We start from the raw sequence: 56,478 nt of genomic DNA on the forward strand, positions 1-56,478 counted from the left end.
CCCCCGTGACATCATCCTGTGGGCAGTGCGGTGGTACTGCCGCTACGGGGTGAGCTACCGCGATCTCGAAGAAATGATGACCGAGCGGGGTGTGCCAGTCGATCACACCACGATCTACCGCTGGGTGCAGAAATACGCCCCTGAGCTGGATAAGCAGACGCGCTGGTACCGGCAGGTACCCGACTGGCAGGCCAGTTCCTGGCGGGTGGATGAGACCTACATCCGGGTCGGCGGGAAGTGGTGCTATCTCTACCGGGCTATTACCGCCGGTGGGCAGACCCTGGACTTTTATCTCTCCCCGAAGCGCAATGTCGCGGCGGCCAAGCGTTTCCTGGCCAAGACCCTGAGGTCGAATACGACAGCCGGGTCCCCGCGGGTGATTAATACAGATAAGGCACCAGCTCTGGCCAGGGCAATATCCGAGCTGAAGGCGGAGGGAATCTGCCCTCAGACGGTGGAGCACCGGCAGGTGAAATACCTGAACAACGTTATCGAGGGAGATCATGGCCGACTTAAAAGAATCCTGGGGCCGAAGGGAGCGTTCAAAAACCGAATTTCCGCCTACCGGACGTTGAAAGGGATGGAAGCGATGCATTCATTACGGAAAGGCCAGGGGACGATGTTTGCTTACGGGCAACCGAACCCGGACGCGGTGATCGTCAGCCGGATATTCGAGACAGCTTAAGCACCCCGGAGCAAGGACAACTAATGTCTTGAGGTTGGGCTTTTCGACCCTGGCCCAACTTTGCAACAGCACCATATCACCTACCTGCCGTGTAAGGGCGGCAAGAACATGTACCTGGCCACGGTCATCGACGTCTACTCGCGCAAACTTGTCGGACATGCACTCGCAGACCACATGCGAGTATCGCTGGTTATCGAAGCTTTGTCCCATGCCAGCAAGGTTCGTGGAAGCCTCAACGGGGCAATTTTCCATTCTGATCACGGCAGCGTGTACACCTCACAAGCCTTTAGGAACTATTGCTCGTCGTTGGGTGTGCGCCAGTCTATGGGAGCGGTAGGAACGAGTGCTGATAACGCCCTAGCAGAATCGTTTAACGCCACGCTCAAGCGGGAAATCTTGCGTGACAGGAAAGTCTTTGACAATCCGATCTCCTGCCGCCAAGAAGTCTTCCGGTGGTGCATGCGCTACAACACCCGCAGACGGCACTACTGGTGCAACCTTCTAGCTCCTGATGTCTTTGAAGCCGAGAATTCAGCTACACTGACTAGAGCAGCATAGCTAACCCCCGACGTGTCCACTTTCCGGGGGTCAGGCCCAGTTGAGCCACCTCCGCGCTTCATCAGAAAACTGAAGGAACCTCCATTGAATCGAACTAATATTTTTTTTGGTGAATCGCATTCTGACTGGTTGCCTGTCAGAGGCGGAGAATCTGGTGATTTTGTTTTTCGACGTGGTGACGGGCATGCCTTCGCGAAAATCGCACCTGCTTCCCGCCGCGGTGAGCTCGCTGGAGAGCGTGACCGCCTCATTTGGCTCAAAGGTCGAGGTGTGGCTTGCCCCGAGGTGATCAACTGGCAGGAGGAACAGGAGGGTGCATGCTTGGTGATAACGGCAATTCCGGGAGTACCGGCGGCTGATCTGTCTGGAGCGGATTTGCTCAAAGCGTGGCCGTCAATGGGGCAGCAACTTGGCGCTGTTCACAGCCTATCGGTTGATCAATGTCCGTTTGAGCGCAGGCTGTCGCGAATGTTCGGACGCGCCGTTGATGTGGTGTCCCGCAATGCCGTCAATCCCGACTTCTTACCGGACGAGGACAAGAGTACGCCGCAGCTCGATCTTTTGGCTCGTGTCGAACGAGAGCTACCGGTGCGGCTCGACCAAGAGCGCACCGATATGGTTGTTTGCCATGGTGATCCCTGCATGCCGAACTTCATGGTGGACCCTAAAACTCTTCAATGCACGGGTCTGATCGACCTTGGGCGGCTCGGAACAGCAGATCGCTATGCCGATTTGGCACTCATGATTGCTAACGCCGAAGAGAACTGGGCAGCGCCAGATGAAGCAGAGCGCGCCTTCGCTGTCCTATTCAATGTATTGGGGATCGAAGCCCCCGACCGCGAACGCCTTGCCTTCTATCTGCGATTGGACCCTCTGACTTGGGGTTGATGTTCATGCCGCCTGTTTTTCCTGCTCATTGGCACGTTTCGCAACCTGTTCTCATTGCGGACACCTTTTCCAGCCTCGTTTGGAAAGTTTCATTGCCAGACGGGACTCCTGCAATCGTCAAGGGATTGAAACCTATAGAAGACATTGCTGATGAACTGCGCGGGGCCGACTATCTGGTATGGCGCAATGGGAGGGGAGCAGTCCGGTTGCTCGGTCGTGAGAACAATCTGATGTTGCTCGAATATGCCGGGGAGCGAATGCTCTCTCACATCGTTGCCGAGCACGGCGACTACCAGGCGACCGAAATTGCAGCGGAACTAATGGCGAAGCTGTATGCCGCATCTGAGGAACCCCTGCCTTCTGCCCTTCTCCCGATCCGGGATCGCTTTGCAGCTTTGTTTCAGCGGGCGCGCGATGATCAAAACGCAGGTTGTCAAACTGACTACGTCCACGCGGCGATTATAGCCGATCAAATGATGAGCAATGCCTCGGAACTGCGTGGGCTACATGGCGATCTGCATCATGAAAACATCATGTTCTCCAGTCGCGGCTGGCTGGTGATAGATCCCGTCGGTCTGGTCGGTGAAGTGGGCTTTGGCGCCGCCAATATGTTCTACGATCCGGCTGACAGAGACGACCTTTGTCTCGATCCTAGACGCATTGCACAGATGGCGGACGCATTCTCTCGTGCGCTGGACGTCGATCCGCGTCGCCTGCTCGACCAGGCGTACGCTTATGGGTGCCTTTCCGCAGCTTGGAACGCGGATGGAGAAGAGGAGCAACGCGATCTAGCTATCGCGGCCGCGATCAAGCAGGTGCGACAGACGTCATACTAGATATCAAGCGACTTCTCCTATCCCCTGGGAACACATCAATCTTACCGGAGAATATCGTTGGCCAAAGCCTTAGCGTAGGATTTCGCCCTCTCCCGCAAACGACCCCATCTTTGCGGCGATCGTGGCCGGATAGCCGTCTTCGACAATCAGCCGAGCTAACCGGAGACGGGCACGAGGAGTGAGAAGAGCGTTCGGATGGGTCATCAATTGGCCTCCGCCGCGGTCTTCGTAAGCGCGCGTCTGGTGAGAAGCATGATGACGAGAGCGATCGCTGTCAGCACCGAAGCGACCCAAACCGGCGCGAGCAGCCCCAGCCCGGTCGCGAGCCCGAGCGCACCAAGCACGGGCCCCGCTGCAGCTCCGATATTCAATGCTGCGGTTGCGTACGAACCGCCCATCGTTGGCGCACCCGATGCTGCATACAGCACACGCGTGATCAGAGTACTGCCGACGCCGAACGACAGGAATCCCTGAACGAGGACGAGGACGATAAGCGCAACGGGATGAGATGCGACCACTGCCAACACGATCCAGCCTGTCAGCAATAGCGGTCCGCCGACTGCGAGCACGAGGCCAGGTCGTTGATCTGATAGTCGTCCTGCGATCGTGACGCCAAGGAACGATCCGATGCCGAACATCACCAGCGCGACGGACACCCACGCTTCGGCCAAGCCCGCGGTCTCGGTCACGATGGGTGCCAGGAAGGTGAATGCCGCAAAGGTCCCTCCGTTGATCAGCGCTCCGAGTGCCATGGCCAGGATGAGCCGCGGCGTCGCCAACTGGCTGAGCTCGACACGGAGCCTTGGTGAGGTCGCGCTAGTCTCGCTCCGACCAACATTGTTCGTGACGCCACGAATGACTCCAACGGCCGCGGGAATACAGAGGATGGCGATCGCCCAGAACGTCGTTCGCCAGCCCAGCGCTGTGCCGAGCAGTGCCCCGGCGGGGACGCCCACGACGGTTGCGATCGTCGTGCCGGAGAGCAGGATCGACAGTGCACGCCCCTTCTGGTTCGCTGGCACGAGGGTAGTGGCCGTGCTCAGTGCTACGGCGAGGAATCCTGCGTTTGCGAGAGCGCTGAGCACCCGGGTGATGAGCAGGAGAGAGAACACTGGTGTCATCGCTCCGATGACGTGGCTTCCCGCGAACACGAGAAGGCAAACGATCAATGTGAGCCGCGGTGGCCAACGGCGAGCGAATGCCGCCATCACTGGCGCGCCGACGACCGTACCGACTGCGAATGCGGAGGTCAGCAGGCCCGCAGTGCCGACCGAGACGTCAAGTTCGGTCGCGATCGCGGGGAGCAATCCCGCGAGCATGAATTCTGAAGTGCCCATGACGAAGACCGCCAGGGCAAGCATGTAGAGGGCAAAAGGCATCGAGTACTCCGAGGTGTGAGATCAAGAAATGGTTCTTCTTGTCACCACGGCCAGCGCCCCGGGTACGCCAGACATACGCCCACACAGATCGTGGGCGTCGTAACTAGTGGTTCAAGGGGCTGGCGGTGTGACCGACAACCCCTGACCTGTCTGATTCGGGACTCGACATGCCCCAAACTCTAACATGCCTTCAAGCGGTCTGGACAGATACTTCTTGAATCGGCACGGTGTCATTACGGGCGGGGGCCAGAACAACGTCCCTGGACATCACACCTAGGACAGATCTAACGGCCTCCATTTGCCGAATGCGCTTCTTCTCTAACTTACTATCGGCGAGAGATTTTTCCTTTTGCTTGTCAACTTTCCGGTTTCTAACGTAATTGAAAAGTATTGTCGCAAAAGACCCGACGACCGCCCCAGATCCACTCCACGCTAAAAAATCAATCATTCCATCTCCGTAGGTAATATTAGTTATATAGAGTACACCCTATTGTTACGCGCTTTTCAGCCGGTAAGTTACGTGTAAAATAAGGCAGATTCGATAATTATTTTACACCTGTATAATGGGGTCAAGGCCTTATCTATACAGAAAGTGGTGAGTGTGGTGTTGTCGTCTGATGGTTTCCATATTGAAAGTCATATTGACTCTGTGCCCGCGTTGGCGCGGGTGAAAGATCTGCATGATGGGTTGTCGTCGGGGCAGCAGGCGTTGGGCAGGATTGTACAATCCTTGCTTGCTGACGCTGATGGTCTCGACGGGGCACAGTTGGCTGCCTTGGCGCGGGTGGTTGAGTCATATCGTGATGCGGTCATCGCCCAGGAGAATGCTGCCTTTAACCCCTCGCGGGGCGAAGACTAATGGGCAATGACTCTGGTTCGCATGGGCAGCGGGTGGGGTACATCCGTGTCTCGACGGTGGAGCAGAATAATCAGCGTCAAAAAGAACTGCTCAATGCTTCCGGCAGGATTGACCGGTTCTTTGAGGATAAGATTTCCGGCCGCACTAAAACAGAGCGTCCTGGACTTGTCGAGTGTATGGCCTATGTGCGCGACGGTGACGAACTCGTCGTCTCGTCGATTGACCGCCTCGCCCGATCGCTAACCGATCTGCGCGGTATTGTTGATGAACTCACCGACAAGGGCGTGACTGTTACTTTCCTGCACGAGAACCTTGTCTTTGCGAAAGACACTACAGATCCACGCGCGGATTTAATGCTCGGCATTTTGGGTTCGTTTGCGGAGTTTGAGCGAGCCATTATCCGCGAGCGCCAGGCGGAAGGTATTGCGTTGGCGAAAAAGGCCGGCAAGTACAAAGGCCGCAAACCAGCCCTAAACCCGCAGCAGGTAGCAGAGATTAAGCAGCGCGTGCTGGCAGGGGAGTCGAAAGCAGCCTTGGCGCGAGAGTTTGGGGTCACTCGCCCTACGGTGTATCGGGCGTTGAAAAACGCCTAAAGCGGCACAGCCGTATCGGTAAATCTGCGCACCCGTCAGTGCTGCCATATGTCTTGCCATATGGCGGGACATATGTTTCGACATATGTTATATCGTATGTTCGCCCTCACGTAGTGCTACCTGCACGTTTGCAGAATACTCAAGAAATGAAAGCTGCCTTGTAAGCGTGGTGCGCACGTTCTCCATCACGCGCATGAAAGAGAGGGTCGACTCTCCGAAGCTATTTTTGGAGCCTGAAAGAGGCTTCTAGGAAAAGGGAGAAATCCCCCGCGGTGAGTTTTTATTTTGAATAATGGCGCTATGGACATGGATAAGGTACAGAAGATAAAAATCGGAGTTTTGCTCGCCTTAACGGTTGTCTCTTTAGTGCTTCTCGTTTTATGGCTGACTGATGTAATAGGGTTCGGCCCAGTGGCTATTTTCATTATTGTTCAAACTGTCGCTTCTGTGGGAGTGCGTATGTGGGCGGAAAACGCAGGGAACAAGCCGGAGTAAGCGAGATACCACAGTGGCGGTAGATGCGCCGCCTTTTCTTCTACAACCACCACAAGACGCGGGCGGGGACGCGGCCCCTTCACCGGTACCGCCTACCCGCACCGGCCCGCGTGACATGTCTCGCCATATGGCAGGACATACGCTTTAGCATATGTCCACCCGCATGTAGCTCTACCTGCGGGTTCGTATGCTCATCCTCAACGCGTAGGCGAGGCAATCGATAGATGTAAGTGCGCCTACAGGTAGCTCTGTGGGCGTTTTACCTCGTGCATGACTTTATGAAGGCGGAGGTGGAATCACGCTTCTAGGTCTTGTCAGGTGTGGCTGCTAGCGTTAGTGCTGGTTCACAATCATGCCCCGCTACTTGTGGTGGGGTGTGGGCGTGGCTTCCTCGTCGGTGCGCGGTAAGGCCCGCGCGTGACGTGGGCTGTCCCGCGCGCCTTTTTCAGGCGAGCGGACAACCCTACGACGTAAAGGGAGGTAGACAATGGGTAAACACTCATTGGATACACCCGGTCACAAGAGAAAAGACCCCGCCACCAAAGGAGCTGCAATCCTTAACCTGGTGAGCGGAGTCCTCAACGTTGTGACCGCTACCGTGAGGCTCATTGCGGTGATGCTTCACGTGGGTCTTTAGGCCCGAGGGCCTCAACCGAGTAGCAGTCGGTTGGGGCCCTTTTTATTGTGCAGCCGCAATTCAGGGATGAACTGTGCTGTCATGTTTTAGGCTAATGGGCGCGCGGAGGTTTCGCAATACTCCCGCACTGAGCCCGTAGCCCCCTTTTCTCTGCTGTGGACGGAAATCTGCATAGTCGTTTGCCCACCTCTGTGCGCCCGCAAGTCCTGCCATATGGCAGAACATATGGTGTGGCATATGTTATAGCGTATGTTCAGCCATATGCTAAAGCATATACTCTGTGTTATGCAGGTTTACCTGCCGGTTCTTGCGTTTAGGCGGAGTCCGAAAATGGTAGTCCACAGGGCTAGTAGGCCGAAGGCGATGAGCAGTGCGGCCAGTTCTCGCGAGAAGCCAGCCTGGGTGAAAAGGAAAGAGGGGGCAAGGATCATTGCTGCACTTATGCTGCCTCCAAGCGCGGCGTAATACATACGGTCTTGCGACTGTTCGCGGCGGATGGTCTGGATGATTAAGACGAAAACTACTGCGAGTGCGGCGAGGGTGATCGTCGTGTACATTCCTTCTCCTTTCGGCTGGTGCCCATTTTATCGATGAGGGTGTGCACGGTCTGTGTGCTGCGTTTTCCAAGAGTCAGGGTGTGTTAGTGTTATCCCCCGTAAGATCCTGATGCGCAAAACGCACAGTCTCAGTAGGAAGTCTGAGCGATAGCACTAACCGGTGCTATCCGTCGCTTTAGCTCTTGTTCTCATGAGAGTTAAAGAATCCGGCGTCGTCAGGTCCGCTTTAGCGTACCTGGAGACAACTATGCCTGCTCAATTCACCCTTTATCATGATGGACAATTTTGGTGCGGAGTCTACGAGACTTCCAGCAACAACCAACTCCGCGCCGTCCGAGTAGTTTTCGGCCCAGAACCTAATAATGCCGAACTCTATAAGTGGCTACTCGTCAATGGTTCTTCCCTAGTAAAACGCGCCCATCGCTCCGTACCTATACCTGGCACTATTGAAGAGCCACAACGAGGAAATCCCAAACGCCTACAGCGGAAAATCAATAAGGAGCAACGTAAGACTTCAGGTGTGTCCTCGAAAGCCCAAGAAGCAACAAAGTTAAATTTCGAACTAGCTAACGCAAACAAAAAGAAAGCTTCTCGGATCGCTCGGCACAAAGAAGCACAACGGAAATTTCAGATTCGTGCCATGAAAAAGAAGGCCAAACATAAAGGCAAGTAGTCGAAGACATCAAAGCGAGTTGCCATACAGCGAGAGCAAAGCTGTGTAGTCGTGTGTCTACTTCTGCACACCCGCGAGGCCTGCCATATGGCAAGACATATGGCAGAACATATGTTTAGGCATATGCTAAAGCATATGTCCACCAGTATGGACTGCTGTGGTTAGTGTTTGTGCTGGTGGGTGTCTATATTTCGCGGGGCAGCAGTGGGGTGGCGTGGCTTGTACGCCAGGTGTTGGTGGCGCGGAATGCTTGACCTTGACGCAAAATCTTGCGGCCAATTTCGCCGCGCTTGAAACCGAAAAGGGCGTGGAGCATGTTTACTGTGGCGGTCGCATCGGCTGCTGCTGCGTGCGCGTCCGGATTATCCAGTCCCAGGCGGTCTAGGAGTGCAGGCAGGTTGTAGGGGCCACGGTCGAGTACTTGCTTGGCAAGGTCAATGGTGTCAATGAAGGGGAAGAACTCGTCCTCGTCCTCGTCGACTCCAGTCATGCGGTCTGTCTCGGCGATGATCATTTTTGAGTCGAAGGGGGCGTTGTGGGCAAATAGATGCATGCCGTCGATGTAGCTAGTGAAGTCCCCATACACCTCGCTAAAGGTTGGGGCAGTAGTCACCATGTCGTTGGTAATTCCGTGAATGTGGGAGTTTTTAATGGCCTTGCCGTCAGGGTTGAGCAGTGTGTGCCAGGAGTCGACGGGGTTGAAGTGGCTGTCTGCGCGCACGGCAGCAATTTCAATGATGCGGTCGTAGCGCTTGTTAAAGCCAGTGGTTTCGGTGTCAATGACGGCAAAGACTGGATCGCCTGGTGTGCGTGGGGTGTAGCGGTTGAGGAGGTTGTCTAAAAAGCCCATGGCCTCAAGGGTAGAGGTCTCTACCGACATGCCGGCCTGGACGCTATCGAACATAGCGACAGCGTGGATTTCTGTGGACAACTACACCAGCACCGTGGGAGTTATACACAGGGCGGGCATGGTTGGTCTTTCGTGGCAGGCGTGGGTGTGGTTGCCTTAGTGCTATGAGCACTTCGCAGGACTATCCGAACTCCACCCCAACTCCCGCTACTACGACCGCTGAGGGTGGTCAGCGGCGGGGGCCGAGTCTGCGGGATATTTCCCCGCAGGAGTTAAATGCTGCCACCCAGTACATGATTGATGAGCTTATGAGTCAAGGCATGAGCGAGGAGGAAGCCATAGAGTATTTAGAGCGTGAGGTGGAAGAGGCTATCCCTGATGATTTCTGGGAAAGCACCGACTAAGGACTAAGCCTGTTCCGGCTCCGGCGCGGTTAGAGCTCGGCGTCTTGGTCGTCTTCGTGCTGTTCCTCTAGCTCTGGTGCGATGCCTTCGGTCTGGTTGTCGTGTGCGCTATCTACGGTCTGGTCGCCGGTAGAAGTCCCGTCTAGTCCGAGGCTTTCAATGAAGTCGAGGCCTTCCTGCGCCCCTGGTGCAAGGTCTGTCTTGTAGTCAGTAAAGCGTGAGAGCACAGTAGCGAGGTTGTTGCGCTCCTGTGGGCCGTGTGGGGTGGTGGCCTCGGGGCGGATAGTGTCTATCCATTGGTGTGCGCAGACATGCAGGCGGGTGGCGATAGCGTCGAGTTCCTCACGGTTGAGGAAATCCGGGACAGTGATGCCGTCTTGCTCGGTGGTCTGGTCTTTAAAGAGGCCAGTAAAAACGCGAGTGGCACTGTGGGTGAAAAAGTCTGCGGTGGTTTTCCACCTGTCGTGGAATACGTCCGGGTTGGTCTCCTGGTTTCCGAAAAGTCCTGTGCGGGCGCATTCGTTGAGTGTGTCGCCTTGCAAGGTGTAGGCATTAGCGGCGAACACTGCGCGGGTGGCCGTGCTTAAGTTTCTTTCTAGTGGTTCGGTGGTGTTGATGGTCAGCCGGTAGCGCGGGCCAGCATTCTCGTCTTGGGGGAGTATGCGGAAGCGGGTCTTAGCGCTTTCTGCGGTGAGGTATGTGCCTACGGTGTGGGTGAGGTGAACGTCTACGAGGTTTGAGTCGTCGAGTTGTTCCAGCATGGTCTCTAGCAGCTGCTGGCGCGTATCAGGGCGCTTAGCACTCACGCGGTAGCGGTGGGAGGCTAAGCCTTTAGTGTTCATACTGTCGGCGCCGAGTGGGGTAGAAGACTCCGCGAGGTGTTCTAGTTCGTCTTTGTCCCAGCCCGGGTAGGCAGCAGTGGCTTCTAAGAAGCGGCTCCAGGTGCGGGAGTCATGCAGATTACTGTCCTGCACTGAAGCAGTAGGAGCAGTGGGGAAAGTGTAGTTGTAGCGGGTCTGGCTGTAGGCCTGCATGATGGAAGCGCCAAGTTCTAGTGGAGAGGTGGTCTCTTGGGCTTCTAGGCGCTCTAGGATTGCTTCGAGGTTGTCTCGAAAGTTCGGGTCGTCGATGTAGCGCTTGTAGACCACTGCCTTGCCTTCCCTGTCCCGTGGTTCTTTTCCAAGAAAGTCTAGAAGACACAAGGCTACGTGGAGGGTTATAGGACTGTGGTTGTTGTGGGATGTTTTAGTGGCAACCAAATCTTTGATTTGGGCGGCAGCCCAACGAGCCGCTAGGCGAGGCGGGAGCATAAACCGTAACCCGTAGTGAACGGTTGTGTTGGTTGATCGGTCGGGGATATAGATCTACAGGGATATAGTTATAAGCCACCTGGGAAAATAGATGAACCCGCAGGTAAAACCCTGTGGATAACTACCCCAGGGGTGGTAAATATGCGCACGAGGGGTGGTAAATATGCGCACGAGGGGTGGTAAATATGCGCACGAGGGGTGGTAAATATGCGCAAGCAGAAAACAAGGGGTGGTAAATATGCGCAGCCTGAACTGCGAAAACTCCGAGGGGTGGTAAATATGCGCACGAGGGGTGGTAAATATGCGCAAGCAGGTCTTAGCTAAAAAGAAAGCGCCCCGGAGGGCGCTGGTTCGTCGGGATTGGGTCAGTCGAGTTCGGGACGGGGCGGTTTCTGCTGAACTGATGGAGCAGTTCTTGTGACCGTTACTCCGTCCGCGTTGGCTGTAATGCCAGCGTTGGGCCATGCGGTAGTGAGCTCAAGAATGGCTTTTTTGATCTCTTTGCGGAAGTTTTTTCGTGCGTCGCTGGAGTGTAGTTGCTTGGTGGCGAAGCTGGCGGCGATCATGTCCCAAGTGAAGGTGTAGGATTCGCGGTTGTTTTTAGCTAACCAGTATTGCTTTACGGTAAGCCAGATGTAAATGTCCATCGCTCGCGGTTTGTTAAGCTCGCGCAGCACATTGAGGTCGATGGGAATGGGGGATTCGGCAATGTGCTTGAAGAACTGGGGAGTGAGGACAAGTTCTGATTCCATGAAGCTTCCCTGGTTGGGGTCGCGTGGGTCGAACCAGAGGTTCCAGTCTTCGAGAATTTGGGTGTTGCGACCCCGTGCGTGAACCCCGTCGTCGCTTTGGACAGTGATTGCTGAACTAGCTAGGCGTAGGAGCTGGTCGCGGATTTTAGAGAGATTTCCATGCACGCCTCCGGTGCCGCGTCCGGTGACGCCGATTGCTTGAAGGAAGTGGCTCATGGAATGGCCTAGCGGAATGCGGCGGGCTTCTTCGTGGGTGATTTTTCCTTCTTTGAGGCGTCCGGCATTAGCTACGGCGCGGGTGATGATGTAGGCCATGATGAGGCGCGGGTACTTGCCGTATGGCAGGCCGTTGGGTGAGTAGACGCTGATGGTGCCTTCAGCAGTAGTTATTCTTCGTTCGTTGCTGTCTGGGTTGCGATAGGGGAAGAGTGCCTGGACGAAGAGTTTGGAGGTGTAGCCGACGTCTTGGGCTTGGAGAAGTTCTTGTGCAGTGTCGTGTTCTTGTTTGCGGGCTAGTTCTTTGACTGCTTCGAGCTTGGCGCGGCGCTCATCTCGGGTCTGCATGGTGCCTTAGTCTCCTTTCGGATTATCGACACCGCCCGTGTTGTGCTTTGCTCACTGTCCGTATGGAAGTGGTAAAGTCTTAACCGACACGGTGGTGTCGATTTTTGGTTTGAACCCCCGCTAGAGCGCCAACTCTATGATGCGGGGTTTCCTCATGTTTTGAGGAACGTGCGCGCCCTGGACTTGAACCGAGGGTGTGTGCCGCTCGCGCTGCGCACCCCACGAGTGTGGAGCGCGACTTTTATTTTCTCTGCCTATTAAATCACACCAATGTGATTAATTGCTGGATTCCTGCCGGAGAGTCTGCGCGTATTGCGCGTGCTGCGTTTATTGTACATGTTGCGCGATGGTGTGTGTTACAGCTCATTGCCGTTATCGTCCTCTTGCTCTTCGTCTAGGTTTATTTCTTCGTCTGGGGTCTGGGACGAGTTCTCTTCGTAAACGTCACTGTGGGAATTGTTGTTGTCTCCACCTCCGAGGTCGAGTCCTTCGAGGAAGTCCATGCTTGCCTGTGCTCCGGGGTGAAGCTCAGGGTCGGCAGGGGGATCCATTAGTGCGGTATCTCCTGCTGTGCGGGAGATAGGTTTGCTGTCTGGGTGGCAGACCATTCCTGTATCGCGCATGAACCCGGTGGGGTTGAGCTCTAGGGAGTAGCCGGGGCTGCGTCCTTTGCTGGCGAGTCGGCTGGCATATTCTTGGCGTCGGCGAACTTCTGCGTCGGAGGCGTCGAAGTCGGCCAGGCGTTGAGTGACCTTGTTGAGCTCTTTGCGTGCCGAGTCCAGCTGGTCTTGGTGGGGGAAGGACTCTGGGTCTCCGAGCTGGTCAATATTGTCGATGGTCTGCTGATGGTTGCTGATGTCAGCGCGGGTTTGGTCGACGCGGTCGGGGGCTGAGCGCACTGTGTTTTCTAGCTGGGTAAGCAGGCCGCTTTGTTTGTTCTTGATTTCTTCGGGCGTGATTCCCGAGTGCGCGTAGGTGGGGTCAATGACCCATTTTTCAATGGCGTCACGGCCTACTTGCCCGAAGTCGGATTTAACCTGAACGCTGCCATTAATCGCGTCGAAGCGTGCAGAAAACGAGATTCCAGCGATAGCGCCTACTGGCTGGTAGTCGGTGCTGCGCGAGTCTTTGACCTCTTTGAGACGGTCAATAAGGGCGCTTGTGGCTTCTTCGCGGGAGTCTTGCTGGGCGTGGTTAATATTCCACGTGCGCTCCTTTGAGTCGGTGTCTGCCCATTGTTCTGCTCGGTCTACGAGCCCTTCGGTTCGGTCTAGGCGACGTTGGGCGCGGGCGAGGTCTTCTTGTGCTTTCCTGCGGGTAAGAACGTTGGATTCAGCCAGTGCAGTGTGCTCATCGGCGGCAGCTTCGAGCTTTTCTACCTGTTTGGTGAGCTCTGCTTTACGTACGAAGTCAGGGTTTCCGGTAGCAATAGCCTTGTTTTGGGCCATGGCTTCTAGGTCGTTGTCTTCGAGCGGGGCAATGGAGCGCATGGAGCGGTCAGCATTCCAGAATTGGTTGGTAAACCGGCCTTTGCGCTCGATAGTGGCCCAGGAGTGCCCGTCGTAGGTTCCGCGTCCAATGTAGGTGTAGCGGGCGACTTCGTCGTTCTGGTTGCCTTGGCGGAAGAAGCGTCCGTCTTGCTGCTCTAGGTCGGCAGGACGCCAGGGAACGTCTACGTGGTGGATAGCAACGCCGCGAGATTGGATATTTGCGCCGGTGCCTAGCTTGGCCGTATTGGCAATAAGCACATCGACTTTGCCGTTATTGCAGTCGTCAAAAAGCTGGGTGCGTTTATTGTCCCAGTCGTGGATAAAGCGAATGCGGTCTTTATCCATGCCGGCTTCGACAAGCTGGTCGCGGATTGCCTCATACATGGAAAATGAGCCGTCAGGCTTGGGCACTCCTTTATCGCAGAAAATGAGCTGTAGACCACCGCGATTAGGCGAGATATTGCCCTGCTGGTCGGTGTATTCGTTGTCTTTATTGTCCTGCCATTCGCGCACGACGTTTTGGACAACGGCATGAACTCGACCGACGCCTTGGGCGGGCGGAAGGTTAGCCAATTCTGGCGAGAGCGTGGCGTTTTTGCCGTCGCTCATAATCTTTAGGGCATTGTCGATTTTGGGGTTGTCTGGCTGATTATCTTCGCGCCAGGAAAGATCTTGAATTAAGTCCTTGGTTTCTTGGTCTACGTCGAATTCCACGACGGTAGTCTCGCCACCTTTGACGCTGGGTAGCTTGCGCGGAATATCGTCGCGGGTGATGGTGTCGGCCATGGGCGCGCACATTTGGGCCAGCTCTGCAAGGTTTTCATAGCTGGCAATGCGGGTTTGTGGCTTGATTTTATTGCCAGCGGTAAAGCCAATTTCGCTGCGCTTCGAGGTGAAGTTTTGCGCCCAGGAGTTCACACCATGCATGCCTGCTTCGTGGAGAAGATCGGGCCGAAGATAGTTGAGCATGGTGTAGATTTCGGCGATGGAATTGGCAATAGGTGTACCCGTGGCAAAGGTGGCAATGGGGTGGTCGCTGCCTTTTTCTCCGCGTAGGTAGCGCAGTTTTACGTCGAGGTCAGTAGCGCGGTCGGAGCCTTCTTCGGCGAGGTCGGCCAGCTTGGATACGCGCCGGAGGTTTTTATAGTTGTGTGCCTCGTCGACAATGATGTAGTCGCCGCGCGTTTGATCCCAAGGGATTGTGTCACCGCGAGAAATCTTGTCGATTTTTTGGTTCATGCTCTGCTCGAACTTGTCGCGCTTTTGCTCAATGCGGCGCGTGTTATCGCGGCGGGTTTGCTCGTCTACCTCGTTGTCTTCGATTTCTTGCAGGTCTCGCTCGAACTCGTCTAAGACGCTGTCGCGGTAGTCGCGCAGGTAGTCTGCGGACATGCTCATCTCGCCGAACGAGCTCATAGAGACAATGACTAGCTCCCAGTCATTGGCTGCGGCTTGGGCAAGAAGACGCTGGCGGTCGTCTTTGCGGCTGCTGCCGCTGCGGGTTTCTACCAGCATATTTGCGCCGGGGAACCACTGCTTTGCCTCGATTCCGACCTGCTCTACGAGGTGGTTAGGAACCACCATCCAAGGCTGTTTAGCAACGCCTAGGCGCTTTAGCTCCATGGCTCCCATGAGCATGCTGCCGGTTTTGCCGGCGCCGACAACGTGGTTTAGCAGCACACCTGGTTCGTTGAGCATGCGCTCGACTGCGTTGAGCTGATACGGGTAGGGCTTGTAGCGGTCGCTAATGCCTGCAATCTCGCGGCGAGAACCGTCATAGCTGGGGGCAACAACGCCATTGAGAGTGCGGTTGTAGACGTCAACTAGACGCTCGTAGCGTTCTGGGTCTTGGGTGACCCAGCGGGAAAAGTGCTTTTCTAGTCCTTCTACCTTGGAACCGGCAAAGGCAGAAGCCTTGCGGTGGACGACTAGCGCATTTTCTCCGTAGCCTTTATCCAGCTTGGCGTATTTGGACATGTTGAGCTGCGGCGGGCGCATGTTCATGGTGTCTTCAATGAGCTTTGCTGCCGAGTAGACAGTGGCGTCGGCACCAGAGTGGGCGATACCAGCGTGGCTGAAATCCTTAAACTCTTCGTCATTGAAGTTGTATTGGCCATTTGCGTTAGCCGCGCGCACGCCCCATTTCAGATCGACTTCTTCTCGCGTGTGCCAATCCTTTGGAGTGCTGACAAACCATTCATCGGCGCGGTTGTTTACTGTGACTCGATTGTGCAGGCTGGCGGGAATATCCAAGGTGTCAATGATGAAATCGCGGTAGACATCATCGGGTATCCACGTAGCACCTAGACTCATCTTGATTCCGCTGGTGACCTTGTCCGGCAAGGCTTCTTCCAAGCCGGTGACATTGGGAAGAAAGCGCGGATCGTCTTGTGCGACCTGGCGGGCAGTTTCCAGCTTGGGGTAGATAGACCCAGAAAGGTACTTGGTTGCTGGAACCCACTCGTCAGGGCGGTGCGGGTGGCGAAAGGCCACCTTATTTTCGGCCAGCTCGCGCGCTAGAGCGTCTTCGTCGGTATTTCCCAAAAGCTCTGCAAAGGTGGCAGTAGTCATCGGCAGGTTATGGTTTTGGGCGATAACTACCGCGTCCTGGGCCGAATCGGCACTGGTAGGAGTGTCGACAGAGCGCAGTGGGTTAGTAGTAAACAGTGGGCCCTTGGTGGCCTGCTGGGTATCGTCATTGAAGTCTTCGAGTGCTAGAACAGCCGTGACATACGGGTCGCGGCGCAGTGCGCCAGAAAGGTGCAATTGCTTGCGCTGCTCGCGGGTGCTGGGCTGCTTGGCTTCGTCCCATAGCCGGGCGGTGACTTCCTCGGGCAGTTCACCCTCGAAGGGGCGATCATCAACGGCGTTGTGCTTTCGCCATAGGTCAACCTTTTTCTCGAAGTCGGCCGATATACGCTCCGGTGTCTTTTCCTTGGCGGCTTGGACAGTAAAGCGGTTAAGCGGGCCGTAGGTGCTGGCGTAAGCGTCGTATTGGGTGTTAAGAACCTCGCGTAGTGCGGGAAGCTCGTCTTCTTGTCCCTCGCGGCAGGCTTCTAGGACTGCTTCGGTGGTGTTGCGCAGGTCAACAATGGCTTTCCATTCCTGCTGGTATTTCTTAGCGCATTTGACGTCTTCCCATGTGGACTCGCCGCTGCTGCCGATGGGGTTAAGCTGCTGGAATTGCACGCTGCCGTCGTCGTTGTCGATATAGCGCAATGCTCCCAACGTGTCTTGGAGCTGTTCTCGGCGGGCTTCAATAAGGCCAGAGACGTCTAGTTGTTCGGCGTGGTTAATCGTTTCTGGGCTAGCGGTAAGCCCCTGGCCGTTGGCGACAGCAGTAGAAATATCGCGGCGTAAAATATCGCCTAGCTGGTCTGCCACGTTGTCCGTATTGTCGCTGCGTACCTCTAGGGTTGGCCCGAACTGGGAAGAGACTTCCTTCCACGTGCCGAGTACGTGGTCTGGATTGTCTGCGAAGAACTTGTTTATCGAGCGGGTGGTCTCGCCCACCGTAATGGACTGTTTCCGGCAGAATTCCTCGGTGCGCGCACTAGGTTCCTGATTTTTATCGCGGACACGGAAGACGAGAACGTCAGTGCCTACTTCGGTGCCAGCAAAATCGGCAAAAGCACCGTTTGAGCCGCCAGGCAGGCGCACGCCAGTGATGAAATCGGCGCGGTCAGTAAGTGCTTGCTGCACGCTGGTAGCCCCGCGCCCAGCCGAATCGGCAGAGTGCTGGGAGGTTAGAACAGCAACATAGCCGCCTGGGGCGGTCAAGTCGATGGACTTGGAAATGAAGTAGTTGTGCGTGGATAGGCCCGCGCGGTTGTGGTGCGGGTCGTAAGGTGCGGTCTGGGAGAAAGGAACATTGCCGATGGTGGCGACAAAGGAGTTATCGGCAATTGAGGTATCCGCGAAGTCTTCGCGGCGAATCTGCGACTCGGGGTAGCGAGCATTAGCGATAAGCGCGCTCATAGGGTCGCGCTCAATGCCTACAACGTCTGCACCTTCGGGCGCTGCGTCAATAAATCCACCTGCTCCAACTCCGGGTTCGAGCACCTTTCCCTCGGTATATCCTGCGGTGCGAAGGCTGTCCCAGATAGTAGAAGTAAGGCTTGGGGGAGTGTAATAGGCAGTAAGAATTGTGCGCCTAGCTGCCGTGTATTCGTCGTCGCTTAGTAGATCGCGAAGACGCTGGCGGGCAGGTGCGTAGCGCTCGTTGTGTTCATCGAAGACCTGGGAGAAAGCACCCCAAGAGCGGTATTGTTCCAGCGCCTGGCGCTGGCTATCGTCAAGACTGTCACCGTCGCGGTAGGCAATAGCCGCCTCAATCGCGGCGATATTTGTCCAAACCGGATCTAGTTGAGCGTCATTGCGTGATTGACCTTCGCCTCGAAGGTGGGAAGAAGTGTCGAGTCCTGCTCGGTCGGGTACTCCTTGTTCTGATGGTCGCTGACTTGCAGTAGTGCCGTTGCCACCAGCAGCCACTTCGAGCTCTTCTCCGGCCACAGGCTCGCTGCTAGTTCGTTGAGTGCGTCGTTGTCGGGAAGGAGATTCCATTGAGTCATCCACAGATTCGGGGACGTAAGAACCTGCAGACTCGGCGGATTCATCTCGTCGTGGAGAAGATTGTCCTCGATTACTTCCTGGGTAAGCGGGTCGAGCCACTCGCTGCGGACTTCCTCGCTCGCCTGCTGGTCGGCCAGGTTGAGAAGCTGGCCCCGTGTTAGTGCGTCGACTGTCTGCTTGCCCGTCTTCTGCTTCCAACGGTCGGTGAGTGTCTGCAGATTCCTCGCGGAGGTCTGCTCCCACTGACTCATCATTGCTTCGTACGTCTCGGTCAACTCCGGCTCGCTCAGTTCGCGTCCTGCGTCCTGATAAGCCTGCTGGATTGTCGCTTTGTAGATCATTGGTGCTTTCTCCTAAGAGGTCGAAAAGGGAGATCTGATTGGGGTCTTCTTTCTTCTTCCTCGCCATGGCCCCGAATTCTATGGGGCTAAAAACCTAGTGCGCTAGACCTTTTTTAACCAGACAGCGTTCTCCAAGGTATCTGGCAAGACTCTCAGAAATGGCCTGAACGATCAGCGCATTCATCGTTGTATGCTGACAGATAGCCATATGATGCAGCTCTTCTTTGAGGTGTGCATCAATACGAAAGGTGACTTTGGTATCCATAAATGCCCTCCTAGCAGGGCTAAGTGTTACCTAGATAAAATGGTTCAAGAAAACCTCGACAAAGCCAGCTTTATGGCCCGAGGTAGAAACGAGAATAGACAAAAAGCGCAAAAGGCGCAATACGCGCAGAACGCGCAGAGTGTGCCAATCGCGTGATTGACGCCAGCTGGAGTGGATGTAATATGACCGACATGACTACAGGAGACGCTGAGCAGACCAACGAAGAAGTGTGGCTGACCTCGGGAGAAGCTGCAGAACTGCTTCCCAACGTCTCTCGACGTTCGGTGCAGGCGTGGGCTGCGTCCGGAAAAATTGACGGAGTTGTCCGCTTGCCGAGTGGTCGATACCGGATTCCAAAATCTTCCTTAGAAGAATTGCTCAACGGGATACCCCCGCAGGAGTAGCGAAAGCTGTAGCTTTCTTGCCAGTTAGGGCTGGTTAGACACCCCAGAATGTTCCATTCTGGGGTGTTTTTCTGTAAAAAGCGGCAAAATGCGGACATATCATCAACTAATAGGAATGTTAACACCCGCCCCGAAATGGGGGTATTGGCCCGTTTTATTGCTGTGAATTAAATTCGGGAATTCCGGTAAATAAAGGAGAAAGCCCCAGCGCATAAAGGGAAAGTAAACGCATGTGAAAACCTTGGGGGAAGTTAAAAGGCAAAAATAATAAACAATTGCTGTTGGAATGGCACAGGACTTGCGCCACAATGGGGTACGACGCAGAACGCGCAGAATGCGCAGAATGCGCAGAACGAGAAGATGAAACCCACATTGTAGAGAGGGACCAATGGTCAAGATTCGCACCGCTATTTCCACCAGTGCCGCCACGCTGGTCGCGCTTAGCGCTGTAACCGGCGTAGGTGCTGCCACCGCGCAGGCAGAAGAGGCATCTGAAGCTCAGCCGGGCACGGACACTAGTGCCGATGAGGCTCCAGCTGAGGAAGCAGAACAAGCCCAACCAGGCACAGAGGCTTCCGAGAACGCAGGTAGCGACGAGAGTGGCAATGAAGAATCGGCACCTGCTGCTAATGAGGCCCAGCCAGGAACAGATGTGAACGCCGAACTTCCTAATCAAGGCAACATTCCTTCTCAGCCAGCAAACAATGCGCAGCCGGGAACGGAGACCCCTGCAGAGGCCTCGCAGCAGGCTCAGCCAGGCACGGAGACTGAAACTCCTGCACCGAATCCGGTGGAATCTGACAACGGAGATACCACCAATAATTCCACCACCCCACAGTGGAGCGATGAAATCGTCTCCGAGCAGCCAGCCGTCCAGCCCGAGACCCCGAGCGAGCCGGTAGACAATACCCAGCAGCCCACCTATGAGCCTGCTGTACACACCACTGACTCCCAAAACTCCGAAGTGGAAACGGAGCCTGCCTACACCCCAGAGCCTGTTTCTGACGATGTAGAAAACGCCCCGCAGCATGAGGCTCCAGCTGAGGAAGTAGTCGCCAACACCAACCCACAGCCAGAGGAAGTGGAGACTGCCCAGCCTGCAGAACCTGTACAACCTGCCGTGGAAGAATCGGCACCTGCTGGTGAGGAAATTGCACAGCAGCCAGTGGCAGACCAGCCAGAGCAGCAGCCAACAGCGCCGGTAGAAACCAACGAGGTAGAAGGCGCTACGGCCACTGTGTCGGCTCCAGGAATCACGGTGACGGCACAGGGGCAGGCCCAGCCGTTTGACGGTGACGTCACTATCTCTACTGCGGCAGGCGAGAACACCATTGCCTTGCCGGCCAAGGAAGTCGCTTGGGCGCAGCAGGCCGGTCAAAACGCTGCTAAGGCGCTTCCAGAATACGGGCAGGAAAAACTCAATAACCTGCACAATGCAGTAATTGACGAGGTAGAGAATCTGCCTACCGAGCAGCAGGCTGAGTTGGGGGCTGTTTCTGCGGACGTAAATATCGACCACAAGACTGTCTAACCTGCTTGCGGCCTAAGCCGAGAAATGAGGAATACCCATGGATGATTGGCTTGACGCACTCGATAATCACGACAAACAAAACTCCGCGAAACCTGACCTTCGTGCCCTTGATAGCACCAAGGAAGAGGAAGGAAGTCGCGTAGACGATACGCAGACTGAAAAGACGCCGGAGGAAACAGCACCGGCTGTAGAAGAAAAACCTAAGCCTAAAGCAAAAACTAAGCCCGCAGCTGAAAAAGAACCTGCGGTTTCTCGCCCTGATTCTGTAGACAAAAGCGAGAAAAAGCCAGCCAAGGATAAGAAAAGTCGCGGCGTAGCCTTGCCTATCGCGCTTGGTGTGGGTGTGTTTGCCCTTGTAGGAGCTGGTGCTTTCGCTTTCCTTGCCCAGATGGGTGATTCTTCTGAGGACACTGCCTCGCAAGAGCACTCACAGCAGTCCTCGCCGGTAGCAGAAGAAGCTGACCAACAAGGCCCACAACCGGTGTCTGATACCTCCTCTGAGGTTGCGGAAGTCGGCACCCGCTGTAGCGGAAACAATGATGTGGACGTGTCGGCCGAAGACTCCCCGCGCGCAGCAATCGCGAAGTTTGAAAAGGCTTATTTTGACGCTGACGCCAACGGTGTCAAGGCGTCTTTGACCAAGGACAGCGATATGCAAAAGCAGAACTGGATGAAGATTCTGCCCAAGGCTGCTCCTAAAGGTACGACCTGGTGTCTGACTATGCAGCCGTCCGAGGGAGATACGACCTCTGTAGAGCTAGAGGTCAAGCAGCCCAAGGAAGAAAAGCCCACCTTGTACAAGCAAAAAGTAACCGCAAAGGAGGCCAACGGCTCGTGGGCTGTGGACTCCATTGGACGAGAGGACTAAAACGGTGACTCCGCTGAAACACGCTTTTTCTTACGCTGCCACCGCGTCCATAGTGGCCATGTTCGGCCTGTCAGTGCCTACCGCCATGGCCCAGACAGAGACCGATAAAAAAGATGTCTCCGATGATAAATGTGCCGACATTCAGCTCGTGCTTGTCAATGGCACTTTCGATACCTCCGCGCAGGAGGACTCTACTCACGACCATGGTTTCGGCTCGAAAATCGCTGGCCCTGCCATGCGCGAAGCCAACCCAAGCACTCCTAAAGACTTGTCGGGCGGTATTAGCCTAGAAGACGCCGAAGACTCATCTGATTCTTCGGCAGAGAGCACTTCTTCTGCTACTTCGACAAAGGCCACTGCCGAGGCGGTTACTAAAGACAATGCCCAGATGATTGCTGCAGACTCTAAGGATCTGTGGGGAGGCAGTGATAACTCCACTGGCGATAAGTCTGGCGATTCCAACGACTTGTGGGGCGGTGGAGACTCCCAAGAGCCTGCAGAAGATAAAAGCGACAATTCGGACTTGTGGGGAGATTCCGACAAGTCTAGCGACAAGTCGTCGGATTCTAACGATCAGTGGGGAAGTGGAGACAAGGACTCTTCCACTGACTCCGAGGGCGAAGATTCGTCTGACTCCCTGTGGGAGGACGCTCCAGAAAACAACACAGACGAGTGGAAGACTGAGGAAAAAGACGCGGTAGAAAAGGACGGCACGCGCATTGCACGTACGTACGTGACGTACCCTGCTGCGGCAGGCGGAGCAATCGTGCCGGGGCTGAAACCGTCTGCGCCAGTCGCCTACACCGAGTCGATGGAAAAAGGCGCGGAAAACACCGCCAAGGTGCTCAACGAGGTAGCCGCCAAGTGCCCTAACACTAAGGTTTTTCTTGCCGGTCATTCTCAAGGTGCGCAGGTAGCGTCTACCGTCGCACGCGAAATTGGCTCCGGCGAGTCGGACTTTCCAGCCGATAAAGTAGCAGGCGTTGCCCTCTTTTCTGACCCCACCCGCGATAAGGGAGTACAGGTCATGCAGGGCGGAGAGTCCACCCCAGCAGCAGTACCTGGTACTGACGGTGGACACACCAAGCAGGTAGGTGAGTTCAATTCCCCAGAGCAAGACAAACTCGATGGTGCAGGCATGGGCTTGGACAAGACTGGAGGGAAGGACTTCGGTGAACTCGCCGATCGCACCGCCTCGTGGTGCTCGGAAGGTGATCTAGTCTGCGACTTGCCTATCTCCGGTCGACTTTCGGATCTGGTGGTTGGCACCGCAGAGCGTCTTGACCTGCACGACCCAGAAGAATCCCTCAAGGCTGTAAGCGATACTCTTGGCCCGGCTGTTCAGCTAGGCGGCCTTGATGATGTGAAAGACGATGGAATCGACTTCGGAGACGGCGGCTTCAAAGTTGAATCTGTCAGCGATAACGAAGTGCCCGGCCTAGCCGCTTCGCCCTCGACGGGCAATGGTTCTTCTAGCGTAAGTGAAACCACGAGCGCTGCCCCGTCTACTTCGGCACAGGCCGAGACCTCTTCGCAGACATCGACGCCTGCGTCTACGGCGGAAGAAACAGAGCCGTCGACAAGCGCTAGCGCTAGTGAGACTGCTTCTGCTGGACAATCAGGAAATGCAGACCTTATCTCGACGATCTCCCGCGATGGAGCACGCAGTAAGTCCATGGAAGAAGCTCGCGGCCCTGTAGGCGGCGAACTAATCGGCGATCTGGGCAAATCCGCTGTTGCTGCGGTAAGCAAGCTCGGCGGCATGGCCCTGGGCAAGGGAATCACCATCGCCAAAAAGGCCATTACTGTCGAGAACCTGGCACAGGTGGCTTCAGCTGGAATCACCAACCCCAAGGCGGGACTGGCAGTAGCAGCCGCCAAGCTGGCTGACGCTGCACTAGAAGTACTAACCCCAGAAACGGTTACCGGCATGGCCGATGAAGTCTTTAAGGAAATTGATGTGCTGGGCATTACCGGTGACGGGCTTGCCGAAACAGCCGTGCAAGCCGCAGGACACGGAAACGCTCATAATTCCTATGGTTCTAGGCCAGCAACCGCAGACGGGCGTAGCGCTATCGACGCCACCGTGGACTGGGCCGTTGCTTCTAGCCGCGATGTAGCAGGAGACGAAGTACGTCCAGACGCTGTGCAGAACGCAGGGCTTGATAACTCCACCTACAGCGCAGACGAAGCCAAGGAAGCTCTCGACCAAGTCACCAACTTCAAAAAGGAGCTGATGGGCTAATGACCTCCCAAGACACGGCAGTAGCACAGCCGAAACCACTCAAGCGTGTGGCCCTTACCGGGCTAGGCAACGAACTCGCAGATACCCGGCTTGCTCCCGAAGGCGAGATGGATCCGCTTATCTGGCTCGTTGCCGCCCACGGCGGTGCAGGAGCAACTTACCTAGCGCACGCGCTCGCCCCATTCGGTGATGCCGGCCAGCAGTGGCCAGTCCACGACAAATACCCGTGGTGCGTCATTGTCGCGCGCACCACCCGTGCAGGACTAGAGGCAGCACACGACCTGGCACTACAGGATCAGTCCAATAAGACCGGAGGGTGCCGCGTCTTGGGAATCATCTTGGTTGCTGACGCTCCCGGAAAGCTACCACGCAGCCTAGAACAACGAATCACTGTGCTGGAAAAGACTGTCCCGACTATCTGGCGCGTGGACTACTTCGACGATTGGCGCGAGTCAACCGTCAGTGACCTGCCCCAGTGGTCGCCACTTGATGATGAACCCGAGGAGGAAGAACCCACCAAGTTCTGGCAAAAGAAAAAACCGTCCCCCAACCGCGTTCACAAATCGGTGCGAGACATCGGTGAAGACCTCGTAGACCGCGCCCGCGAAGCCAACAAACACCTCTAACCGAAAGGAAAAGACCATGTCCCTGACCCAAACCGCCGCCAATATCCACTCTCAAATCCTTGCCCAGGTTCCTGGCCAAGACCTAAACCCACAAGCCCCCGGCGACTTCGGCGAGAAAGTAGACCGCGGCCTCAACTTCGGCGTCTATATCGGCCTGGTCGTTGCCGTGGCTGGCGTGATTTCCATCGGCGCATCCATGGTTCTCTCCCGCCGCGAAGGAACCAGCGAAGAAGCCACCTCTGCCGCGCTACGTGTCGGCGTCGGCTGCTTGGTTATCGGCGGCGCCGGAACCATCGTCGCAGCACTCATTTAGCCCCCAGACGTAAGGAGAACCGCTCGTGATTATCGCCCAAGGCCCACCATCAACCCCACAAGATCTTCCACAAGAAGTGTGGGGAACTGGCTGGCAATGGCTCCAATACGCACTGTATGTATCGCTAGCCGTCTCCGTTATCGCAGTAATTGTTCTCGGCGCTCTTTTGGCCGCAGACAAAAACCGTGGCGAAGCAGTATCGGCAACGTCCCCCACAACTGCCGCACTGAAAATCGCCCTCGGCGTTCTTATCGCTAGCTCTGCTGCCACCATCGCGTCGTGGTTCGTCTAACTACTTAAACCTCCGAAAGGAAACCATGAACATCACCCGCCTCAGCGCAGCCGCAGCCATTGTCGCGGCCACGCTTGGACTAGCTGCCTGTGGCTCCGACGAGTCAGAGCAGCCCACCGAGGCGAGCGATCAGCCCACCGTTGACCTAGAAGCAGCACCCGAGAACGCTTCGTGGTCTTCGGTCGGGGGGATCGGTACGCCGGTGGATTCCAACGACGGGCCAGAAGAGACTAGTCCCGTACCGCACGGCTACTCCCACACCCCGCAAGGAGCGGTACAAGCAGCTATTAACGGCCAAGTCATGCTGGCTACGGCAGACGATCAAACATGGCCAGACGTTGCCTCTGACATGACCTCTCCCGGCCCAGGTCGTGATCAATGGGCACAAGGACGCTCGTTGATTTCAGTAAATGGAAATGTCGATAAGAAAGACGCCGCTGAATTCAAAGGCTTCAAAATCACTAACTACAACGACGACAAAGCACAAGTGCTACTTGCAGCTGACTATCCCGACGTCGGGCTCACGGTCTATCCCGTGCAACTTGTCTGGCAAGCAGACGATTGGAAGCTGGTTCTTCCCGACCAGGAAAACGCCCCTGACCTCCACAAGCTAGAAAGCCTCGACGGCTTTACCGAATACGCACAGTAAAAGCGCAAACAGCGGAAGAAGGCCACATGGAAATGAAGAACTCCCGAAAAATCTGGGCGATTGTCATTGCAATCATCGTCCTTGTCATCGCAATTGTTGCCGCATTTTTCATTGGGAAAGGTGCGAGCCAAGAGGGGGAGTCCCGGGAAGAATCTCAGGAAGTGAACAAAGATGACAACAGAGATTCCAGTGAGAAAAGCGAAGATGATTTGAGCGCTTCTGAATGGTCAGAAGATACCTCTGATGTGTTTGGTCGAAGCATAAAAACTCCAGCTTCTAAAGTCGGTAAGCCTCTCGGACAAGTTAAAAAACAGGACACGCTACAGTGCGACGTCGACTCCCCCGAGAAGCTGACTATTGAGCGCACCCATGACATGCAGACTCTATGGAGCGAAGACTTAGGCCCTGGTGGCGTTACTAAGGATGGAGTTCCAGAAAACTACGCGCACACAGCAGAGGCTGCGATGCTGGCTGCGTGGAACTCTAATGCGTACTTGTACCGAGGCGGCGATCTCGCGACTTCTGCTGTGAAAACGAACTTCACTGGAGACAATGCTGAGAAGCTGCGTGCAGAACTTGAAAAGTCCCCAGCAAATACTGATGAGAAAGCTACGCGCCGCGCAGCGCCGCAAGCATTCAAAATTACTAGCTGTGGTGACGATCGTGTAATTGGTGACCTGGCTCTCCCACTTCCAACCGATGAAAACGGCGATACGGATAACCCAACATGGATAGTTGTGCGCATGTCTGCTGTATGGGAAGCAGACGACTGGAAGACCGAGCTTGAATCGGTCAAACAGCCTGCTAATAAGCAGATTTCAAACCTAGATGGATGGTCTGAATGGAGCTTCTAAAAAAGCTTCCGATAGCTGCAATAGTTGCTTTAATCGTGACTCTGGCAGGCATAGCTCCTGCCAATGCACAAGAGGCTAAGGACGAATTCCAACAGCTAGTTGAAGATTGCCAAGCAGAATTAGATTACTCCCCCGAGGGGAGTATTGATCGAAAGATTGATGAGGCCCTTACCCCGGACGATTGGGAAGACACCCTTCTCGAAACGTTCGAAAAGTTTGACTGTAACTTCACGGAAGGCGTGAAGCACCCAGTGAAAGCCATTTCGGCAAGCGCTTCGGAGTTCTGGGGTGATCCAGTCGGTGACTTCACTAAGGCTGTTCTTGAGGGTAATAACCAAGCGCTCCAGACTGTCATGACGTTCTGGATGGATTGGCGCATGGACAAAAACATCATGGATGGCTCCGTCCAGGGCGTGAAAAACATTGTGCTTGGTATTGCAGGTATGGCGCTGATTTCGTCCCTGATTATCGGCGGCATGCATATGGCCTACGACCGAAGACAAGGCGTAGCAGACGGCCTAGAAAGTATGGGCAAGAACATTGGCGGATACTTACTGTTTTCAACGCTCATTGTGGGCTTGGGAACAGGAGCCATGGTTGCTTCTGATCAGCTTGCCGATTGGGTGATGAAACAGTTCGGCGCTAGTGATTCGGAGTCAGTCCTAGGAGCCTCTGAACTCAACGAGGAAATGGGCGGGCCAATTCTCATGCTGGCGCTTGCTGGTGTGGGAGTCGCGGGTTCAATCATGCAGATTGTTTCCTTAGCGGTGCGTACCTTGCTGTTTCCTATTGCGCTCGGCATTACACCTGCGTTGGCTGCCTTTTCTTACACCAACACGGGGCGTCAAGGTCTCAATCACGTGGTGTCTATGATGATTGCCTGCATTTTGTTTAAGCCGATTTCTGCTCTGCTGTACTGCGTGACTTTTTGGCAATCAGCCTCTGGCGGCGAAGACATGAAATCCGCAGTTATGACCGTACTTATGCTGGCTGCTGCCGGGTTCTCCGGCCCGACTTTGGTACGAACAATTGCTCCGTTTGTCTCGCAAGCAGGTGGAGGCGGAGCAGGCTCCGCGTTGGCAGGTGCTGCTGGTTTGGCTGGAGCAGCAGGCGGAGCCCTCGGCATGGCTGGAGGCGCGCTACTAGGCGGCGCTGGCGGCGCTATAGGTGGCGCAAAGGCTGGTGCTGCTGCGAAGAATGCGGTTCCAGGCGGCGGCTCTGGAGGGTCGGGAAGCAGTCCACTTGGCGGCGGCTCCGGTGGCAGTCCACTTGGCGGCGGCTCTGGAGGGTCGGGCGGCTCCGGAGGTTCCGGAGGTTCCGGAGGCTCTGGTGCTTCTGGCGGAGCAGGCCCGGCAAGTCGCGGCGATGCGGGAACTACTGCTTCTGGCTCTGGCCAAGGAGGCGGATCACGTCAAGGCGGCGGTGGCTCACATGCTGTATCCCCAGGTGGTTCGGGCTCTGGTGCTGCAAGCACCTCTGGCAGTGAGGGCGCGAGTGTCCGTCCGGCTAGCTCTGGCGCTACGGCTAGTGCTTCTGGTGCTGGCCCTAGCGGGGCTACCAGTCAAGGTACGGGCCGACGTACCACGATGAGCGGCACAGGCGCAGCACGCGGATCACGGGCTCGCAATATCGCCCGGGGCGCGGCCCAAGGCGCTGGCCGGGGTGTTAACAGAGGTGTGCGTACTGGTCGCGTATTAGCAGGACAAGGAGCTAGAGCAGGCCGATCGGCAGGGTCAGCAGCTCGCCAAATTCAAGGAATTCTCGATGAATCCATTGGTCAGCAGGGCAATTATCACGGAAACGTAAGGAGGTAAGAAACCATGGCAGACAGTGTAGATGTTCCCGTTTACGCACTCGGTCAGCCCAGCCGCCGTACTGGTATCGGTGGCTTTTCGATGAAGACCACCATTGTGCTAGGCGCTGGCTTTATTGGCTTTTTGGTGTGCCAGCTGGGAGGAATGCAAAAAATAGGCTTTATGGTGGTACTTCCCGTTACCGTCATTATTGCTTTGCTGGTGTCTTTGAACGTAGCTGGGCGCTCAGTTGCTCAGGTATCAGAGATGATTTTCCAGGATTGGCGACGCCGCGCACACGGCGACAACGTATATATTTCCGGCCCATCGTCGCGTTTAGCTGGAGGTCGTTACCGGCTTCCCGGTTCACTGGCGCGTACAGAGCTTCTGGAAGGAACAGACGCAGTGGGCCGCGATTTTGGTGTGGTCTTCGACCGTCACCGTCGCGAAGCTACCGTCTTATTCGATTGCCAGTTGTCGGGACAAACCGCTATGACTCAAGAAGAGCGCAACGATATGACAGCTAACTGGGGCCGGTGGTTGGCTGGACTGTCCTTGTCTGGTGATGTGGTCTCCACAGTCTTTGTGACGAACTCTCGCCCGGATACCGGAGAACTAGTGGCTAAGGAAGTCCAAGCTACAGTTCACGACGATGCCCCCGAGGTAGCAAAACGCATTATGCAGGAAGCTTCCGATGAACTGTCGGTAGGAATTCCGGAAACAGAAGCGCATATCGCAGTCACGCTCAAGGTCAGCGTGGCAGAAACCGATGATACGAGCTTCCTACAGCTTATCGGCACCCGTCTTCCCAGCTTGTATGAAGAACTGACTTGGTCGGGCATTCAAGCCGCACCTATGAGTGCAGAGGCGGTTTGCGCGCGGGCACATAAATTCTTTAACCCCGCTGCCGAGGGTGATTTTGAGGAAATCTCAGTAAGTGGCAAGGCTCATGAACTGGAATGGTTTGACGCAGGCCCAGCGTTTCATGATGTGCGGAAGAACGTCTATCGCCATGAGGGAGTGTCTTCCGTGACGTGGGAAATGGCCTCCGCGCCTCGTTCGACTTTTGAAGATACTTTGCTTGGCAACTTGATTGCTCCGCATGCACGCATTGATCGTAAGCGCGTTGCGCTGGTCTACCGACCGTATGAGGCTGGTACTGGTGCCTCGCGCGTGGAGGCAGAACACCGTGACGCCATGGTGGCAGCTAACTCTTCAAAAAAGATTCGTTCAGCTGCTGCCGAAATGCGCCTGGAGCACACCGAAGCAGCGCGTAGAGCACAAGCACGCGGTGCACAGTTGGGACGCTACAGCTTGTTTGTCACGGCCACGACAGAAGACGAAGAGCTTCTGGGCCGTATTCGCCACGACGTCAAACAGCTCGGTGCACAAGCTAACTTGCGACTGCGTGAGATGTCGCGCCAGCAAGACGCAGGGTTTATTACCTCCTGCGGACTGGGACAGATTCCGTGGACAAAGGAGTCCACCTCGGCACTGGCGGCACAAGGATAGGGGAAGTTAAGTGCTTTTCGGACTTTTTGGAAACAAAAACAAGACAGGTCGGACTCTTTCACGCTTAGTGAATGTGAAGCTTCATACCTCACGCGATAAGGCAGGCTTTTCTTTCGGTGCTGTTGTTCGCCAAACCCCGCGCGCGACGGCGACGGTGTGTTTCCAGGTAGAAAATCCCGATGAAATTGATTCTGGTCAGATCTGGGACTGGGAGCAGGCTATTTCCGAAGACGAGTCGGTTATTGCTACCTCATACACGGTCGACGCTACAGGCAGCTACATGGCGGTGACGTTCAAACAGCTAGATAAAGCCGAGCGCAAAGATTCTAATGAGGCGCTGACCCGTCTGGCTGCACAGCTGCCTGACTTCTATGAATTCGGTGAGGTGGTCTCGACCCCTATGACCGAAGAGCAAATTTATGAGCGCGTAGCTAGTGCCGTGGGCACAAAGACCGGTCAGTGGCCAGAACTGCCGGTGGACACGGTAAAAGAAACGACTGCAACTATCACCTTTGACGATATGGCAGCAGTCAGTTTCGACGTCATGGACGACGGCGACCTAGACGCCTTGTTGCGCGAATTGGTGCTAGAAGGCGAGCTTGCAGGCGTTGCGCGCTGGACACGCATTTTCAGGCCAGGATCGGAGGCAGAAGAAAACGATCTGGGACGTCACTCAGGAGTGCTCACTGTCGCAGCAGCAACCAGCGTGAGCCAGATTGAAGACGCGGCAGCAACACTTATCGGCCAACTATCAGCGGTTGAGCGTTTGCGGGTGCGCCGTATTTACGGGCGGCAAATGGCGGGCTTTCTCGCTGGTTTGGGAATTGGCGAGCTGGTTTGGGACGCAGAAAAAGTAACGGTTTAAGACAACGGACTTTAGGGAGCGGATTAAAGCAATGGGCACGCACGACGCAGAGATGATTACCCTGCATGAGCAGATTTTGGACGGGGAGAAAGAGACACCTTCGCGTTGGTCGAGTGAGGGCAGGCGTTACCGCAAGTGGAAAAAGACAAGCCAGAAGCACGCCGATGCTATTGAACGGCAGCGTCGGCGCGCTGGTGGAGCTATGCCGGTGCGCGGGGAAAAGCCGTTTACGATGATGAAACCGCGTGGCTTTACTGGACACCACGCAGGCTATATGGCCGTGCAAAATGGCCCGATGGAGTGGCAGACGACGACCAACCTAGGTTGCGGCTTCAACCCTAATGTTATTGGTGCCCCGGCACCGATTATCGGAACGCCACTAGGTCGCCATGTCACTACGGGTGCGGCAGTAGGCTGTGACCCCTTGTCATGGTTTCGAGAAGGAATTATCGCTAACCCTTCCTGCTTTATTCTCTCGCTCCCGTCGCTAGGAAAGTCCACGTTGGTGCGCAAAATGCTCATGGGAGGTGCCTCCAATGGGCAGATTACGATTGCCGCAGGCGATATTAAAGGCGAATACGTCGGCTTTACCCACCAAGTCCACGGCCAAGTCATTACCGTCGGCCACGGCTACGGCCACATTAATCCCCTCGACGTGGGCGCCCTCGGTCGTGTTATCCCACAGCTGGAAGCCAAGCGCGCAGAGCTAGCTGCCCGCGAGCAAGCAGGGGAGTCTGCCGAAGATGAAGAGATTTCCCTGCAAGGAATTGAAGACCTGCTCAACCGCGCAAAAGAGCAAGTCCATGGCCGTCAGGTCACGATGGTGACCACGCTGGTTAGCTTAGGTCGCGGTGGTGGCGTTCAAGACTATGAGTCCATGCTTATTTCCGCTGCACTGCGCGGGATGTATGAAGAAGAGCGCATTGACTGGGAAAACCCGCCAGTGCTCAAAGACCTGATCGCCTACATCGAGCGCGGCCCGCAATGGCTGCGCAAGCTCGGCAGAGCAGAGACTAACGAACAGTGGAATGCGCGCATTGACTCCTTGGTTCTCTCGCTTAATGCCCTGCTTGATGGTGCTACTGGCCGTATTTTTGACGGTCAGACTACTACTCCGATTGAGGTAGATTCTCCGGCTATTTGTATCGACGTCTCCGCTATTGATCGCGGTGATTCCGCTATGAAGGCAGCGGTCATGATGGCCTGCTGGGGTTCTGCTTTCGGCGCTATTGAGGCCTCGCACATGCTTGCCGATGCCGGCCTTGGCCCCCAGCGCTACTTCAATCTTTGCCTCGATGAGATGTGGCAGGTGCTCTCGTCAGCTCCGGGCATGGTCGGCCAGATTGACGCTTTGACCCGTCTGAACCGTACGGATGCTACTGCGCTGTTTATGATTACCCACACTTTCAAAGACCTAGAGGCTTTGCCGACGGAGGAAGACCGCAAGACAGCAATGGGCTTTATTGAGCGTGCTGGCATGGTTATCTGCGGCGGTCTTCCCACCAGTGAGCTAGATATTTTGTCTACGCAGTTGGAGTTTTCTCCTGCAGAAGCAGAAATGATTGTTTCGTGGTCTCGTGGTGCGCCGCCTGCACGCTCGCGTACACGTGGCGCGAGGGCAACCCCACCTGGCCGTGGACGATTCATGATTAAGCCAGCTAAAGACGGTTCACCGGGCATTCCGGTACAGACAATGCTGTTTCCGACTGAAGTTCAAGAGCAGCTGCACAATACGAACGCTCGCTTCGAGGACTTCTTCTTGGAAGGTGAGGGTGCATAGATGTCTGGCTTTGTAAGTCCTTTTGATGAGTCCACTAAGCGCCAGGCCATGGCGGAGTTTGAGGAAACGTGGAAAGAGTATTCCTCTGCCTCTGCAGCGGCAAAAGCAATCGCTAAAGACTGGGGCATGGGGCGTACGACGCTGACGGAATGGCTGCAGGAAGAAAATCTGTGGCCCTCGCCCACAGTTAAGCAAGTTCAGCACTTACAACGTGAAATCGCCCGCCTTAAAAAGCGCAATGAGCGCTTGCAAGAAGAAAATGCACGACTGCGACGACTAAGGAGTGAAGACGGATGAAGAAGGTTATCGGCATAGCCGTGGCTATCGTCTTGTTCCTCGTCCTTATCATCGTCGTTGTCTTAGACGGCGGGAACGAAGATGAAGTATGTGCCGAAGATGAAGGCGGATCGGGCTCAGGTGATGTTGTCGTTGATGGTGACTTTGCCTACCCGAGTGATAAAGAAGCCACCCAGGAAACCTCGCCCTATGGCCCCCGCGAGGGCGGTATGCACCTCGGTCAAGACATCGCAGGCCCGCGTGGAACTCCTATTTACGCTTTCGCAGATGGACGCGTTATCCAAGCCCAAGACTCTGGCGTGCAAGGATTCGGCGGCTGGGTTGTCGTGGAACACGACATCGACGGTAAGAAAATTCAAACCGTGTACGGTCACGAAGAACCTGGTCAGGTCAAGGTCAAGACCGGCGACAAAGTTACTAAGGGCCAGCACATTGCTGATATGGGCAGTGCCGGTCAGTCTTCTGGCCCCCACCTGCACTTCGAGGTTGTCGAAGGCGACCGAGCAGCAGGCGGTGAGCGCGTCGACCCTAAGCCATGGCTGGAAAAGGCCGAAGAAGGCAAAAAGGGCGGCGGAGATTCCGACAAGAAGGACAAAGACTCTAAAAAGAACTCGGACGGCGGAGGAAAAGTCCTTGTCGTAGGCGATTCCATCTCCAACGGTGCGCGCAGCCAAATCGAAAGCGCGATTCCAGGAGCCGAAGTCAGGGCCAAAGACTCCAAGCAATACGCAGCCGGTATGCAAGAAATCGACGACGGAGACCAATTCGACACTGTAGTCATGGCCCTAGGTACGAACGGCGAAGTGGGACAAGACCAGTTCGACGCGGCTAAAGACAAAATTGGTGACGCCAACTTGGTTCTTATGACCATCGCCGGTGTACCTCACGCCGACAGCTTTAATAACTCGGTGAAAAAGTCTGGGTATGACTACTTCGACTGGGCAGCAGAGGCGAATAAAGACCCCGGAATGCTTGTTGATGGAGTCCATCCCGGCCCATCTGGATCGAAGATCTTCGCTGACACTATGGCCGAGACCGTAGGCGGCGGAAGCAAGAAAAGCTCGGATAGTGGCAGCAAGAAGAGCAAGTCTAAAGGCAGCGGACAGCCCGCTGACGAAAAGGGCGGATTCGAGGGGCTTTCTGGCCGTCAGCTCGCCTTGGCGAAGCAGATCGTTGCAATTGGCGAGAGCATGCACGTCGATGAGAAAGGTCGACAGATTGCTGTAGCTACCGCTAAGCACGAGTCCCAGCTACAGGTCTACGCCAACGATGGAGTTATTACCCCAGAAGAACAAAGCGGTATGGCCGACGATGTGACGTCCGAAAAGCTCAAAAAGTCGCTGGATTTCCCGCACGATGCAGTAAGTAGTGACCACGGCTCTGTGGGCACCTTCCAGCAGCAGGTTGGTATTTGGGGTGATGTAGAAGAACTGATGAACCCAGCAGTTCAGGCGAAGAACTTCTATGAGCACCTCGAAGACGTCGATTACCAAGGAATGGAAGTAGGTGCAGCCGCAAGTACGGTTCAGGGAAACGATACGGGTACGGGCGTTTACCAGCAGGAAGCGGATATTGCGACCAAACTGGTAGATAAATATCGCGGTGCAGGCAAGGACTTGTCCGAGGAAGAAATTGAAGCCTTGGGCGAGGCCAACGTAGGTGACGGCTGTGATACCGAAGCCGGAAACGGCGATTCCAGCGATGATCCGGCACCGTCTGGCGAGCTTGGCGAGCGCATTGTCGCCGCAGCACGTAAAGAATTCGGTTATCCCTACGTATGGGGCGGTGGCGACGAAAACGGCCCGACGAAGGGACAAGACGGCGGAGAAGAAGGCTACGACTGCTCCGGACTTGTTCTCCGTGCGGTGGCTGTCGCTACCAAGGGCAAGGTCAAGCTACCTCACCAGACACAAGCACAAGCTAAAGACGAGCACCTGAAAAAGGTTGACTGGGAGGACAAGAAACCTGGCGACATCATTCTCATCGGCGGCGATGGAGCAGAACACCACGTTGCGATCTACTCCGGCAAGAAAGACGGAAAGGACAAATGGATCGAGGCTCAGACCTATGGCGTGGACTCCGGTGAATACGACGTACGCACCGATGAGCCACATCAAGCGTATCGAGTAAGCGAATAAGAAAAGGCAGGACAGCAATGAAAAAGACAGCTATCGCACTCGCCCTGGCCAGCACTGTAGCGCTCACGGCGTGCGGAAATGATGAGCCGGACGGAACGGATACCGGCATGGAAGACCCCACGGTAAGCCAGTGGGAGCAGCCCGAAGTGCGCGGCCCGCTTCAAGACACTGACCAAGAAGACGTGGACAAGGTAGCCCATGATGTTGTCAAGCAGATCTTCTCCTGGTCTCCAAAAGATGATCACACCATCGCCGATGCAGCCCGCAAGGCCGAGCCATTGATGGATGAAGACTTTGCCTACAACAACCGAAATTCCTGGTCAGGAATGTTCAAAGTGCCTGGAAAACAATGGGCCAGCTGGGTCGACGACAAGGCTACGGCCTCGGTAGAGCTCACCGAAGGACTCGAAGAGCGTCCCGAAGACACCGATATGGAAGCCCGACGCCAGTACTCGGTAGAAGTCACCGTCAAAGGTCACAAGCACGAACAGAAACTGCGCTATGACGTCTTCGCGCACTTTAACAACCTGGGGTGGTGGAGGCTAGACAACATCACCATTTCTCAGCCGCAGACCATGTCCTAAACAGATCCAACAAGGAGTAACACCATGAGCAAAGCCAGTGACAACGCCCGATTCGACGAAATTGAAAACCTTGTGACCTCGGAGGAATACAAGGACAAGCTCAAAGCAGCAGAAACTACCTCACAACTGCGCGAGGTTGGAGCAGAGGCCGGCGTCGATGTCGACGACCGCAGTGACATGGGCAAGTTCATACACAAGCTAAAAATCCTCGGCATTGACTACAAGGCCATGTCATCTGTTGAGCGGGAAGAGCGGCAAGCGCGCCAGCACGAGCGCGCCGAAGAACTCGCACAGAATGACTCCACCGGCCCTCGCCTAGACATTTGGACGGGCGCAATAGAAAGCGACAAGAGCGATAAAGGAGCCTTCGCCCTAGTTGACGAGACGGGAGAGGCTATCTGGTTTGGCAGCTTCTTTGACAACGACCCCATCTATACGCCGGGCGATATTGGCAGCGCCGAGCAATCAGCCGCAGAGAAGGCGGTGTACCTGGCTCGTCGCGTACAGGACGAAACGGGAGCCGAACTCATTGATCTGCATATCCACACTGAATATCCCGATCTTGATGAAGATGAACTGCGCCTTCGAGGCGTTGTCAAAGACTCGCAAGTCGCAGTGACCGTTGAGGTCGATCCGACAGATGAGCGCGCGTCCTCGGTAGCGCGTATGGGAGGGTTCCGTTCGCTGAAAAACGTTGACCTTGCAAGCCTTGTCGAGCTCGATGATGAATAACCGTCAAAGTGACGAAAACCTGCAGGTAAATAGCACAGGAAAGGACGAAGAGTAATGGGCAAAACCAACCCCAGAAACTCAGGCGGGCCAGGAACTGACGGGCAAACCATCTTCCTTGCTGTCATTCTCGTAGCAGCATTGTCCGTACTTGGCACCGTGCAAATCGGTGCGGTAGCAAGCTGGAAGCTTGCCGGTAAAGACAAACCACCTCTCAACCCATTTCAAACACTAGCCGGTCTTATCAAAGGTCAAATAGAGTGGACAGTCATTGCGACAGTAGCCGCAGTGCTGCTGTGGCTAGCTATTGCTGGATTGGTTTATCTATGGATGAAGTCCAAGCCGAAAAAGACCACCAGCACCACGGGACAGGCCTCAAAGTACCTAGCCCCCAAGGGCGATATTGCTTCCTTGTCGCGCAAAAGCGCAGAGAAGAAGGCAGCGAAGTTTATTGGCGAAGACGCCGCTAAAGACTATCCCGGCCTGCGCATGGGCAAAGATCTACAGTCTCGACGCGGGGTGTACTCCTCATGGGAAGATCTGTACCTCGTTATCTTCGGCCCTCGCCGAGGAAAAACCACGTCTCAGGTTATTCCGGCAATTGTCGATGCTCCGGGAAACGTACTGACCACCTCAAACAAGGCCGATATTGTCTATGACACTGCCGCGATTACCGAGGCGCGTGGAAACATCTGGATCTTCGATCCACAAGGCCTTGTTGCAGGGCGAGACGATCGCCCGTGGTACTTCGACCCTCTCGACGCGGTACGCCGCGACCCGATGAAGATGGACAGCGAAGCTATCGCGCTGGCCGATATTTTCCGCTCTGCAGCTCACGGTGATAACAGCACAGGCGACGCCTTCTTTTCAGAGGGCGGTCGCGACCTCCTCGGCAGGCTTTTCCTCGCCGCAGCATTGGACAACCGCCCTATTACCGACGTCTTCCGCTGGGTTAACGACGATGAAGACCGCACACCAGTAGGTATTTTGCAGCGCTTTGACGAATGGGAATCCATGGCCGACGCACTCAACGGAACCTACAGCATTACTGAGCGCACCCGATCCGGTCTATTTTCCCAAGCAGCGCAAATGGCCGCGCCACTGGGACGACGAGCTATCAGGCAGTGGGTTACCCCAGACGAGGACAAGGACAAGTTCGAACCAGAGCAGTTTGTCCGCGCCGACCACGACACGTTGTATCTGTTGTCCAAGGAAGGCGTAGACAACGCTGCTGCTCTAACGACGGCACTAGCAGCGGCCACGATGAAAGCTGCCGAGCGCTACGGTGAAGAAAATGGTCTGCGTCTTCCAGTGCCAATGATTGCCGCGCTCGACGAGGCCGCAAACACGGTTCCATGGCCGGAGCTTCCTAAGCTGTACTCCCACTACGGCTCACGTGGAATTATCGTCATGACGATCTTGCAGTCTTATGCCCAAGGCGTAAAAGCCTGGGGCAAGGAGGGCATGGAAGCATTGTGGTCTGCAGCGTCTGTACTGCTCTACGGCGGCGGTGTCCGTGATCAGGACATGCTCAACAAACTAGAACTTCTCATTGGCGACTATGAAGAGCTGACTAAATCCGTTTCTCGATCGGCAGATGGCGGACGCTCTACCTCGATACAAGCGCGTGAGAAGAAGATTCTCAACGCCGCAGAACTAGCTGCCTTGCCCTATGGCCAAGCGCTGGCTTTTACCGGGCGAAGGCCGTTTGCGCTGTATCTAGAGCCGTTCTGGGAGCGTACCTACTGGAATGAAAAGACCCGCCAGCTGCTTCCTGCACAACAGTAACTACTACCGGAGGAATCCATGGCAGAAGAGAAAATCGATCCCAAAGACTTCCACTACAAAAGCGTCTTCGAGTTCGTCGACAAGTTCCTAGTGACGATGTACCCGACTACCGACAACCGGATGAAAAACGTCGCGTGGTCTCCTACATGGTGGAATCACCCCGAGGTCGTTGCCCGCATAGATGGACTCTGGAAGCGCTACGAGTATCTGCGTGTAAAAGAACCCGATACTGCACTAGAGACTTTCCTGCGTCTGCATGGCGATTACCACATGCGACAAATCATGAAGGACGACGGAGTCTTCGCCGATTGTAAACGTGAAGACGTTCCGTCTCGTCCGCTACCAGTTACTTCCGCAACTAAACCCGCCTCCTAAACAAAAGCGAAAGGACACCTACTATGTCTCGTACATCTGTCGATGCGTCCACAGCCCGCACTATCCGAAACCTACGCCGCGCGCTACACGCAGAACGTGTACGTCGCTTTCCTCCGCGCACAATTCAGCCAGGCCCCAACGCTATAACCCGTATGGCAGGCGGCGCACTTGCAGTAGAGGGGTGCCGCGCGCTCATAGAAGAAAATGAGCAATCCCGCACATGGGTCATTGATGATTTCAACCGCCGCGGTATGGCCGAATCTGCCGCCGCTATCGCCGATAGCTACGAGGACAACATAGCCTTCACTGACGAAGACGGCCACGATTTCCGATTCTCTGTCCGGGATGGAGAACTCTCGCGCTATAGCGTAGAACGCCTTGGAAAAGACATCTCCGCTGCAGCAGGAGACGACGACGCCCGGGAGGTCACAGCATTGTCTCCGGCAGAAGTCATTGACGATCTAGAGGCCCAAGACGCAGACCCCGAAGCTGTAGAGTCCTATGCTCTCGCCGTAGGCGATAGTGACGTCTCCCCTAGTGACCAGCTAGTTGACCAGCTTCAGGCAGAAACCAGCGAGGAACTGGAATCTCCGGGCAACGACCTTACTGACGTAGCTGAACAAGCCGATGAGCAGGTTGCCGAAATGTAGCCATACACCCGCGCACAAGGCGGTAGAAAGACCAGACGGTTCTTTCTACCGCCTTGTGTTTATTTAGAGCTCTGGGCCTTGTTCTTCTTCAAGCTCATCAGCGGGTGCTTGCTCGTCGGTGGTATCGCTGTCGCTGGTAACGCTTTGCTGTTCGCCGCCCAGGCCGAGGCTGGCGAGGAAGTCGAGACCTGCTTGCGCGCCCTCATGCAGTTCACCGGCGTCTTCGTCTTGGGAGTTATCGGTGTTATCGGCTTCTGGGGTGGTCTCGGGCGCTGGTTGCGCTTCTTCTACGGTGTTCTGGACGGTGGTGTCTTGTTCGTCATGGTGGGTGTCGTCATTGTCTGGTTCGTAGGCGGCAGCGATGGTTTCTGCGACCATGTCGCGGATTGTCTCTTGTGATGGCTCGTCTACGCCCAGGCGGCGTAGTTCGTAAGTGCGTTGTGCGGCCAGGAGGTTGACTTCATCGGCGATGTAGCCTGCATGGTCAGCGACATCGTTAGGGATTTCCTCTGCGCGCAAGCGCGTGGCGATGTCGGCGCGGTCAGCCCAGTCCATCTTCTCGCGGCGGATAGTATCGAGTCGCTGTTGAAGCTTGTGGGCGTGCTCGCTGTCGTGTTGTGCGGCAGCATTTAGGCGCTTGTCCCATTCTTCGGTGTCGTCGGCACGGTAGCAGATTTCGTCCCACAGACCTGCCTCCGGCAAGTTAGCACCAGTATCCTCAATGGCCTGCTGAGCTAAGCTGCGGCGCTGTTGCGCCTGTTCAAGACGCTTGTGCGCATGGTCTATGCGCTGTTGGTACGTGCCATAGCCTGCAGCGTTATGGTCGTAGGCCCGCTCGGCAACCGGGCGGGTGTAGTCCTCTGCCAGTAGGCGTTGGTGCTCAATGTCTGCCAGGGCAGCTTCTTCTTCACGAAGGGCGGCACTGTGGTCTGCCATGGCCTGCTCATAGGCGCGAATGCGCCCAGCATCAAGGCATATCTGCTGGTAGTCAGCCTGTACCTCATTTGCGGCTGCGTCTTTGTCCTCGTGGAGGCGGGTGGTGATACTTGCTTCTTGCCAAGTGAGCGATTCCACCTTGGAATTAGCAAAGCGTGCGTGCTCTGCCAGCACAGACTGGTTAAGCCGGTTGAGGTTTCCTTCCTTACTGGTAAGGCGAGCAGTTTCCGCGCGGTCGTAAGGGTTGTGGGTGCGAAGCCACGTATCGAGTTCTATATCTGTCTGACCAGATACAGGAGGCAGCTGGTTGCGCTTTCCGGTATCGCGCAAGCGGAGTTGTTCGTCTAGACGGTAGCGGATAAGCCGTGCCGGATCATGGGCGTTGTCAATATCGCGAGTAGCAGCGTCCATGACGGTGCGCGGGTCAATGCCCGCGTCGATAAGCCTTGCCCAGCCGTGGCGGATGGGTGCTACACCGTCGTCGCTGGTCTCAATCTTTCGGGAAAGGTCGCCGGGTAGGGTGTCGATCCAGTCCGGCAGGTAAGCGTCGATGAAGTCGTTGGTGGCTTCATCTTTACCCATAAGCCACAGGCCCATCATGCGATCGGGTGAGGTTTGCTCGTCGACGACCTCGGCTATGACCTCGCGTGCAGCCTTCGGGCTGTTATCGCGCGAGATTGCCTTATTAAAGACGTCCCTGACACTCGGGGCGTGGTCTATGCCTTGGTAGTGGTAGTGGCCTTCCTCGGCAAGTTCATCTAGCTGGTGCTCGGTGACCGCATAGATGTGGTTGGCGATTTTTCCTCGGGTCAGTGCAACATACAGCCCGGCTCTATCGACGTGATGGTCGATTACCGCGCGGGTGCAGTCCACGGTGCTGCCCTGGGCGCGGTGGACGGTAGCAGCATAGCCCAACTGCACATTGTCTCGTACGTAGTCTGCTGGCAGGCACAACTCTTCGCCGGTTGTATTGTTGCGGGCGGTGATACTGCCGCCCTCGGCAATGCCGGTGACAGTCAGCAGTGTGCCGTTGTTAATACGGGTACTCGTTGCGGTCTCATCGTCGTAGAAAGTCTGGTTTTTGCGCGCCAGAATCGTATCGCCCACGCCTGCTTTTTCGCCTCTAGAAAGCTGGGCTTCCACGGTGGTGTCAACAACGCTCTGGGCGATGTAGTGGGCGCGGATTGTCTCGTTGAGTTCTGCCACATCGCGGTTGGTGGCAGCAATAAGCAGACTGGTTTTACCGCTAGAAATATCAGCCAGGTAGTCTGCTGCGGCCTTATCCAGCATGTCGCTGCGTGCGCCACCATTGACCCAACCACGCTTAGCGTAGAAGTCGAAAGTAGAAGAATCGCCCTCGCGCAAGCGCAAGCTGGTAGCAGATTGCTCACTATCTCCACCGAAGCGCACGACTTCGGAGAGTTGATTATCACTGCGGCCAGAAGCGTTGACCATTGCTCCGAAAAGTCCGCCGTTTTCGACCGCGCCGAGCTGTTTATGGTCACCGATAAAGCGCACGACTGCGCCTGCTTCTTCGGCAATTTCTAACAGTGAGCCGATGTTAGGGGTCGAGGCCATGCCGGCCTCGTCGACGATGATCATGTCGCCTGCGTTAATGGATACTGGAAGGTCTTTGAGGCTGTGGCCGGGCTTGGTTGGGTGGTTTCCGCGCCAGGTGTAGGTGAGTTTGTCGATGGTAAAAGCGTCAAAGCCTAAGTCTTTAGACAACACATCTGCCGCCTGTGCGGACGGGGCCAGACCAATCACATTGCGGCCCTGGTTCGCCCAGACGTTGGCGACAAGACGCATAGATGCGGTCTTGCCGGTACCTGCCGGGCCTACGCCGGTAGCAGCCAGTGTGCCGCAGGTAAGCAGGTAGCGCGCCATGGATTCCTGTCCTGTATTAAGGCGGAAACCAGCCTCGGCTTCGTGCTCATCGAGCGCTTTATCAATCGCTGCAGACGGTGCGAATGCAGCCACCGGTTCGTTAAGCGCAGCCAGTGCTTTGTCTTCGGTATCGAGAATGTCCTGGGTGGTATAAAGCTCACTATCAGCGCGGGTATCGCGAGCTTTACCTGCCGTATTTTTCAGCGCCTCCGGCAGTTCCAGAACATCGAAATCATTGAGCGCAATGGCCTTATCGCGCACAATAGCCTCGACCACAGTGGCGTGGATAAGGTCGCGCTCGGAAAGAGAATTAAAGCGATAGCCTTGGAGTTTTCCACCTGCAGCAGTAGCTACATGCGAGGTACGAAAATAGGAACGACGCCTCGTTACCGTGTCTACAACGTCGTCGATCAGGCCCGATAGGTGGGTCTCGGCGTCAAACAGTTGGCGCTCATCACGGCCAGAATCTGCGGCAAGTTGGTTGATTGCAGCGAGTTCTTCTGCTCCGTTTTCGCGGGCGGATACTTCATTTTTCCAGCCTGCGCGAAGCTCCGACAGGCTTTCTGGTTCACGCTTCGCGTCACGGGTTTCCAAGATAGCTTGCTGCCACAAACGACCCACCTCAACCGAGTTAGGGGTTGCGCCACGCTCGGCAACAAACTCTTCAACAAGGCGCTTATAGACCGGCTGTGCGCCACGTCGACGCTTAGAAAACGACTCCATCAACGACTCGGAAACACCGTCGATCTCCCACGTGGGTTCCTTGTTGACCCCATGGTCACAGGCGGTGAATGTGTAGCCCATGTCGTTAGAAAGCAGGGTGTTCAAGATGGAGTCATAGCGGTGCGAAATTGCTTGCGCCTGCTTGTGCAGTGCCTTGGAATCAAGGGATAACCACCGTCCATCTTCGGCTTGAACCTTGTTAGATACCAGCACGTGCGAGTGCAGATCCGGGTCTCCTGCGCGCGTATCGTAGTGCTTAAATTCGGAGGCAATAACGCCTTTTGTCTTAACTTGTTCTCGCCCCTGCTTGCCGGAGCGAGTAAAAAACACGTTGTCTTCTGCCCACGCCATAGCCTCCTGCACGGCCTGGTGATGAAGCGCCTCAATGCGCCGCGCGGTCTCTTCATCAGACAACGCCCACGCCACAGACACGGACTTGGCGGGCGAGAAAGTCATATCAAAACCCGACACAGATTGGCGCACATTGTCTTTAAGACCGTTGACCCAGTTGACGATTTCCCGGCCCGATTGCGGCTCGACGCCGTGTTCCTCAATGAAGAATTCTCGGCCAATATCCTGGACTAACTCGGCCCGCTCCTGCTTTCCCATCAGCGTGCCCGTTGTCTGCCTATGGCGGCGCTCCGCATCACGAAGTGCCACCAAAACCGGCACATCATTCGTGAAATTAGCGAACGGTCGACCCAGCTGTACGTCCTTGATTTTCTGACCTTCGGACATCTTCATATCCGCATCCGGATGCAGGCCCTCGCCGTACAACGCGGCCATTTGAGACTCGGTAACTTCCCCACCCTGCACGACATTCTCGGTGTTCAAACCGGCAAGACCAGAGCCTAACCAACGACCTGGCGGGGTGCCTTTCGCGTCGTAATACTTCGACAAACTTGGCGCGTCTGTCGGCCCATCATTGGTAGCCACAGAGCGCAACAGGTACTCATAACCTGTTCCGCTATTGACTACGCGCAGGGTCATCATGCACCCTAGTCTAGCAGCCAAAACCCGATTAACACTAAGAGTGCCAATAGTGTGTGTCTGAAAGCGCGCTTGCGCGCGCCGACGCGGGCGTATGCCGCGTCTTGCCATAGTCCAGAAAGTCTCGTCTTTCTGTTTGGGCTCTGGTCATTTCGCGTCAGCGGGTGTTTGTGTCAGGGTTGCGGTGGTGTATGTGCGCTGGCATTGTGGGCTTATGGTTACCGCAAGTAAAAGTTTGAAGAAGCGTCAGGAACTGCGTCAGCATCTCGAAGAGGAACAGCGCAAGCTGCGCGACAGGAAGAAGAAGCTCAACTCGCTACTGTCGCTAATCGACCAGCGCGAGAAACTCGATGAGAAGATTGGCGAAGCCTCGCAAGAAATTATCGACCTAGGCGAGTCCAAGGAGCTTGTGCGCGAGCTCGTCGGTGTCAGCCAGCGGGACTTCAACGACATGCTAGGAGCCGCTAGTGACTCCTCCCCTAGTGCGCAGGATTCGTCTGGAGACGAAGAGTCGCACGCTGGTGATGATGAGCGCCAGGACAACGAAGAAGCCGCCAGCGCCTCTGAGGGCGCTGGCGGCGAGGATGACCACGCTTCTGATGGTCAGTAGTCAGTAGAGAGAAAGAGCAGTCTTTCGCGTCGAGTCTGGCTAGTACTTGTGCTCGTTGGGGTCGTAGTACTCGCCAGGGTTGGCGGGCGCGTCTTCGTAGGTGTTGGAGTATGGCGAGTCGTTAGTCTCGTCGGTGGCGCGCTCGTAGTGGTCGGCCATGGAGCCAATCATCACGCCGAGGAAGGTAAGGAAGTACCAGATGATGATCCAGGCGATGATTCCGCCTAATGCTCTGAGGATTCCTGCCACCAGTCCTGCGCGTCGTATCTGGGCGATGAGCATCCAGATAGGTATGGCGATAAGGGCAAGTTGCCACCAGCCGGGTACGTGGTTGGTGGATTCGATAAATGGCAGTGCGTCCATGGGGTTGTCCTTCCTCTCTGTGGTGCGTGCTGCCTATGGTGTCATAAGCGTTGGACGTGTGGGGTGTCATGAAAGACTTTGAGGATATTCCTTTTGCAGAGCTTGCTCACCTGGAGCCGAAGCGGCCGGCTTCGGCTCGGCAGTCTCGTGCTGCGCGTGTTCATGATCCGGAGCTTCCTTTTGACGATAAGACTGTCAAGACTTTCTTTGAGCATGTCGTGAAATCACCGCACGGGTGCTGGCTATGGGTGGGTTCCATTTCCTCTCCTGATGGGTATGGGCGGTTTACGTGGCAGCGCGGTAATCGTCAGCGCACTGTGGCGGCACACCGTTTTGCGCTTCTTGTCGCGGGCGAGTCGTTCGCCGCGCGCGAGGTTGCCGAGCACGAGTGCAACGAACCGCTGTGCGTGCGGGTCGGTTGTGGTCATGTGCGTAAGACAACACAGCGGGAGAACCTTCGCTATGCGGTAGCGCTTGGCCGTCATACTGGAAACAGGGTTGCTGTTACGGCGTTGAGTTCTCGGGTTGAGCGCTCGCGGCGGATTAGGAATGCGCTTCGTGATGGGTGGGACGAACGTCGCTACCGTGAGGCAATCTTTGGTGTCGATAGTGACCAGCAGACGTTGTTTTAGTGTGCGGTGTTTGTGTCAGGGATTGGGTGGGGTGTCCCCCTTTCTTTCAATGAGTGCGCCCCGGCGTGTGCCGGGGCGCTATGTCTACAGTGCGTTGGCTTCGACTAGTTTCCAGAAGTCGACGTTGGTGCGGACTCGGAAGCCGCTGCGGTTGAGGTTGATGTTTCCGTCGGCGTTGATGTCGTGAGGCCAGTAGATGAGTCGCTCGGCAATGGCGTTGATGTTGAAGCGGTGTGCCCACTCCCCTAGCGGGGTGATGATTTCGTAGTGGATTGCGTCGTTCAAAGTGGCGTAGGTTGCCATGAGTCTCTTTCCGTCTCGTATGCGTCTCGCTTGTGTGTTGTGCCGGTGTATCCGGCGCTGTGGTCGTCTGTGAGGCGTCCCTTGGGGCTTGGGTGCCCTGTGGCGGGCCCGGTGGGCCTGCGGCCCGGTGTGGGCCGCAGGCGGGGTCTTATATTTCGACGACCGTTGCTAGGACGGTGAGGAAGACTTCGGCGCGCACGATGATGGAGTGCTCTAGGTGGGTGGCGCGGCAGTTTTGCAGTTCGTTCCAGATTTCGGCGGCTTGGTGGTCGTTGATGGTGATCTCGCCGAGGTAGGCCCGTGCTTCGTGGCGGATGTGCTTTGTCGGTGCGGTGGTGTCGATGTAGGCGTAGTCGACGACGAAGCCGTGGTTCTTGTTGCTCCACCATTCGAAGGCGTCCATGTGGATCTGTTGTTGTGGGGTGTAGAAGGTGGTGGTTTGGGTTGCCATGTCTGGCGTTCCTTTCGGTTGGTGTCGAGTGGTGCCGCGTGTGTGGTGGAAGATGTCTCTTCCGTGCGGCGTGCCTTTAGTTTAACATATGTTTTAACATATGGCAAGACATATGGCGGAACATATGTCTTAGCATATGCCTTAACAGGTGGTGCGTACATTTACCTGGTGACACCGTCTATCGTGCGCCTCCCTACTCCCCCACTGGTGCGTGTGCTTAGTGTCATTGCTATACAAAAAGCCCCAACCGCAGGTGAACTGCTCCCCATTAGTTGGACTGAGAAATCAGTTACCTACTAGTGGGGAGCAGTTGTATGCATACACGTAGTTCGTTGTCGGCGGGGCAGCGGGAAGAATTGGTGGCCCTTTTCGAGCAGGGTTGTAGTTACTGGGCTGCAGCGCATCATGTCGGTGTTGGTGTTTATCCAGTTCGCGCTTTGTTTCGTCGGTTCTTGCTCCATGGCAAGCTGTGTCTTGTGGAAAAGCCTTCAAAGCAGCAGTACTCCTTCGAGATCAAAAAGGAAGTTGTCCAACGCCATCTCACTGGCGAGTCAAAGATGAGTCTTGCCCGTGAGTTTGGCCTGTCATCAGACCAAGTGGTTGGATATTGGTCGCGGAAATGGCGCAAAGGCGGCGATGACGCCTTAAAACCGAAGCCGAAGGGCAGGCCTAAAGGTTCAGCTAAGCCGAAAGTGCTTTCTGAAGAAGATAAGCTACGTCGCGAAAACGAACGGTTGCGGGCCGAAAATGCCTACCTAAAAAAATTGCGGGACTTGAGGAATCAGGGACGCGCCTGAAAGTCCAAGCGATCGTCATCCTCAAGTCTCACCACCGCTTGGAGTACCTCCTAGAGGCAGCCGGTATGCCGCGGGCGACATTCTTCTACCACCAGAAACGACTCAGCGAGCCAGATAAGCACGCTGCGATCAAGGACGCTGGTCAAGTCCTGGGTAGTGGTGTATCTGTTTTCGAATCTGGGGTTAGTTTCATGGCGGTGGTTTAGGGGCCATCTCGGGGATAAGGGGTGAGGGTATTCACGCGGCGATCTCCTGGTTGTTGTCGCGGTCCTCGTCGATGACCCCAGCGGCGATGATCTCTTTGGTCTGTGCCAGGCTGGTCAGTGACATATAACGCTTCTGTTGGATCCAGTCATCGTGCTGTTCGGCCAACACCGCCCCAACAAGGCGCACAACAGCGTCTCGGTTTGGGAAGATTCCTACGACATCGGTACGCCGGCGGATCTCCCTATTGAGCCGTTCAGTGGGGTTATTCGACCAGATTTTGGTCCACACCGCTCTCGGCGCAGCGGTAAACGCCAACAGCTCGTCGAGACACTCCTCGAGGTAGGTGGCAACGTGAGGGAATTTCTGCTGGCAGAATTCAATAACCTCACGAGCTTGGGCCCACACACTAGCGGCATCGGGTTGCTGAAAGATTGTGTGAAACATCGCTGACAGAGTCGGCCATTGGTTTTTGGGAACCTGGGCCGAGAGGTTCTTCGCGAAGTGCGTTCGACACCGCTGCCAACTAGCCTGCGGCAGGCAGTCACCCACGGCTGCTTGAATACCAAGATGGGCATCACTAGTAACGAGGAATACCCCGGTCAGGCCACGGGCGATGAGGTCCCGAAAGAACCCGGTCCACGACGCGGTAGATTCCGCGGTGGCAACCTGCATGCCCAAAAGCTCTCGGTAGCCGTCAGCGTTGACACCTGTGGCCAGCAACACGCTGGTCTTTACGACACGTCCTCCTTCCCGCACCTTCATTGTCAGCGCGTCGCAGGAGACAAAGTGGTAGGGGCCTTGGTCAAGCCGGCGGGTGCGGAAGTCATCGACCATGTCATCGAGTTCTTTGGCCATCTGGCTGACCTGAGACTTCGACAAGTTGTTGATCCCAAGGGTGGCCACCAGGTCGTTCATCCTGCGAGTGGAGACTCCTTTCAGGTAACAGGTGGCGATGACTGTGGTCAAGGCACGCTCGGTGCGGCTGCGGCGCTCTAGCAGCCAGTCAGGGAAAAATGCGCCGGTGCGTAGCTTCGGGATTGCCACATCAATGCTGCCGACTCGGGTATCAAGTTGGCGATGACGGTAGCCATTACGTGTGTTGGTGCGCTCGGCTGACACGGTGGCGTAATCAGCCCCGCAGACGGTGTCTGCTTGGGCGGAAAGAATCTGGTTGATGAAGTCAGTGAGCATTTGGCGCATCAAATCTGGGGACGCTTGAGTCAGCAGCTCTTCGAGATACGCGGTCGGATCGATATGATGAGGGTCAGCGGCCATCGCAGGGTACTTCCTTTCGAGGATAGGTAAGAGTTGATTCGAAAGGTACCCGCGATGGTCGCCTTCATGCACACCGGCACAAGACTTACCGCGGGCTACAGATACACCACGTTAGGGGACGCAACCAGGACGCTATCCGGGAAAGCTTCGAGGTTAACAAACATCGCTACGGCTACCGGCGAGTGTTGCTGGACCTGCGCAACAAGGGCTGGGTGGTCAACCACAAACTCGTTTACAAACTCATGCGCCAGATGGGGCTTCGGGCCAAGATCCGCCAACGCAGACCGTATATTTCCTACGCAGGAACTAAAAGTCGCATTGCTGACAACAAGCTTGACCGCAAGTTCACCCCAGACACGCCAAACACCGTCTTTGTCAGCGACGTCACCGAGTTCAGGGTCGCAGGCCGAAAAGTGTATTTGTCACCGGTGATGGACTTGTTCGACCGCTCAATCGTCGCTTACACCGTGGCTACATCGCCGACGGCAGCGTTTACCGCCGAATCCTTGACTAAGGCGATTGCAGCCTGCGCGCCGAAGCCTGGGTGGATGATGCACACCGATCAAGGCTTCCAGTACCAGCATTCCTCCTGGCGTAACCTGATCAGTGACAACGGCGGTGTCCAGTCAATGTCGCGAAAAGCCAACTGCTACGACAACGCAGTAATGGAGAACTTCTTTGGCCACTTGAAAACCGAGATGTACCACGGAGAAGTCTTCGACACCGTCGAGGACTTTAACCAAGCCATCGAAGACTACATCCAGTGGTACAACACCGAACGCATCCAACAACGACTCAAGGGCCTGACCCCGATGCACTATCGGAATCAGGCCCTTGAACCCCTCACCGCCTAGAATTAAACCAGTCCAACTTTTGGGGGCCAGTTCACAGGGCGGCTGGGGCTTGGCGTGCGAGGGTCTAGATGTTGTTGCCCTCGTGCCAGTTTTCAGCATCGGCGTGCTCGTCGTAGTGCGCCTGGGCGCAGTCTTTGGCTTCGGTAAGGGCCTTGATGGTTAGTTCTACGTCTGCCGGGCTGTAGGCGCGGGCTTGCAACTCGTCAAGCGTTGCGCCTTCTACTGCGTAGATTTCTACGGCGGGGTTTTCCTCGTCGGTGTCGACGGCAATGGTGCGCAGGGCGTGGATTGGGGTAGTCCAGGTTTTCTTCGGCATGGGTCTCTCCTTTTTGGTCTAGGTTATCCCACCAGTGTGTAGGCGGCTTGCGGGGTTGTGCGCAGTTCTAGGCGGGCGGCGGTGTCAATGGCCATAAGCGCCAGGGTGACGATCAATCCGCTAAGGGCGATTGCGGAGGGGATGAAGATTGCTTTTACCCCTTGAGGGAAGACGGCGACATTGGCCAGGAGCGGGAGTAGGACGGCTATGGCTGCGGCGAGTGTGAATAGTGGGCGGTAGGTTTCTTTGATGGTGCGGCTGGTGTCTGCGGGTAGCTGTCGCAGGCGCATTTCTGCGTTGCTGAGGTAGTTGATAATGGGCACGATGAGTGCGGTGGCGGCGATGAGGATCAGTAGTCCTAGGGTGGTTGCCATGTCTGGCGTTCCTTTCGGTTGGTGTCGAGTGGTGCCGCGTGTGTGGTGGAAGATGTCTCTTCCGTGCGGCGTGCCTTTAGTTTAACATATGTTTTAACATATGGCAAGACATATGTTAGGCCATATGCTTTAGCGTATGTTAAGGCATATGGCAGGCGGGTTAGTGCGGTTTATGGCCTGTGTGCTGCTCTTATGCGAGCGCTTGGCGTAGCTGATACCCGGCCAGCAGGACCCAAAACCCCGCGGTTGCTAGGGCGATAAAGAAGACAGTTTCGGATGCGGAGTATCCCGTCAGTCGGAGCACGACGGGTGGGACTGTCCAGAACACAGCCGGGACGGCCAGGCCGAAGAGGGCGATGTCCGCGCGCTCATTAGCGTCGCTGAGGGCGAGGATCGTCAAGGCCAGGAGGGCGGCGAGAGTGAAGGCGGCGAGGGTGTATGAGGCCATGGCGGCAAGCTTCCTTTCGGTTGAAACTTCGAGGACGCTTTTGATCGTATCGGCGGGGTGTGCACACCCTGCTGGGCTTAGAGTGTGGTGATGTCTTGGTAGCGTTGCCAGGCTTTGCGTTGGCCTATGCCGTGGTTGATCATGATGTCGAGTAGTTCGGCTTCGGGGGCGTGTTCGGCGGCGTGGCGGAGTTGTTCGGTCATGTGGAGGTATTGGCGGCGGTAGCTGGTGCTGGCTACTTGGCGGGCGTAGTCGGCGAGGTGGAGGTCGACGATTTTGAGGGTGACCAGTTCTGTCATGATGTGGTGTTGGTCGTCGGCGAGTCCGTCGCGGTTGCCTTTGGCTTGGAGGGTGTTGAGGACGGTGGAGGCGTCGGTGGGGCGGCTGTCGTTGACGAGTTCTTGTAGGGTGGCAAAGATTCTCGCCAGTAGGGTGTTGGCGAAGTCTGCGGGGTCGAGTTTGTCGGTGATGGTGGCGATGGTGTCTTTGTCGCCGCTGGTGAGCATGGCGGAGATGAGGCAGGCTTCGGAGTTGGTGACGGTGATGGTGGCGCTGATGGTCTCGGCAGTGTCCTGGGCCATGGGGTGCTCCTTGCTTTGTGGGTTATGCGGCTTGGCGTAGTTTGTCGGGGCGGAAGCCGGAGAAGCTGTTGCCGGCTTCGTCGACGATGACGGGGGCGCTGGCGTGGCCGAGGGTGGCGAGGTAGCCGGTGTGTTCTTTGGCGGGTTTTTCTTGGTAGTTGAGGCCGAGTTTGTTGGCGGTTTTGATGGTCAGTCGGCAGGGGTGGCATCCGGGTTTGGTGTAGATGGTGAGCATGTCTGCTCCTTTCTGGTCGAGTGTTGCCTTCCGTCACGGTATGCCTCTAGTTTAACATATGTTTTAACATATGGCAAGACATATGTTAGGCCATATGCTTTAGCATATGTTCGGGGTTTGTGGCCGCCACCTGTAGTTTTACTGGTGCCGGTGGTGTCGGTCTGGGGTGTGGGCGTGCATTTTTCTTGCTTTCATCTCCGGCACGTAGTGCCTGCGCCCGCCTGTGGTGGAGGTCAAGAAAGCGTGGAATAAATAGCGAAAAGCGCCCCGGATTCGGGGCGCGCGGGAGCGGTTTATGCCGCGAAAGTTCTTGACCGTAGCCACAGGCGGGTTAAGCTGCCGAAGGCGGAGATGAAAGCGTATCTGCCGAAACGGACACTGGTTGCGGCGTGTGGCTGTGTGGCTGGTCTTTCACGGTGGTGTTGGGGGTTGTTTTCCACGGGAGTTGCGCTCGGGTGCGCGGTGGGGTGGTCAGGCCATGATTGAAGGTCGTGGAAATTCCCGCAGCGAAGCGAGGAAATTGGAGCGAAGGCCACCGTGGGGTGGGTGTGGTTTAGTGGCGCTCTTGCGGGGTGTCTTTGTGATTGCGGTAGTAGCGGTCTTTAATGCGGCGTTGTTTTTTACCTTCTTTTACTAGCAGTGGGTAGAGGTCTTTTTCTGGTGCGGTGTGCGCCTGGCGGTTAAGGCGTTCGACCATGTGGCGGTATTGGCGGCGATACGAGTTGGAGGCTACGGCTTCGGCGTAGTCGGTTATTTTCGGCGGTATGTGCTCTAGGTTGGTGAGCATGGTGATAAGTCCGTCGATGTTATCGGTGAGTATGCCGGATTGGTCGCCTTCGGCGTGTAGGGCTGTGCGCACGCTGGCGGGGTCGTAGGGTCTGCCGCTTTTGAGTTGTTGGCTGATGGTGGCAAAGATTGCGGCGTAGTCGGTGGAGTAGAAGTCGGCGGGGGTGAGTGTTTGTGTCAGGTTTACCGCTTGGGTGGTGTCGCGGTTCCAGAGCAGGGCTGCGATAAGTAGCGCTTCGGGGTCTTCGCGCGGGTCGTTGTCTGCGCGGTCGGCGATGTGGGGAGTCTCGTGGGACATGGTGGCTCCTTGGTGTCGCGGGTGGTTATCCTTCCCAGCCGGTTTGTTGAGCCCAGGAGGAGATGAGCTGGTCGGCGATGGAGGCTCCATACTTGCTGCGGATTTTTTGCATGGCCTTCAGGGTGTCTTTGGGGATGTAGACGGTGGTGGTGCGGGTGAGCTCGTCGGTGTTGTAGGTCGCGTCTGCGGGCTGGTAGTCCGCGCCGTGGTCGGTGATTAGTTCCCAGGCTTCTAGAAGTTGGCGGTAGATAGGGGTGCTGGTTTCTGCCCAGTTTCTGCGTAGTTCTTTGTAGATGGAGTAGGGCAGGTTGACGGTGGTGCGGTGGGGCTTTTCTTTCTTGGTGGCCTTTGTGACCTTGGTGGTATTAAGTCCGGTGTCTTTGGTGAGGGTGGGTTTTCCTTGGGCGTCGGTTTGCTTCTTTTTCGGGCGTGCCAGTCCTGGGGTGTCGTTCATGGTTGCTCCTTTTTAAGGTGTGGTTAGTTGGTGATTTGGGCGATGATTTTGTCAAAGATTGCGGGATAGCCGTGTAGTTCTTTGGCGCTGTTGCGGGGCCAGTGTCCGAATTGGCGGTCGAAGTAGGCGCGGGATTCTACGCCGGGCCAAATGACTGGGATTCCTTCGTCTTCAAGGACTTTCCGGGCGCGGTCGGCAGTGCTTTTGCGCTTGTCCCAGATGGTGGGCAGTACGGCGTAGTGTTTGCCTTCTGGAATGACGTCGATGATTTTCCAGGTTTGTGCCATATCCGTGTGGGTGCCGGTGGTGGGAATGACGACGAAGTCTGAGTTTTCGATGATGAGTTCAGACATGCTGTGATTGCTGGGTGGGCCGTCGATGATGACAAGGTCGTCGCTGTATTTTTTTACCTTGCGCGCGAGGATTCCTCGGTTGACGGCTTCGACTTCGACGTCAACGTGGGGGGCGTTGGGGTTTTCTTCGAAGGCGTCGTTGGCGTATTCGATCCATTCGGAGGCGGTGCCTTGTTCGGCGTCGGCGTCGAGGACGTGGACGGTGTATCCACGGTAGGCGGCGACGGCGGCGAGGTTGATTGCGCTGGTGGTTTTTCCGGTTCCGCCTTTGGCGTTGAGGCAGGAAATTACGGGCATGGCTGCTCCTTTTAGGTGTCGAGTGTTGTGTTCTCAAAGTGTCCTTTGAGCTGTGGGTTTCATATTAGCATATGTTCTGCCATATGTTAAGCCATATGCTTAAACATATGTCTTGGCATATGTTTAATTGGGAGCTTTGATTTTACGTCTCACGTGGGAGTTTGTTGCTTTTTTCGGCTACGTTTTCTACGATCAATCGTGTCGAGTGTTTAACTGATTCCTTTCGGTTATTCCGACGTCTCGGGGATGCCCGAGACAAGCTCCCGGGGATGCCTGGGAGCTTTTTTATGTCCAAAGCAAGATTGCACGCGTGGGGATTGAGGGTGTGAATCCCACTGTCGTGGGTTTGATGAGGTAGTCGATGTTGCGGAAGCTTTGGCATCGGCGTGCGTTGTGCTCCGTACGTTGTTTCAAAAACGGGTTTCATCAAACGGAACAAAACCTGGGACACTTCATATCCCACCCCAGGCCTAATGACTTGGGTGCAGCGGCAACGCTCATCCGATTTAGGCAGAGTCGTTGCAGGATCCAGTGGGTCACCTGGTCCGTGGTCTTTGAATTGTCGGGCGCGCAGGCAAGGCCAGCACGGAAGATCTTCTGCAAGCAACGCTTGTTGGTGCACCGGTAGCGTGGAAGGCGCACATGAAGTTGTTGGGTGGCCGACGATGGGCAGATCGACCAGGCTGCGGATGACGTGGTCGCGGAATACTCCAGGCTGCCCGCAGGTAGGGCATTCATTGATCGGCTCGACGGGTTCGGCTTCAATAACAGTGACGTCACCGTTTTCTGTGGCACCGGTGATAGTAGTTCCTAGTTTTGCGGTGCGGCAGATGGTATCGACGATGACATTTCCGTTAGGCTGCACAGTAGGTCCTTAGTTTTGTACGGATGGATTAGATACCTTTTTCCTACAAAGCCAAGGACCCCAATATCTTGTGCCACGCCCGAACCCCCGGCGAACTAATCAATGCACTCTAAAACCGGAAGAGCCCTTTTAGTACTACTGGTGGATTTCGGTTTTGGTGGGGATTAACGCCGCCGGCTTCGGTTTTTCCGTTGAGGAGGTCGTTGACTACTTCCCGATGGTGAAATGGGTCGATGGTGAGGTAGAGAGGAACCAGTCACCTGGAAGAGATCGATCCAGTCGTTGGTGTGCAATCTGGGAGGTAGGGTCGCGGGGTCGATTCCTCGCGAGCGCAACCATGATTGTGTTTCTGAACGTGATGAAAACAACCCTGCCCTTCGGAGAATTTCCCCTATCCCGCGTCCCCGGGCAGTGAAAACGGTGTGCACCATCGCCTGAAAGGCTTTGCGCTGCTCTATCGGAATCTTCGGGTCACCCACCCGGCGGATCACTAAGATCCCCCCGTCAACGTTTGGCTGTGGCCGGAAAGCAGTCCTTGGTACCCGAGAACCCAGGTGAAATGTGAACCATGGGGACCACTGAGCCGTCATCATCGTGCTTGCGCCTACCCCGGCCCGGCGGCGAGCGACTTCCCACTGCATGAGGAGTACAGCGTCAGTCCATGCTGGCGCATGCAGCAACTTTCGAAGAATGGCAGTGGTGAGGTGAAAGGGAATGTTTCCCACAATGACGCAGGGAGTGGCGGGTAACCGGAAGTTAAGGAAATCATCATGGACCACTTCGACCGCCGCCGAGGAGGTTTCTTGTGTGATTTTGGCAGCTAGTTTTGCGTCCACTTCAACTGCCGTTATCGCCCTCCCCAAGTGGGCCATCGGGTGAGTGAGGGCACCGCTTCCTGGTCCGATCTCAATGATGGGGCCGGAGGTTTGTTTCACAAGGTCGATGATGGAGTTGATGATCTTGTGGTTGGTGAGAAAATTTTGGCCATGCTCGTGACGGCCGTGTCCGTATGCAGACATCAGGTGTGCTCCTTGGATTTGAAAGGGAGCCGGGCATGACAAATAGCCGCCCGGCTAAAGGACCGGAGCGGTTTTTAACCTACGGGGTAGGAAACCGCCTTAGCGGTTGGTGCGCAACCGCAAGAAAGCGGTACCTGAAATCAACATGGGTCTAATTATATCCATTTAAAGGGTAATTGTTTGTCCTATTTTTCGCTCCGGTTGCGGGCGCGCTGTAAGGCGGTATGGTTTTGGGTGTCCGCAGCGCGCTTCCCCCGGCGCATAGTCGGACGGAAGGAAAATAAAAAGCCACGACTCCCGCACCCCCGTAGGTGGCTTCTCCCCTAGTGCTTCCAACGACGAGAAGCACTAGGGGAGTTTCCTTTAGCGCGTAGCTTCCAGCCGTTCTTTGAGACTGGTGGCTAAGTCTGTAAGTTCATCTGGATGGTGCTGTTGCAACTTGGGGCGGGAGCCAAGAAAGCTCCGTTTTTATTGTGTGATCAACGCTATGTGCCTGTGTTGTCAGGCCGTCTCGAATACCCGGCTAACAATCACTGCATCCGGATTCGGGTGACCATAGGCAAACATCGTGCCCTGCCCCTTCCGCAATGAGTGCATCGCTTCCATCCCTTTCAACGTCCGGTAGGCAGACGTTTGGTTTTTGAATGCTCCTTTCGGCCCCAGGATCCGCTTTAACCGGCCATGATCGCCTTCAATGACGTTGTTGAGGTATTTCACCCGACGATGCTCGACCGTCGATGGACAGACGCCTTCCGCCTTCAGCTCAGAGATTGCCCTGGCGAGTGAGGGGGCCTTGTCGGTGCTGATCACCCGCGGATAGCCTGCCGATTTATTCGACCGCAGCGTCTTCGCCAGGAAACGCTTCGCTGCCGCGACGTTGCGTTTTGGTGAGAGGTAGAAGTCCAGGGTCTGGCCACCTGCGGTGATTGCCCGATAGAGGTAGCACCACTTTCCCCCGACCCGGATATAGGTCTCATCCACCCGCCAGGACCTGGCCTGCCAGTCAGGAACTTGCCGATACCACCGGGTCTTCTTATCCAGCTCAGGAGCATATTTCTGGACCCAGCGGTAGATCGTGGTGTGATCGACCGGCACTCCCCGCTCGGTCATCATCTCTTCGAGGTCGCGATAGCTCACGCCGTAGCGGCAGTACCACCGCACCGCCCACAGGATGATTTCACGAGGGAACTGCCGACCGGAGAAGATGCCCATGGACCTGATTATTCCACGCCGGTCTTCCTACTGCCCCAACTTTGCAACAGCACCTCATTTCTTCGAGATCGCGGTAGCTCACCCCGTAGCGGCAGTACCACCGCACTGCCCACAGGATGATGTCACGGGGGAAATGACGACCGGAGAAGATGCCCATGGCTCTGATTATTTCACGCCGGTCTTTCTACTGCCCCAACTTTGCAACAGCACC

56 protein-coding genes and 5 pseudogenes are annotated in these 56,478 nt (G+C 55.8%); 34 read left to right on the forward strand and 27 right to left on the reverse strand.

Going from position 1 to position 56,478, the window contains the following annotated elements; genetic code table 11:
* The 4 genes and pseudogenes from QP908_RS09555 to QP908_RS09570 all read left to right on the forward strand — a co-directional run.
* On the forward strand, positions 1-685 hold a 685-nt coding region (locus tag QP908_RS09555), incomplete at its 5' end, for an IS6 family transposase (RefSeq protein WP_284772161.1).
* A gap of 75 nt (positions 686-760) precedes the next feature.
* Positions 761-1,243 (forward strand): annotated as a pseudogene (locus QP908_RS09560) (transposase); the annotation flags it as partial.
* 84 nt (positions 1,244-1,327) lie between these two features.
* On the forward strand, positions 1,328-2,131 hold the full coding sequence (aph(3'')-Ib, locus tag QP908_RS09565) for an aminoglycoside O-phosphotransferase APH(3'')-Ib (RefSeq protein ID WP_001082319.1): 804 nt from the start codon (positions 1,328-1,330) through the stop codon (positions 2,129-2,131).
* Entirely contained in the window at positions 2,131-2,967 is an 837-nt protein-coding gene (locus QP908_RS09570) for an aminoglycoside O-phosphotransferase APH(6)-Id (RefSeq protein WP_000480968.1), read from the forward strand. Before aph(3'')-Ib ends, QP908_RS09570 begins: the two co-directional genes overlap by 1 nt.
* Positions 2,968-3,072: 105 nt before the next feature.
* On the opposite strand, the pseudogene QP908_RS09575 reads toward QP908_RS09570, so the two are convergent.
* The 3 genes and pseudogenes from QP908_RS09575 to QP908_RS11845 form a co-directional block, all read right to left on the reverse strand.
* A pseudogene (locus QP908_RS09575) lies at positions 3,073-3,171 on the reverse strand (IS481 family transposase); the annotation flags it as partial.
* Positions 3,171-4,346, reverse strand: coding sequence for a chloramphenicol efflux MFS transporter Cmx (gene cmx, locus QP908_RS09580; RefSeq protein ID WP_042529219.1), 1,176 nt, complete (start codon positions 4,344-4,346; stop codon positions 3,171-3,173). The pseudogene QP908_RS09575 and the gene cmx, both read right to left, overlap by 1 nt.
* 21 nt (positions 4,347-4,367) lie before the next feature.
* Entirely contained in the window at positions 4,368-4,421 is a 54-nt protein-coding gene (locus tag QP908_RS11845; protein WP_011113070.1) for a chloramphenicol resistance leader peptide, read from the reverse strand.
* Between the two features lie 520 nt (positions 4,422-4,941).
* Between QP908_RS11845 and QP908_RS09585 the strand changes: the two genes are divergently transcribed.
* The 3 genes from QP908_RS09585 to QP908_RS09595 all read left to right on the forward strand — a co-directional run bounded on the left by QP908_RS09585 (position 4,942) and on the right by QP908_RS09595 (position 6,293).
* Positions 4,942-5,205, forward strand: coding sequence for a hypothetical protein (locus QP908_RS09585; RefSeq protein WP_284772162.1), 264 nt, complete (start codon positions 4,942-4,944; stop codon positions 5,203-5,205).
* Positions 5,205-5,798, forward strand: a complete 594-nt coding sequence (locus QP908_RS09590; RefSeq protein WP_284772163.1) for a recombinase family protein — start codon at positions 5,205-5,207, stop codon at positions 5,796-5,798. The genes QP908_RS09585 and QP908_RS09590 overlap by 1 nt, the downstream gene beginning before the upstream one ends.
* A 306-nt stretch (positions 5,799-6,104) precedes the next feature.
* Positions 6,105-6,293 carry a hypothetical protein gene (locus QP908_RS09595; protein ID WP_284772164.1) on the forward strand — a complete coding sequence of 63 codons (189 nt, stop codon included), beginning with the start codon at positions 6,105-6,107 and terminating at the stop codon, positions 6,291-6,293.
* A 930-nt stretch (positions 6,294-7,223) separates the two neighbouring features.
* Here QP908_RS09595 and QP908_RS09600 read toward each other — a convergent pair.
* Positions 7,224-7,487 (reverse strand): hypothetical protein, encoded by a 264-nt coding sequence (locus tag QP908_RS09600; protein WP_284772165.1) that lies wholly within the window; start codon positions 7,485-7,487, stop codon positions 7,224-7,226.
* A 247-nt stretch (positions 7,488-7,734) separates the two neighbouring features.
* Between QP908_RS09600 and QP908_RS09605 the strand changes: the two genes are divergently transcribed.
* Positions 7,735-8,160, forward strand: a complete 426-nt coding sequence (locus tag QP908_RS09605; protein WP_284772166.1) for a YjdF family protein — start codon at positions 7,735-7,737, stop codon at positions 8,158-8,160.
* Positions 8,161-8,344: 184 nt separating this feature from the next.
* On the opposite strand, the gene QP908_RS09610 is transcribed toward QP908_RS09605, so the two are convergent.
* The gene (locus tag QP908_RS09610; protein ID WP_284772167.1) at positions 8,345-9,064 is read right to left on the reverse strand and encodes a 3'-5' exonuclease; all 720 of its coding nucleotides are present in this window, start codon (positions 9,062-9,064) and stop codon (positions 8,345-8,347) included.
* Positions 9,065-9,174: 110 nt separating this feature from the next.
* Here QP908_RS09610 and QP908_RS09615 point away from each other — a divergent pair, with 110 nt between their 5' ends.
* A complete protein-coding gene (locus tag QP908_RS09615) occupies positions 9,175-9,414 on the forward strand; it encodes a hypothetical protein (RefSeq protein WP_284772168.1) in 240 nt (79 codons plus the stop codon).
* Between the two features lie 29 nt (positions 9,415-9,443).
* On the opposite strand, the gene QP908_RS09620 is transcribed toward QP908_RS09615, so the two are convergent.
* From QP908_RS09620 to QP908_RS09640, 5 genes are all read right to left on the reverse strand, one after another.
* Entirely contained in the window at positions 9,444-10,562 is a 1,119-nt protein-coding gene (locus QP908_RS09620; RefSeq protein ID WP_284772169.1) for a hypothetical protein, read from the reverse strand.
* 527 nt (positions 10,563-11,089) lie between these two features.
* A complete protein-coding gene (locus QP908_RS09625; protein ID WP_284772170.1) occupies positions 11,090-12,040 on the reverse strand; it encodes a replication protein RepA in 951 nt (316 codons plus the stop codon).
* A 356-nt stretch (positions 12,041-12,396) separates the two neighbouring features.
* Positions 12,397-17,508, reverse strand: coding sequence for a helicase-like domain-containing protein (locus QP908_RS11850; RefSeq protein ID WP_350338378.1), 5,112 nt, complete (start codon positions 17,506-17,508; stop codon positions 12,397-12,399).
* A 383-nt stretch (positions 17,509-17,891) separates the two neighbouring features.
* The gene (locus QP908_RS09635) at positions 17,892-18,443 is read right to left on the reverse strand and encodes a hypothetical protein (RefSeq protein ID WP_284772171.1); all 552 of its coding nucleotides are present in this window, start codon (positions 18,441-18,443) and stop codon (positions 17,892-17,894) included.
* Between the two features lie 94 nt (positions 18,444-18,537).
* On the reverse strand, positions 18,538-18,708 hold the full coding sequence (locus tag QP908_RS09640) for a hypothetical protein (protein WP_156794356.1): 171 nt from the start codon (positions 18,706-18,708) through the stop codon (positions 18,538-18,540).
* A 191-nt stretch (positions 18,709-18,899) separates the two neighbouring features.
* Here QP908_RS09640 and QP908_RS09645 point away from each other — a divergent pair, with 191 nt between their 5' ends.
* From QP908_RS09645 to QP908_RS09740, 20 genes are all read left to right on the forward strand, one after another.
* Positions 18,900-19,112 carry a helix-turn-helix domain-containing protein gene (locus QP908_RS09645; protein ID WP_168162316.1) on the forward strand — a complete coding sequence of 71 codons (213 nt, stop codon included), beginning with the start codon at positions 18,900-18,902 and terminating at the stop codon, positions 19,110-19,112.
* Between the two features lie 388 nt (positions 19,113-19,500).
* Entirely contained in the window at positions 19,501-20,643 is a 1,143-nt protein-coding gene (locus QP908_RS09650) for a hypothetical protein (protein ID WP_284772172.1), read from the forward strand.
* A gap of 37 nt (positions 20,644-20,680) precedes the next feature.
* Positions 20,681-21,511 (forward strand): DUF8176 domain-containing protein, encoded by an 831-nt coding sequence (locus QP908_RS09655; protein WP_284772173.1) that lies wholly within the window; start codon positions 20,681-20,683, stop codon positions 21,509-21,511.
* A 4-nt stretch (positions 21,512-21,515) separates the two neighbouring features.
* Positions 21,516-23,756, forward strand: coding sequence for a cutinase family protein (locus tag QP908_RS09660; RefSeq protein WP_200441835.1), 2,241 nt, complete (start codon positions 21,516-21,518; stop codon positions 23,754-23,756).
* Positions 23,756-24,382 carry a DUF6668 family protein gene (locus QP908_RS09665; protein ID WP_200441834.1) on the forward strand — a complete coding sequence of 209 codons (627 nt, stop codon included), beginning with the start codon at positions 23,756-23,758 and terminating at the stop codon, positions 24,380-24,382. Before QP908_RS09660 ends, QP908_RS09665 begins: the two co-directional genes overlap by 1 nt.
* Before the next feature lie 16 nt (positions 24,383-24,398).
* Positions 24,399-24,695, forward strand: coding sequence for a hypothetical protein (locus QP908_RS09670; protein ID WP_200441833.1), 297 nt, complete (start codon positions 24,399-24,401; stop codon positions 24,693-24,695).
* 25 nt (positions 24,696-24,720) lie between these two features.
* A complete protein-coding gene (locus QP908_RS09675; RefSeq protein ID WP_237799995.1) occupies positions 24,721-24,987 on the forward strand; it encodes a hypothetical protein in 267 nt (88 codons plus the stop codon).
* 25 nt (positions 24,988-25,012) lie between these two features.
* Positions 25,013-25,636: a DUF8175 domain-containg protein gene (locus QP908_RS09680; RefSeq protein ID WP_200441832.1), complete on the forward strand. Its 624-nt coding sequence runs from the start codon at positions 25,013-25,015 to the stop codon at positions 25,634-25,636.
* A gap of 26 nt (positions 25,637-25,662) precedes the next feature.
* Entirely contained in the window at positions 25,663-26,490 is an 828-nt protein-coding gene (locus QP908_RS09685) for a DUF8175 domain-containg protein (protein ID WP_070624155.1), read from the forward strand.
* Positions 26,478-28,304, forward strand: coding sequence for a hypothetical protein (locus tag QP908_RS09690; protein WP_083309034.1), 1,827 nt, complete (start codon positions 26,478-26,480; stop codon positions 28,302-28,304). Before QP908_RS09685 ends, QP908_RS09690 begins: the two co-directional genes overlap by 13 nt.
* 6 nt (positions 28,305-28,310) lie before the next feature.
* Positions 28,311-29,795: an SCO6880 family protein gene (locus QP908_RS09695; protein WP_070624149.1), complete on the forward strand. Its 1,485-nt coding sequence runs from the start codon at positions 28,311-28,313 to the stop codon at positions 29,793-29,795.
* A 10-nt stretch (positions 29,796-29,805) separates the two neighbouring features.
* Entirely contained in the window at positions 29,806-30,660 is an 855-nt protein-coding gene (locus QP908_RS09700) for a hypothetical protein (RefSeq protein ID WP_141752579.1), read from the forward strand.
* A 31-nt stretch (positions 30,661-30,691) separates the two neighbouring features.
* Positions 30,692-32,440, forward strand: coding sequence for an ATP/GTP-binding protein (locus tag QP908_RS09705; protein WP_070624145.1), 1,749 nt, complete (start codon positions 30,692-30,694; stop codon positions 32,438-32,440).
* Complete coding sequence (locus QP908_RS09710; RefSeq protein WP_070420736.1) at positions 32,441-32,737, forward strand: hypothetical protein; 297 nt, start codon at positions 32,441-32,443, stop codon at positions 32,735-32,737.
* Complete coding sequence (locus tag QP908_RS09715) at positions 32,734-34,875, forward strand: peptidoglycan DD-metalloendopeptidase family protein (protein WP_070624143.1); 2,142 nt, start codon at positions 32,734-32,736, stop codon at positions 34,873-34,875. The genes QP908_RS09710 and QP908_RS09715 overlap by 4 nt, the downstream gene beginning before the upstream one ends.
* Positions 34,876-34,892: 17 nt before the next feature.
* Positions 34,893-35,459, forward strand: coding sequence for a hypothetical protein (locus QP908_RS09720; RefSeq protein WP_070624141.1), 567 nt, complete (start codon positions 34,893-34,895; stop codon positions 35,457-35,459).
* A 24-nt stretch (positions 35,460-35,483) separates the two neighbouring features.
* Complete coding sequence (locus tag QP908_RS09725; RefSeq protein WP_070624139.1) at positions 35,484-36,191, forward strand: hypothetical protein; 708 nt, start codon at positions 35,484-35,486, stop codon at positions 36,189-36,191.
* Positions 36,192-36,476: 285 nt separating this feature from the next.
* Positions 36,477-37,976: a type IV secretory system conjugative DNA transfer family protein gene (locus QP908_RS09730; RefSeq protein WP_284772174.1), complete on the forward strand. Its 1,500-nt coding sequence runs from the start codon at positions 36,477-36,479 to the stop codon at positions 37,974-37,976.
* A gap of 18 nt (positions 37,977-37,994) precedes the next feature.
* Complete coding sequence (locus tag QP908_RS09735; protein ID WP_070624135.1) at positions 37,995-38,351, forward strand: DUF4913 domain-containing protein; 357 nt, start codon at positions 37,995-37,997, stop codon at positions 38,349-38,351.
* 152 nt (positions 38,352-38,503) lie between these two features.
* Complete coding sequence (locus QP908_RS09740) at positions 38,504-39,001, forward strand: hypothetical protein (RefSeq protein ID WP_070624133.1); 498 nt, start codon at positions 38,504-38,506, stop codon at positions 38,999-39,001.
* A 63-nt stretch (positions 39,002-39,064) separates the two neighbouring features.
* Here the strand turns inward: QP908_RS09740 and mobF are convergent, their stop codons facing one another.
* Positions 39,065-43,540: a MobF family relaxase gene (mobF, locus tag QP908_RS09745; protein ID WP_284772175.1), complete on the reverse strand. Its 4,476-nt coding sequence runs from the start codon at positions 43,538-43,540 to the stop codon at positions 39,065-39,067.
* A 232-nt stretch (positions 43,541-43,772) separates the two neighbouring features.
* Between mobF and QP908_RS09750 the strand changes: the two genes are divergently transcribed.
* The gene (locus tag QP908_RS09750; protein WP_234288087.1) at positions 43,773-44,147 is read left to right on the forward strand and encodes a 3-deoxy-D-manno-octulosonate 8-phosphate phosphatase; all 375 of its coding nucleotides are present in this window, start codon (positions 43,773-43,775) and stop codon (positions 44,145-44,147) included.
* A gap of 39 nt (positions 44,148-44,186) precedes the next feature.
* Here the strand turns inward: QP908_RS09750 and QP908_RS09755 are convergent, their stop codons facing one another.
* Entirely contained in the window at positions 44,187-44,510 is a 324-nt protein-coding gene (locus QP908_RS09755) for a hypothetical protein (RefSeq protein ID WP_070624127.1), read from the reverse strand.
* A 68-nt stretch (positions 44,511-44,578) separates the two neighbouring features.
* Between QP908_RS09755 and QP908_RS09760 the strand changes: the two genes are divergently transcribed.
* Positions 44,579-45,142, forward strand: coding sequence for a hypothetical protein (locus tag QP908_RS09760; protein ID WP_234288088.1), 564 nt, complete (start codon positions 44,579-44,581; stop codon positions 45,140-45,142).
* A gap of 84 nt (positions 45,143-45,226) precedes the next feature.
* Here the strand turns inward: QP908_RS09760 and QP908_RS09765 are convergent, their stop codons facing one another.
* On the reverse strand, positions 45,227-45,445 hold the full coding sequence (locus QP908_RS09765; RefSeq protein WP_070624122.1) for a hypothetical protein: 219 nt from the start codon (positions 45,443-45,445) through the stop codon (positions 45,227-45,229).
* A gap of 148 nt (positions 45,446-45,593) precedes the next feature.
* A complete protein-coding gene (locus QP908_RS09770; protein ID WP_284772176.1) occupies positions 45,594-45,896 on the reverse strand; it encodes a hypothetical protein in 303 nt (100 codons plus the stop codon).
* Positions 45,897-46,210: 314 nt separating this feature from the next.
* On the opposite strand from QP908_RS09770, the pseudogene QP908_RS09775 reads away from it, so the two are divergent.
* Positions 46,211-46,833 (forward strand): annotated as a pseudogene (locus QP908_RS09775) (transposase); the annotation flags it as partial.
* 97 nt (positions 46,834-46,930) lie between these two features.
* Here QP908_RS09775 and QP908_RS09780 read toward each other — a convergent pair.
* A complete protein-coding gene (locus QP908_RS09780) occupies positions 46,931-48,175 on the reverse strand; it encodes an IS256 family transposase (RefSeq protein WP_284767321.1) in 1,245 nt (414 codons plus the stop codon).
* 125 nt (positions 48,176-48,300) lie between these two features.
* On the opposite strand from QP908_RS09780, the pseudogene QP908_RS09785 reads away from it, so the two are divergent.
* Positions 48,301-49,029: pseudogene (locus QP908_RS09785) on the forward strand (IS3 family transposase); the annotation flags it as partial.
* A 64-nt stretch (positions 49,030-49,093) separates the two neighbouring features.
* Here QP908_RS09785 and QP908_RS09790 read toward each other — a convergent pair.
* The 12 genes and pseudogenes from QP908_RS09790 to QP908_RS09840 form a co-directional block, all read right to left on the reverse strand.
* A complete protein-coding gene (locus QP908_RS09790) occupies positions 49,094-49,345 on the reverse strand; it encodes a hypothetical protein (protein WP_070624364.1) in 252 nt (83 codons plus the stop codon).
* A 23-nt stretch (positions 49,346-49,368) separates the two neighbouring features.
* Entirely contained in the window at positions 49,369-49,719 is a 351-nt protein-coding gene (locus QP908_RS09795; protein ID WP_070624365.1) for a hypothetical protein, read from the reverse strand.
* Positions 49,720-49,909: 190 nt separating this feature from the next.
* Positions 49,910-50,167, reverse strand: a complete 258-nt coding sequence (locus QP908_RS09800; protein ID WP_011116985.1) for a hypothetical protein — start codon at positions 50,165-50,167, stop codon at positions 49,910-49,912.
* Between the two features lie 77 nt (positions 50,168-50,244).
* A complete protein-coding gene (locus tag QP908_RS09805; protein WP_011116986.1) occupies positions 50,245-50,748 on the reverse strand; it encodes a DnaB-like helicase N-terminal domain-containing protein in 504 nt (167 codons plus the stop codon).
* Positions 50,749-50,770: 22 nt separating this feature from the next.
* Positions 50,771-50,983, reverse strand: a complete 213-nt coding sequence (locus tag QP908_RS09810; protein WP_011116987.1) for a glutaredoxin family protein — start codon at positions 50,981-50,983, stop codon at positions 50,771-50,773.
* A gap of 553 nt (positions 50,984-51,536) precedes the next feature.
* On the reverse strand, positions 51,537-52,067 hold the full coding sequence (locus tag QP908_RS09815) for a DnaB-like helicase N-terminal domain-containing protein (RefSeq protein ID WP_011116988.1): 531 nt from the start codon (positions 52,065-52,067) through the stop codon (positions 51,537-51,539).
* 25 nt (positions 52,068-52,092) lie between these two features.
* Positions 52,093-52,521 carry a hypothetical protein gene (locus QP908_RS09820; protein WP_011116989.1) on the reverse strand — a complete coding sequence of 143 codons (429 nt, stop codon included), beginning with the start codon at positions 52,519-52,521 and terminating at the stop codon, positions 52,093-52,095.
* Positions 52,522-52,544: 23 nt separating this feature from the next.
* Positions 52,545-53,171 (reverse strand): ParA family protein, encoded by a 627-nt coding sequence (locus tag QP908_RS09825; protein WP_011116990.1) that lies wholly within the window; start codon positions 53,169-53,171, stop codon positions 52,545-52,547.
* 447 nt (positions 53,172-53,618) lie between these two features.
* Positions 53,619-54,036: pseudogene (locus tag QP908_RS09830) on the reverse strand (transposase family protein); the annotation flags it as partial.
* A gap of 164 nt (positions 54,037-54,200) precedes the next feature.
* Positions 54,201-55,055 carry a 23S ribosomal RNA methyltransferase Erm gene (gene erm / locus QP908_RS09835; RefSeq protein ID WP_005390949.1) on the reverse strand — a complete coding sequence of 285 codons (855 nt, stop codon included), beginning with the start codon at positions 55,053-55,055 and terminating at the stop codon, positions 54,201-54,203.
* A gap of 99 nt (positions 55,056-55,154) precedes the next feature.
* Positions 55,155-55,220, reverse strand: a complete 66-nt coding sequence (locus QP908_RS11855; protein WP_071569110.1) for an erythromycin resistance leader peptide — start codon at positions 55,218-55,220, stop codon at positions 55,155-55,157.
* A 336-nt stretch (positions 55,221-55,556) separates the two neighbouring features.
* Complete coding sequence (locus QP908_RS09840; protein ID WP_011069225.1) at positions 55,557-56,267, reverse strand: IS6-like element IS1628 family transposase; 711 nt, start codon at positions 56,265-56,267, stop codon at positions 55,557-55,559.
* Between QP908_RS09840 and QP908_RS11890 the strand changes: the two genes are divergently transcribed.
* A partial coding sequence (locus tag QP908_RS11890) for a hypothetical protein (protein WP_502868901.1) occupies positions 56,266-56,478 on the forward strand: 213 nt, incomplete at its 3' end. The two genes, QP908_RS09840 and QP908_RS11890, sit on opposite strands and share 2 nt — an antisense overlap.

Source organism: Corynebacterium sp. MSK204, assembly GCF_030229885.1.
In the GTDB taxonomy this organism is placed as follows: Bacteria; Actinomycetota; Actinomycetes; order Mycobacteriales; family Mycobacteriaceae; genus Corynebacterium.

What these genes read in the sequence shown, in the direction of transcription:
- QP908_RS09570 (WP_000480968.1), top strand. Translation starts at nt 2,131, where the DNA reads ATGTTCATGCCGCCTGTTTTTCCTGCTCATTGGCACGTTTCGCAACCT.
- cmx (WP_042529219.1), bottom strand. Translation starts at nt 4,346, where the DNA reads ATGCCTTTTGCCCTCTACATGCTTGCCCTGGCGGTCTTCGTCATGGGC.
- QP908_RS09590 (WP_284772163.1), top strand. Translation starts at nt 5,205, where the DNA reads ATGGGCAATGACTCTGGTTCGCATGGGCAGCGGGTGGGGTACATCCGT.
- QP908_RS09595 (WP_284772164.1), top strand. Translation starts at nt 6,105, where the DNA reads ATGGATAAGGTACAGAAGATAAAAATCGGAGTTTTGCTCGCCTTAACG.
- QP908_RS09600 (WP_284772165.1), bottom strand. Translation starts at nt 7,487, where the DNA reads ATGTACACGACGATCACCCTCGCCGCACTCGCAGTAGTTTTCGTCTTA.
- QP908_RS09605 (WP_284772166.1), top strand. Translation starts at nt 7,735, where the DNA reads ATGCCTGCTCAATTCACCCTTTATCATGATGGACAATTTTGGTGCGGA.
- QP908_RS09610 (WP_284772167.1), bottom strand. Translation starts at nt 9,064, where the DNA reads ATGTTCGATAGCGTCCAGGCCGGCATGTCGGTAGAGACCTCTACCCTT.
- QP908_RS09615 (WP_284772168.1), top strand. Translation starts at nt 9,175, where the DNA reads ATGAGCACTTCGCAGGACTATCCGAACTCCACCCCAACTCCCGCTACT.
- QP908_RS09625 (WP_284772170.1), bottom strand. Translation starts at nt 12,040, where the DNA reads ATGCAGACCCGAGATGAGCGCCGCGCCAAGCTCGAAGCAGTCAAAGAA.
- QP908_RS11850 (WP_350338378.1), bottom strand. Translation starts at nt 17,508, where the DNA reads ATGAGCGCGCTTATCGCTAATGCTCGCTACCCCGAGTCGCAGATTCGC.
- QP908_RS09635 (WP_284772171.1), bottom strand. Translation starts at nt 18,443, where the DNA reads ATGATCTACAAAGCGACAATCCAGCAGGCTTATCAGGACGCAGGACGC.
- QP908_RS09640 (WP_156794356.1), bottom strand. Translation starts at nt 18,708, where the DNA reads ATGGATACCAAAGTCACCTTTCGTATTGATGCACACCTCAAAGAAGAG.
- QP908_RS09645 (WP_168162316.1), top strand. Translation starts at nt 18,900, where the DNA reads ATGACTACAGGAGACGCTGAGCAGACCAACGAAGAAGTGTGGCTGACC.
- QP908_RS09650 (WP_284772172.1), top strand. Translation starts at nt 19,501, where the DNA reads ATGGTCAAGATTCGCACCGCTATTTCCACCAGTGCCGCCACGCTGGTC.
- QP908_RS09655 (WP_284772173.1), top strand. Translation starts at nt 20,681, where the DNA reads ATGGATGATTGGCTTGACGCACTCGATAATCACGACAAACAAAACTCC.
- QP908_RS09665 (WP_200441834.1), top strand. Translation starts at nt 23,756, where the DNA reads ATGACCTCCCAAGACACGGCAGTAGCACAGCCGAAACCACTCAAGCGT.
- QP908_RS09670 (WP_200441833.1), top strand. Translation starts at nt 24,399, where the DNA reads ATGTCCCTGACCCAAACCGCCGCCAATATCCACTCTCAAATCCTTGCC.
- QP908_RS09680 (WP_200441832.1), top strand. Translation starts at nt 25,013, where the DNA reads ATGAACATCACCCGCCTCAGCGCAGCCGCAGCCATTGTCGCGGCCACG.
- QP908_RS09685 (WP_070624155.1), top strand. Translation starts at nt 25,663, where the DNA reads ATGGAAATGAAGAACTCCCGAAAAATCTGGGCGATTGTCATTGCAATC.
- QP908_RS09690 (WP_083309034.1), top strand. Translation starts at nt 26,478, where the DNA reads ATGGAGCTTCTAAAAAAGCTTCCGATAGCTGCAATAGTTGCTTTAATC.
- QP908_RS09695 (WP_070624149.1), top strand. Translation starts at nt 28,311, where the DNA reads ATGGCAGACAGTGTAGATGTTCCCGTTTACGCACTCGGTCAGCCCAGC.
- QP908_RS09705 (WP_070624145.1), top strand. Translation starts at nt 30,692, where the DNA reads ATGGGCACGCACGACGCAGAGATGATTACCCTGCATGAGCAGATTTTG.
- QP908_RS09710 (WP_070420736.1), top strand. Translation starts at nt 32,441, where the DNA reads ATGTCTGGCTTTGTAAGTCCTTTTGATGAGTCCACTAAGCGCCAGGCC.
- QP908_RS09715 (WP_070624143.1), top strand. Translation starts at nt 32,734, where the DNA reads ATGAAGAAGGTTATCGGCATAGCCGTGGCTATCGTCTTGTTCCTCGTC.
- QP908_RS09720 (WP_070624141.1), top strand. Translation starts at nt 34,893, where the DNA reads ATGAAAAAGACAGCTATCGCACTCGCCCTGGCCAGCACTGTAGCGCTC.
- QP908_RS09725 (WP_070624139.1), top strand. Translation starts at nt 35,484, where the DNA reads ATGAGCAAAGCCAGTGACAACGCCCGATTCGACGAAATTGAAAACCTT.
- QP908_RS09735 (WP_070624135.1), top strand. Translation starts at nt 37,995, where the DNA reads ATGGCAGAAGAGAAAATCGATCCCAAAGACTTCCACTACAAAAGCGTC.
- QP908_RS09740 (WP_070624133.1), top strand. Translation starts at nt 38,504, where the DNA reads ATGGCAGGCGGCGCACTTGCAGTAGAGGGGTGCCGCGCGCTCATAGAA.
- mobF (WP_284772175.1), bottom strand. Translation starts at nt 43,540, where the DNA reads ATGATGACCCTGCGCGTAGTCAATAGCGGAACAGGTTATGAGTACCTG.
- QP908_RS09755 (WP_070624127.1), bottom strand. Translation starts at nt 44,510, where the DNA reads ATGGACGCACTGCCATTTATCGAATCCACCAACCACGTACCCGGCTGG.
- QP908_RS09760 (WP_234288088.1), top strand. Translation starts at nt 44,579, where the DNA reads ATGAAAGACTTTGAGGATATTCCTTTTGCAGAGCTTGCTCACCTGGAG.
- QP908_RS09765 (WP_070624122.1), bottom strand. Translation starts at nt 45,445, where the DNA reads ATGGCAACCTACGCCACTTTGAACGACGCAATCCACTACGAAATCATC.
- QP908_RS09770 (WP_284772176.1), bottom strand. Translation starts at nt 45,896, where the DNA reads ATGGCAACCCAAACCACCACCTTCTACACCCCACAACAACAGATCCAC.
- QP908_RS09780 (WP_284767321.1), bottom strand. Translation starts at nt 48,175, where the DNA reads ATGGCCGCTGACCCTCATCATATCGATCCGACCGCGTATCTCGAAGAG.
- QP908_RS09790 (WP_070624364.1), bottom strand. Translation starts at nt 49,345, where the DNA reads ATGCCGAAGAAAACCTGGACTACCCCAATCCACGCCCTGCGCACCATT.
- QP908_RS09795 (WP_070624365.1), bottom strand. Translation starts at nt 49,719, where the DNA reads ATGGCAACCACCCTAGGACTACTGATCCTCATCGCCGCCACCGCACTC.
- QP908_RS09800 (WP_011116985.1), bottom strand. Translation starts at nt 50,167, where the DNA reads ATGGCCTCATACACCCTCGCCGCCTTCACTCTCGCCGCCCTCCTGGCC.
- QP908_RS09805 (WP_011116986.1), bottom strand. Translation starts at nt 50,748, where the DNA reads ATGGCCCAGGACACTGCCGAGACCATCAGCGCCACCATCACCGTCACC.
- QP908_RS09810 (WP_011116987.1), bottom strand. Translation starts at nt 50,983, where the DNA reads ATGCTCACCATCTACACCAAACCCGGATGCCACCCCTGCCGACTGACC.
- QP908_RS09815 (WP_011116988.1), bottom strand. Translation starts at nt 52,067, where the DNA reads ATGTCCCACGAGACTCCCCACATCGCCGACCGCGCAGACAACGACCCG.
- QP908_RS09820 (WP_011116989.1), bottom strand. Translation starts at nt 52,521, where the DNA reads ATGAACGACACCCCAGGACTGGCACGCCCGAAAAAGAAGCAAACCGAC.
- QP908_RS09825 (WP_011116990.1), bottom strand. Translation starts at nt 53,171, where the DNA reads ATGCCCGTAATTTCCTGCCTCAACGCCAAAGGCGGAACCGGAAAAACC.
- erm (WP_005390949.1), bottom strand. Translation starts at nt 55,055, where the DNA reads ATGTCTGCATACGGACACGGCCGTCACGAGCATGGCCAAAATTTTCTC.
- QP908_RS09840 (WP_011069225.1), bottom strand. Translation starts at nt 56,267, where the DNA reads ATGGGCATCTTCTCCGGTCGGCAGTTCCCTCGTGAAATCATCCTGTGG.